At 70.1% G+C, this 56,903-nt stretch carries 49 protein-coding genes (1 of these 49 running past the window's edge); 22 read left to right on the top strand and 27 right to left on the bottom strand.

The features are described 5' to 3' along the window. The 5 genes from ACFUPX_RS23905 to mce all read right to left on the bottom strand — a co-directional run. Positions 1-391, bottom strand: partial view of an ABC transporter permease gene (locus tag ACFUPX_RS23905; RefSeq protein WP_383326070.1) — the 5' portion only. It extends 380 nt beyond the left edge of the window; only the first 391 of its 771 coding nucleotides appear in the window; it begins with the start codon at positions 389-391; its stop codon lies off the left edge, out of view. A 3-nt stretch (positions 392-394) separates the two neighbouring features. After that, positions 395-1,393 carry an ABC transporter ATP-binding protein gene (locus ACFUPX_RS23900; protein WP_383326067.1) on the bottom strand — a complete coding sequence of 333 codons (999 nt, stop codon included), beginning with the start codon at positions 1,391-1,393 and terminating at the stop codon, positions 395-397. A gap of 75 nt (positions 1,394-1,468) precedes the next feature. Further along, complete coding sequence (locus tag ACFUPX_RS23895) at positions 1,469-2,404, bottom strand: cellulose-binding protein (protein ID WP_249587715.1); 936 nt, start codon at positions 2,402-2,404, stop codon at positions 1,469-1,471. A gap of 182 nt (positions 2,405-2,586) precedes the next feature. Then, entirely contained in the window at positions 2,587-6,471 is a 3,885-nt protein-coding gene (scy, locus tag ACFUPX_RS23890) for a polarized growth protein Scy (RefSeq protein WP_383326062.1), read from the bottom strand. Positions 6,472-6,740: 269 nt separating this feature from the next. Beyond that, entirely contained in the window at positions 6,741-7,181 is a 441-nt protein-coding gene (mce, locus tag ACFUPX_RS23885) for a methylmalonyl-CoA epimerase (RefSeq protein WP_249587713.1), read from the bottom strand. 136 nt (positions 7,182-7,317) lie between these two features. Here mce and ACFUPX_RS23880 point away from each other — a divergent pair, with 136 nt between their 5' ends. Both ACFUPX_RS23880 and meaB read left to right on the top strand, forming a co-directional pair. After that, positions 7,318-8,520, top strand: coding sequence for an acetyl-CoA C-acetyltransferase (locus ACFUPX_RS23880; RefSeq protein ID WP_383326058.1), 1,203 nt, complete (start codon positions 7,318-7,320; stop codon positions 8,518-8,520). A 60-nt stretch (positions 8,521-8,580) separates the two neighbouring features. Further along, positions 8,581-9,537 (top strand): methylmalonyl Co-A mutase-associated GTPase MeaB, encoded by a 957-nt coding sequence (meaB, locus tag ACFUPX_RS23875; protein WP_383326055.1) that lies wholly within the window; start codon positions 8,581-8,583, stop codon positions 9,535-9,537. Positions 9,538-9,652: 115 nt separating this feature from the next. Here the strand turns inward: meaB and ACFUPX_RS23870 are convergent, their stop codons facing one another. Continuing rightward, positions 9,653-10,345, bottom strand: coding sequence for a PepSY domain-containing protein (locus ACFUPX_RS23870; RefSeq protein WP_383326052.1), 693 nt, complete (start codon positions 10,343-10,345; stop codon positions 9,653-9,655). A 145-nt stretch (positions 10,346-10,490) separates the two neighbouring features. Between ACFUPX_RS23870 and ACFUPX_RS23865 the strand changes: the two genes are divergently transcribed. Together ACFUPX_RS23865 and ACFUPX_RS23860 are read left to right on the top strand one after the other, a co-directional pair. Then, a complete protein-coding gene (locus ACFUPX_RS23865) occupies positions 10,491-11,159 on the top strand; it encodes a response regulator transcription factor (RefSeq protein ID WP_383326049.1) in 669 nt (222 codons plus the stop codon). Further along, on the top strand, positions 11,156-12,592 hold the full coding sequence (locus tag ACFUPX_RS23860) for a sensor histidine kinase (RefSeq protein ID WP_383326046.1): 1,437 nt from the start codon (positions 11,156-11,158) through the stop codon (positions 12,590-12,592). Before ACFUPX_RS23865 ends, ACFUPX_RS23860 begins: the two co-directional genes overlap by 4 nt. Positions 12,593-12,595: 3 nt before the next feature. Here the strand turns inward: ACFUPX_RS23860 and ACFUPX_RS23855 are convergent, their stop codons facing one another. The 4 genes from ACFUPX_RS23855 to ACFUPX_RS23840 form a co-directional block, all read right to left on the bottom strand. Then, positions 12,596-13,072 (bottom strand): MarR family winged helix-turn-helix transcriptional regulator, encoded by a 477-nt coding sequence (locus tag ACFUPX_RS23855; RefSeq protein WP_190081904.1) that lies wholly within the window; start codon positions 13,070-13,072, stop codon positions 12,596-12,598. Between the two features lie 120 nt (positions 13,073-13,192). Beyond that, positions 13,193-13,990 carry an AIM24 family protein gene (locus tag ACFUPX_RS23850; protein WP_383326157.1) on the bottom strand — a complete coding sequence of 266 codons (798 nt, stop codon included), beginning with the start codon at positions 13,988-13,990 and terminating at the stop codon, positions 13,193-13,195. Between the two features lie 8 nt (positions 13,991-13,998). Further along, the gene (locus ACFUPX_RS23845) at positions 13,999-14,649 is read right to left on the bottom strand and encodes an AIM24 family protein (RefSeq protein WP_383326041.1); all 651 of its coding nucleotides are present in this window, start codon (positions 14,647-14,649) and stop codon (positions 13,999-14,001) included. A gap of 1 nt (position 14,650) precedes the next feature. Further along, positions 14,651-15,289 carry an AIM24 family protein gene (locus tag ACFUPX_RS23840; RefSeq protein ID WP_361049931.1) on the bottom strand — a complete coding sequence of 213 codons (639 nt, stop codon included), beginning with the start codon at positions 15,287-15,289 and terminating at the stop codon, positions 14,651-14,653. Positions 15,290-15,473: 184 nt separating this feature from the next. Between ACFUPX_RS23840 and ACFUPX_RS23835 the strand changes: the two genes are divergently transcribed. The 4 genes from ACFUPX_RS23835 to ACFUPX_RS23820 all read left to right on the top strand — a co-directional run bounded on the left by ACFUPX_RS23835 (position 15,474) and on the right by ACFUPX_RS23820 (position 20,300). Then, complete coding sequence (locus ACFUPX_RS23835) at positions 15,474-15,818, top strand: DUF3817 domain-containing protein (protein ID WP_383326037.1); 345 nt, start codon at positions 15,474-15,476, stop codon at positions 15,816-15,818. After that, complete coding sequence (locus tag ACFUPX_RS23830) at positions 15,815-16,108, top strand: MTH1187 family thiamine-binding protein (RefSeq protein WP_383326034.1); 294 nt, start codon at positions 15,815-15,817, stop codon at positions 16,106-16,108. The genes ACFUPX_RS23835 and ACFUPX_RS23830 overlap by 4 nt, the downstream gene beginning before the upstream one ends. Before the next feature lie 373 nt (positions 16,109-16,481). Then, the gene (locus ACFUPX_RS23825; RefSeq protein ID WP_383326031.1) at positions 16,482-18,338 is read left to right on the top strand and encodes a glycosyltransferase family 2 protein; all 1,857 of its coding nucleotides are present in this window, start codon (positions 16,482-16,484) and stop codon (positions 18,336-18,338) included. Between the two features lie 3 nt (positions 18,339-18,341). After that, complete coding sequence (locus ACFUPX_RS23820; protein ID WP_383326028.1) at positions 18,342-20,300, top strand: galactose oxidase-like domain-containing protein; 1,959 nt, start codon at positions 18,342-18,344, stop codon at positions 20,298-20,300. A gap of 6 nt (positions 20,301-20,306) precedes the next feature. Here ACFUPX_RS23820 and ACFUPX_RS23815 read toward each other — a convergent pair whose 3' ends face one another. After that, positions 20,307-21,338, bottom strand: coding sequence for a glycoside hydrolase family 6 protein (locus tag ACFUPX_RS23815; protein ID WP_383326026.1), 1,032 nt, complete (start codon positions 21,336-21,338; stop codon positions 20,307-20,309). Between the two features lie 82 nt (positions 21,339-21,420). Then, complete coding sequence (locus ACFUPX_RS23810) at positions 21,421-22,470, bottom strand: DUF5937 family protein (protein ID WP_383326024.1); 1,050 nt, start codon at positions 22,468-22,470, stop codon at positions 21,421-21,423. 72 nt (positions 22,471-22,542) lie between these two features. Here ACFUPX_RS23810 and ACFUPX_RS23805 point away from each other — a divergent pair, with 72 nt between their 5' ends. From ACFUPX_RS23805 to ACFUPX_RS23785, 5 genes are all read left to right on the top strand, one after another. Then, positions 22,543-23,883, top strand: coding sequence for an MFS transporter (locus ACFUPX_RS23805; protein WP_383326021.1), 1,341 nt, complete (start codon positions 22,543-22,545; stop codon positions 23,881-23,883). Between the two features lie 10 nt (positions 23,884-23,893). Next, entirely contained in the window at positions 23,894-24,403 is a 510-nt protein-coding gene (locus ACFUPX_RS23800; RefSeq protein ID WP_383326018.1) for a MarR family winged helix-turn-helix transcriptional regulator, read from the top strand. 88 nt (positions 24,404-24,491) lie between these two features. Further along, positions 24,492-24,824: a DUF3817 domain-containing protein gene (locus ACFUPX_RS23795; RefSeq protein ID WP_383326015.1), complete on the top strand. Its 333-nt coding sequence runs from the start codon at positions 24,492-24,494 to the stop codon at positions 24,822-24,824. Positions 24,825-24,897: 73 nt separating this feature from the next. Beyond that, positions 24,898-26,598 (top strand): methylmalonyl-CoA mutase, encoded by a 1,701-nt coding sequence (locus tag ACFUPX_RS23790; RefSeq protein ID WP_383326012.1) that lies wholly within the window; start codon positions 24,898-24,900, stop codon positions 26,596-26,598. A 196-nt stretch (positions 26,599-26,794) separates the two neighbouring features. Continuing rightward, a complete protein-coding gene (locus ACFUPX_RS23785) occupies positions 26,795-27,856 on the top strand; it encodes an alpha/beta fold hydrolase (RefSeq protein WP_383326009.1) in 1,062 nt (353 codons plus the stop codon). 9 nt (positions 27,857-27,865) lie between these two features. Here the strand turns inward: ACFUPX_RS23785 and ACFUPX_RS23780 are convergent, their stop codons facing one another. Both ACFUPX_RS23780 and ACFUPX_RS23775 read right to left on the bottom strand, forming a co-directional pair. Next, complete coding sequence (locus ACFUPX_RS23780) at positions 27,866-29,251, bottom strand: sensor histidine kinase (protein ID WP_383326006.1); 1,386 nt, start codon at positions 29,249-29,251, stop codon at positions 27,866-27,868. Beyond that, positions 29,248-29,988 (bottom strand): response regulator transcription factor, encoded by a 741-nt coding sequence (locus ACFUPX_RS23775; RefSeq protein WP_383326003.1) that lies wholly within the window; start codon positions 29,986-29,988, stop codon positions 29,248-29,250. Before ACFUPX_RS23775 ends, ACFUPX_RS23780 begins: the two co-directional genes overlap by 4 nt. A gap of 64 nt (positions 29,989-30,052) precedes the next feature. Between ACFUPX_RS23775 and ACFUPX_RS23770 the strand changes: the two genes are divergently transcribed. Beyond that, positions 30,053-31,234, top strand: a complete 1,182-nt coding sequence (locus ACFUPX_RS23770) for a glycosyltransferase (protein ID WP_383326000.1) — start codon at positions 30,053-30,055, stop codon at positions 31,232-31,234. Next, positions 31,231-32,238 (top strand): SDR family NAD(P)-dependent oxidoreductase, encoded by a 1,008-nt coding sequence (locus ACFUPX_RS23765; protein ID WP_383325997.1) that lies wholly within the window; start codon positions 31,231-31,233, stop codon positions 32,236-32,238. Before ACFUPX_RS23770 ends, ACFUPX_RS23765 begins: the two co-directional genes overlap by 4 nt. Here ACFUPX_RS23765 and ACFUPX_RS23760 read toward each other — a convergent pair. Continuing rightward, the gene (locus tag ACFUPX_RS23760; RefSeq protein WP_383325994.1) at positions 32,229-32,873 is read right to left on the bottom strand and encodes a TetR/AcrR family transcriptional regulator; all 645 of its coding nucleotides are present in this window, start codon (positions 32,871-32,873) and stop codon (positions 32,229-32,231) included. The two genes, ACFUPX_RS23765 and ACFUPX_RS23760, sit on opposite strands and share 10 nt — an antisense overlap. Before the next feature lie 374 nt (positions 32,874-33,247). Here ACFUPX_RS23760 and ACFUPX_RS23755 point away from each other — a divergent pair, with 374 nt between their 5' ends. From ACFUPX_RS23755 to ACFUPX_RS23740, 4 genes are all read left to right on the top strand, one after another. Next, positions 33,248-34,237, top strand: a complete 990-nt coding sequence (locus tag ACFUPX_RS23755) for a tetratricopeptide repeat protein (RefSeq protein ID WP_383325991.1) — start codon at positions 33,248-33,250, stop codon at positions 34,235-34,237. Positions 34,238-34,912: 675 nt separating this feature from the next. Further along, positions 34,913-35,530, top strand: coding sequence for a DUF6230 family protein (locus ACFUPX_RS23750; protein ID WP_383325988.1), 618 nt, complete (start codon positions 34,913-34,915; stop codon positions 35,528-35,530). A gap of 142 nt (positions 35,531-35,672) precedes the next feature. Beyond that, the gene (locus ACFUPX_RS23745; protein WP_383325985.1) at positions 35,673-36,227 is read left to right on the top strand and encodes a DUF6114 domain-containing protein; all 555 of its coding nucleotides are present in this window, start codon (positions 35,673-35,675) and stop codon (positions 36,225-36,227) included. After that, positions 36,217-37,590 (top strand): hypothetical protein, encoded by a 1,374-nt coding sequence (locus ACFUPX_RS23740; RefSeq protein WP_383325982.1) that lies wholly within the window; start codon positions 36,217-36,219, stop codon positions 37,588-37,590. Before ACFUPX_RS23745 ends, ACFUPX_RS23740 begins: the two co-directional genes overlap by 11 nt. Before the next feature lie 75 nt (positions 37,591-37,665). On the opposite strand, the gene pyk is transcribed toward ACFUPX_RS23740, so the two are convergent. From pyk to pta, 3 genes are all read right to left on the bottom strand, one after another. After that, positions 37,666-39,084: a pyruvate kinase gene (gene pyk, locus ACFUPX_RS23735; protein WP_383325979.1), complete on the bottom strand. Its 1,419-nt coding sequence runs from the start codon at positions 39,082-39,084 to the stop codon at positions 37,666-37,668. A gap of 120 nt (positions 39,085-39,204) precedes the next feature. Next, positions 39,205-40,419, bottom strand: coding sequence for an acetate kinase (locus ACFUPX_RS23730; protein WP_383325976.1), 1,215 nt, complete (start codon positions 40,417-40,419; stop codon positions 39,205-39,207). Positions 40,420-40,457: 38 nt separating this feature from the next. Continuing rightward, on the bottom strand, positions 40,458-42,542 hold the full coding sequence (gene pta, locus ACFUPX_RS23725) for a phosphate acetyltransferase (protein WP_383325973.1): 2,085 nt from the start codon (positions 42,540-42,542) through the stop codon (positions 40,458-40,460). A 332-nt stretch (positions 42,543-42,874) separates the two neighbouring features. Between pta and ACFUPX_RS23720 the strand changes: the two genes are divergently transcribed. After that, positions 42,875-43,900 carry a 6-phosphofructokinase gene (locus ACFUPX_RS23720; RefSeq protein ID WP_383325970.1) on the top strand — a complete coding sequence of 342 codons (1,026 nt, stop codon included), beginning with the start codon at positions 42,875-42,877 and terminating at the stop codon, positions 43,898-43,900. On the opposite strand, the gene ACFUPX_RS23715 is transcribed toward ACFUPX_RS23720, so the two are convergent. The 3 genes from ACFUPX_RS23715 to ACFUPX_RS23705 form a co-directional block, all read right to left on the bottom strand. Continuing rightward, complete coding sequence (locus tag ACFUPX_RS23715) at positions 43,897-44,610, bottom strand: helix-turn-helix domain-containing protein (protein WP_383325967.1); 714 nt, start codon at positions 44,608-44,610, stop codon at positions 43,897-43,899. The genes ACFUPX_RS23720 and ACFUPX_RS23715 overlap by 4 nt on opposite strands. 137 nt (positions 44,611-44,747) lie before the next feature. Next, on the bottom strand, positions 44,748-45,779 hold the full coding sequence (locus tag ACFUPX_RS23710) for a hypothetical protein (RefSeq protein WP_383326154.1): 1,032 nt from the start codon (positions 45,777-45,779) through the stop codon (positions 44,748-44,750). Further along, complete coding sequence (locus tag ACFUPX_RS23705; RefSeq protein ID WP_383325964.1) at positions 45,767-46,420, bottom strand: hypothetical protein; 654 nt, start codon at positions 46,418-46,420, stop codon at positions 45,767-45,769. The genes ACFUPX_RS23710 and ACFUPX_RS23705 overlap by 13 nt, the downstream gene beginning before the upstream one ends. Before the next feature lie 178 nt (positions 46,421-46,598). On the opposite strand from ACFUPX_RS23705, the gene ACFUPX_RS23700 reads away from it, so the two are divergent. Then, positions 46,599-47,093 carry an HIT family protein gene (locus ACFUPX_RS23700; RefSeq protein WP_383325961.1) on the top strand — a complete coding sequence of 165 codons (495 nt, stop codon included), beginning with the start codon at positions 46,599-46,601 and terminating at the stop codon, positions 47,091-47,093. A gap of 18 nt (positions 47,094-47,111) precedes the next feature. On the opposite strand, the gene ACFUPX_RS23695 is transcribed toward ACFUPX_RS23700, so the two are convergent. The 6 genes from ACFUPX_RS23695 to ACFUPX_RS23670 form a co-directional block, all read right to left on the bottom strand. After that, positions 47,112-49,349, bottom strand: a complete 2,238-nt coding sequence (locus ACFUPX_RS23695; RefSeq protein WP_383325958.1) for a protein kinase — start codon at positions 49,347-49,349, stop codon at positions 47,112-47,114. Between the two features lie 54 nt (positions 49,350-49,403). Further along, a complete protein-coding gene (locus ACFUPX_RS23690) occupies positions 49,404-50,267 on the bottom strand; it encodes a carbohydrate ABC transporter permease (RefSeq protein ID WP_383325955.1) in 864 nt (287 codons plus the stop codon). Beyond that, positions 50,268-51,224 carry a carbohydrate ABC transporter permease gene (locus ACFUPX_RS23685; RefSeq protein ID WP_383325952.1) on the bottom strand — a complete coding sequence of 319 codons (957 nt, stop codon included), beginning with the start codon at positions 51,222-51,224 and terminating at the stop codon, positions 50,268-50,270. Positions 51,225-51,285: 61 nt separating this feature from the next. Next, positions 51,286-52,641 (bottom strand): extracellular solute-binding protein, encoded by a 1,356-nt coding sequence (locus ACFUPX_RS23680; protein ID WP_383325949.1) that lies wholly within the window; start codon positions 52,639-52,641, stop codon positions 51,286-51,288. 216 nt (positions 52,642-52,857) lie between these two features. Then, positions 52,858-53,544, bottom strand: coding sequence for a response regulator (locus tag ACFUPX_RS23675; RefSeq protein ID WP_383325946.1), 687 nt, complete (start codon positions 53,542-53,544; stop codon positions 52,858-52,860). After that, positions 53,541-55,214 carry an ATP-binding protein gene (locus tag ACFUPX_RS23670; protein WP_383325944.1) on the bottom strand — a complete coding sequence of 558 codons (1,674 nt, stop codon included), beginning with the start codon at positions 55,212-55,214 and terminating at the stop codon, positions 53,541-53,543. The genes ACFUPX_RS23675 and ACFUPX_RS23670 overlap by 4 nt, the downstream gene beginning before the upstream one ends. A 181-nt stretch (positions 55,215-55,395) precedes the next feature. Between ACFUPX_RS23670 and ACFUPX_RS23665 the strand changes: the two genes are divergently transcribed. Further along, a complete protein-coding gene (locus tag ACFUPX_RS23665; protein WP_383326151.1) occupies positions 55,396-56,790 on the top strand; it encodes a cation:dicarboxylate symporter family transporter in 1,395 nt (464 codons plus the stop codon). Positions 56,791-56,903 lie beyond the last annotated feature (113 nt).

The following is a 56,903-nucleotide window of genomic DNA, read 5'->3' as shown; positions in this document are numbered from 1 at the left end:
CCACGAAGAACGCGATGAAGCTCGTGACCAGGCCCACCACCAGACAGAGCAGGGTGGCCACGGCGACCTTGCTCGCCATGAAGGTCGCGCGTTGCGGGACCGCGGAGAGCGAGGTGCGGATCATGCCGGTGCTGTACTCGTTCGAGACGACGAGCACCCCGAACACGATCATCGCGAGCTGGCCGAGGCTCATGCCGGCGAAGCTGGTGAAGGTGGGGTCGAAGACCTGCCGGTCCTGGGCGCCCAGGCTGTCGTAGTCGTTCTTGGCCAGAATGCTGATCAGCAGGCCGAGCCCCACCGTGACGACCACGGCGAGACCCAGCGTCCACACGGTCGACGAGACCGAGCGGATCTTGGTCCACTCCGACTTCAGTACCTGCGTCGCGGCCATCGCTCAGGACCCCTTCTTCTGCTGCCAGCTCCCGCCCCAGCCCGCGGACTGCCCGGGGGGAGGCGGGGCGGCGCCGGGGGCCGCCTGGTCGGTGTGGTCGGCATGCGCGTGATACTCCACCGACTCGGCGGTGAGCTGCATGAACGCCTCTTCGAGCGAGGCCCGCTGGGGGCTCAGTTCATGGAGTACGAGCTGATGGCGGGCGGCGAGTTCGCCGAGGTCCTCCGCGCTGGTGCCGTCGACCTCCAGGGTGCCGCTGCCGGCCTCCACGGCGGTGACGCCCTCCTGGTGCAGCACGTCGAGGAGACGCTCGCGCTGCGGGGAACGCAGACGCACGTAGCTGCGTGAGTTCTGCTGGATGAAGTCCGCCATGGAGGTGTCGGCCAGGAGCCGCCCCTGCCCGATGACCACGAGGTGGTCGGCGGTCAGCGCCATCTCACTCATCAGGTGGGAGGAGACGAAGACCGTACGGCCCTGCGAGGCGAGCGACTTCATCAGGTTGCGGATCCAGTGGATGCCCTCGGGGTCAAGGCCGTTGACCGGCTCGTCGAACATCAGGATCTCGGGGTCGCCGAGCAGCGCCCCCGCGATGCCGAGCCGCTGGCCCATGCCGAGCGAGAAGCCCTTGGCCTTCTTCTTGGCGACCTGCGTCAGGCCGACGGTGTCCAGGACCTCGTGGACGCGGGCGCGCGAGATGCCGTTGCTCTGCGCGAGGCAGAGGAGATGGTTGAAGGCGCTGCGCCCGCCGTGCATGGCCTTGGCGTCGAGCAGGGCGCCGATGTACTTCAGCGGATCCTTCAGCTGGGCATACCGCTTGCCGTCGATCCGCGCGGCGCCCGCCGTGGGGTTGTCGAGCCCGAGCATCATCCGCATCGTCGTGGACTTGCCCGCGCCGTTCGGCCCGAGGAACCCGGTGACGATGCCCGGATGGACGGTGAAGGTGAGGTCGTTGACGGCCATCTTCTCGCCGTACCGCTTGGTCAGCCCCTCGAGCTCGATCATGCGGCCACGCTAAAACGGGACAGAGCCCCCTGCCACTTGGGCAGAGGGCTCTCGCGAGTGTCCCGGGCTACGTGCTCAGCGGGTCTGCTGCGCGGGCACCCCGCGGCTGACCGGCTCGTCCTCCGCGGGAGAACCCGCGGCGGCGACAGCCGCACCCGTAAGGGTGGCCAGCATCTCGCGCACGTTGGTGAGCTGGGCGTTGATCGAGTCGCGACGGTTGGTGAGCGCCGCGAGCTCGCGCTCGGACTCGCTCCGGATCCGGTCCGCCTTGGCGTTCGCGTCGGCGACGATGTCCTCGGCCTGACGCTGAGCGGTCTCCACCGTCTGACGGGCGCGACGCTCGGCGTCCGTGCGGAGCTTCTCGGCCTCCAGGCGGAGCTGCTCGGCACGGTGCTCGATCTCCGCGAGACGCTTCTCGGCCTTGGCCTGACGCGAAGCCAGGTCGCGCTCCGACTGCTCGCGGCGCTTGGCGAGGTTCGTCTCGAAGTCGGCCGCGGCCTGGGCGGCCTTGGCGCGGGTCTCCTCGAAGAGCGCGTCGGCCTCCTCACGCTTCTGCTGCGCGTCCTTCTGCGCCTCGCTGCGCAGCGTGCCCGCCTCGCCCTTGGCCTTCTCGACGATCCGGACGCCCTCGTCCTCCGCCTTGGCCTTGCGCTCGGCGGCGAACGACTCGGCGTCGTTGCGCACCTGCTGGGCCGCCGACTCGGCGAGCTCGCGGTGCTGCTCGGCTGCGCGACGGGCCTCCTCGCGCAGGTCCTTCGCCTCCTCCTCGGCGAGGCGGAGGATCTTCTCGACACGCGCGCCGAGGCCCGCGTACGACGGTTCGGCGTCGGCTACCTGCGCCTGCGCGTTCTGCGTCTCGAGGTGCAGCTCCTCAATGCGCTTTTCCAGAGCAGTGATACGAGCAAGAGCGCTGTCACGGTCGGAGACGAGCTTGGAGATACGTTCGTCCACCTGAGCGCGGTCGTACCCACGCCGCACAAGCTCGAAGCCGTAGGGGGAAGTGTCGCTCATGGGGTTCCTGTCGAATGAGACCGGTGAGGTGATAGGGGGAATCCTAGGGGTCCAAGCGGCGTGTCATCGAGCAGATGCCCGTTTGATCTGGAGAATGACACCCCTTTTGAGTGGCTAACCGCCAGAGCACTTGCCAGCGACAGTGCCGAAGGTCCTTACAAAGCACGCGAGATGTTCTTTGGCTAGCCCTCAGACGGCTTGCCACCCGATCGAGTTGACCCCGCCGCGGCGCCAGCCTTGACGCCACCGTCCTTCGCGCCGGCGATCGGTGGAGCCTCAAAAGATTCCAACGCCTCCAGCACGTCCTGGACACGGGAAATCTCGGCGTTGATGTCCTCACGGCGCCTGACGAGGACCTCGAGCTCGCGTTTGCCCTCGTCAACCGTACGCTCTGCTTCCGCCTGCGCCTCGGCCTTCACACGTTCTGCATCCCGCACCAGCTCGGCGACCTTCGTCTCGGCCTCCTTGAGCAGCGCCTCGGCCCGCTTCACGGCGGAGATCCGCACCTTGCCGGCCTCGGAACTCGCGTCCGACACCATCTCCTTGGCCGCCGCCTCGGCCTCGGCACGCTGCTCCTCCGCGGCCTTCACCAGCGCGTCACAGCGCTCGCCCGCGGTCTTCATCGCCTCGGCGGACTCGCGGCGCGCACGCTCGTGCAGCTCCTCGATCTCGGCGGTGAGACGGTCACGCTGCTCCTCGGAGCGCTCCCTTATGGCCGTGGCGTCCCTGCGGGCGCCGACGAGCAGCTCGTCCGCGTCCGTACGGGCCTTCTCCACCAGGGAGTTGCCCTCGACCGTCGCCTCGGAGACGAGGCGGTCGGCCTCCGTGCGGGCGGCGCCGACCATCGTGTCGGCCTGTGCCTCCGCGTCCGTGGTGGCCTTGAGGGCCTTCTCCTGGGCGTCTTTCGTCAGCTTGTCGGCCTCGGCCGCCGTCTCCGAGATGAGCGTGTCGACCTGCTCGGCAGCCTCGGAGCGGCGCTTGTTCGCCGCCTGGCGCGCCTCGTCCTGGGTCCGCTCGGCCTCTTCCCGCGCCTGCGAGGTGAGCCGCTCGGCCTCGGCCGCCGCCTCCGCCTTGACGCGCTCGGCGTCGCTGCGGATGCGCTCGGCGTGCTGCTGGGCGGAGCCGACCGTCTCGGCGGCGTCCGCGCGAAGCCGCTCGGCGTCGCCCGTCGCGTCCGAGATGAGCTTCTCGGCCTTGGCCACCGACTCCGCGCGCACCCGCTCGGCTTCTGCGGTCGTCTCGGTCTGCAGCCGGTCGGCCTCCGCGAGCGTCTCGGTCTGCAGCCGCTCCGCCTCGCTGCGGGCCTCGCCGATCAACTGGTCGGCCTGGCTCGCCGCGTCGCTGCGGATGCGGTTGGCGTCCTCACGGGCGTCGGCGCGCGTACGGGACGCGTCCTGCTCGGCCGACGCGATCGCGTCCGAGGCTTCCGTGCGCGAGCGCTGGGCGTAGTCGGAAGCGTCCGAGCGCAGCCGCTCGGCCTCCGCGATCGCCTCCGAAACGGTCCGCTCGGCAAGCGACTTGGCGGCCTCGGACTCCTCGTTGGCCTCGCGCCGGGTGCGGCCCGCGTCCTCGGTGGCACGCTCCCGCTCGGAGTACGCGTCGGCGCGGACGCGGTCCGCCTCCTCCTGCGCCTCGGTCCTCGTGCGCTCCGCCGCGTGCTCGGCGGCGCTGCGCAGGCCCGTGATCTCCTCCTGCGCCGACTCCTGCATGCCCGCCACGGAATCCCGTACGGACTGTGCGGTCTGCTCGGCGCTGGAGACCATCTCGGTCGACCTGCGGTCGGCTTCCTCGACGAGGCGGGCGGCTTCCACCTGGGCCTCGTCGACACGCTTGCGGGCGGACGCGAGGAGCTCCTCGCTCTGCTCACGGGCCCGCTCGCGCTCCTGGTCGGCCTCGCCGCGCGCGGAGCTGAGGGTCTCCTCGGCCTCCCGGCGGCGCCTGGCGGCCTCCTCCTGGGCGGCGGACAGGGCCTCGGCGGCCTCCGTGCCCACGCGCTCGGCGGCGGCTGCGGCCTCCGAGCGGAGACGGTCGGCCGACTCCTGGGCCTCGGTCTTGAGCCGCTCGGCCTCGGCGGCGGCGTCCGAACGCAGCCGCACGGCGATGTTCTCGCCCTCGGCGCGCGCCTGGGACGCGTCGGCGGCGGCCTCGGTGCGCAGCCGCTCGGCCTCGGTTTCGGCCTGCGACTGAAGGGTGCGGATGCGCTCGGCGGACTCCGCGCGCAGGCGGTCCGTCTCGTCCGAAGCCTCCTTGCGGATGCGCTCGGCCTCGGCGCGGGCGTCGGTCAGCGCCTGCTCGGCGGAGGCCAGGCGCTCCTCGGCCTCCGTGTGCAGACGCGTCAGCTCGTCGGCGGCCTCGGCCTGACGTGCCGCTATGGCCCGCTCGGTCTCCTCGTGCAGGGCCCGCGCGGCGTCCTGCGCCTCCGACTTCGTGGTCTCGGCCTGCTCGGCGGCCTCCTCGCGGTGCCGCTCGGCCTCCGCGCGGGTGCGCTCCAGGGTCTCCTCGGCCTGCTTGCGCAGGGTCGTGGCGCGCTCGATGGCCTCGGTGCGGACCCGGTCGCTCTCGGCGGTCGCCGCCGTCTTCAGCTCGTCGCCGTCGGCCTTCGCCTTGGCGAGGAGCTCCTCGGCGGACTTGGCCGCCTCCTCGATCTGCTGGACGGCCTCGCGCCGGGCCTCGCCGCGGATCCGCTCGCCCTCGGCGACCGCGTCGGCCCGCAGCTGCTCGGCCTCGCCGCGCAGCCGGCGCGCCTCCTCCTGCAGCTCGACGGTCTTGGCGCGGTACTCCTTGGTGTCGTCCTTCGCCGTGCCCTTGAGCTGCTCGGCGATGTCGTGCGCCTCGGCGCGCAGCCGGTCCGCCTCGGACTCGGCCTCCGTGCGGATCCGCTCGGCCTCCTCGGTGGCGGCCTTCGTCGTCTCCTTGGCGTCCTTGGACGCCTTGTCCAGTACGTCCTCGGCGGTGCGCGCGGCCTTGGCGAGCTGGCCCGCGGTCTCCTCGGCGGTGATCGTGCGGGCCTTCTCGCCGGCGTCCTTGACCAGCTGCTCGGCCTCGGCACGGGCGTCGGTGACCAGTTGCTCGGCCTCCGCCTTGGTGGCCTCGGCCTCCTTCGTGGCCTCGCCGACCAGGCGGGCGACCTGCTCCTTGGCGGTGCGCGTGCGCTGTTCGTTGGCGCCCTCGGCCGCCGAGAGCTGCTTGGACGCGGTGTCCTTGGCCTCGGCGAGGACCTTGTCCGCCTCCGCGCGCGCCTCGCGCAGAGCCGTCTCGGCCTCCGCCATGCGCTGCTCGGCGGCCCGGCTCGCCTCGGTGGCCTGGCGGCGCGACTGCTCGGACTCGGTCGCCGTGGTGGAACGCAGTTGCTCCGCGTGGTCGGTGGCTTCCTGCGCCTGCGTGGAAGCGGCGTTCAGGAGGCGCTCGGCGTCCGAGCGGGCCCGGCGCAGGGTGGCCTCGGCCTCGGCGCGGGCGGACTCGGCGTCGCTCGCCAGGCGCTGGCGGGCCTCTTCGGCCACGCGCTCGGCCTCGGCGCGGGCGGCGGCCAGGGCCTGGTCGGCCTCGGCACGCGACTCGTCGAGCAGGCGGCGCGCCTGCTGCTCGGTGCGCGCCCGCAGCTGCTCGGCCCACGCCACGTTCTCGTTGACGTGCGACTCGACGGTCTGGCGGCGCTCGGAGAGCTCGTGGTCGAGCTGCTGACGGCGTGACACCGCCTCGGAGTGCAGCTCGGACTGGAGCCTGGCCTGCTGCTCGGCGTGCTCCTGGAGGATGCGCTGGGTCTGCGCACGGGCGTCGCGCAGCTCCCGCTCGGCGTCCTGGCGCAGCTGATCGGCCTGGATCTGGGCATTACGGAGCAACTGCTCGGCCTGATAGCCGATGTCCGCGCCGTCATAGGCAGGGCGGGACGCGAGGTTGCGGCGCGCCTCGTGAAGCTTGGCGCGCAACACCTCGACCTGGTAGCCCAGGTCTTCGGCGTGCTGAACAGCCTTCTCTCGCTCGGTCTTCAGCCGGTCCATCTCGGCCTCGAACCGCGAAAGATGGTCCGTCTCAGCCCGCGAGCTCTCTTGGCGTTCGTAGCCCCGCACTGCGCGGTCCCATCCTTCCCCCAGCTCTCAACTTCGTTCGAGCAGGGGAGACCCCACTCCGGTCGCAAGTCTCTGCGTACGAGCCCTGTCCATCCGCCGAACGGGGCTCACGGGGAATGGTGTCAGATCAACAGCGGAGCATGGGCGGCTGCCCTGACGCTCGTCCCCCGAAACCCGGACCCCGGCAAGCGGCCGCCCAGCGTACGGTCGGCCGACCGCCCACACTTCGGGCGGCCGACCCCAACCCTACCGGCCCAAGTATGCGGAGGTCAGTGCTCCGGTGACTCCTGAGCTGCCGAGGTGACGAGTTCGGTCAGTACGCCGTGGCAGTCCTTGGGGTGCAGGAAGGTGATGCGGGATCCCATGGAACCGATCCGGGGCTCCTGGTAGAGGACGCGTACGCCCTTGTCCTTGATGGCGGCGGCGTCGCCGTCCACGTCCGCCGTGCCGAAGGCGATGTGGTGCACGCCCTCGCCGTTCTTCGCCAGCCACTTGCCCACGGCGGAGTCGTCGCGAGTGGGTTCGAGGAGCTGCAGGTAGGAGGCCCCGCCGTCACTCGTCTCATTGATCTTGAGCATGGCCTCGCGCACGCCCTGCTCCTCGTTGACTTCGGTGTGGAACACCGTGAAGCCGTATGTCTCCCGGTAGAACTCGACGGTCTTGTCGAGGTCGAAACAGGCGATCCCGATGTGATCGATTCGCGTCAGCATGTTTTAAGTGCAGCCCTTCCGGCGCTGATTACGCAACGTGCGCGCGATCACACCGAAGGCCCGATGACGCACGGCGTACCGCTCAGTACATTCAAGTAAACCCTCATTAACTTCTCCTCCCAAGGGGCCGTGGCACATGTCTGGAACGACCGGTACCACCTCAGTGATCGTCGCGGGCGCGCGAACGCCCATGGGCCGCCTGCTCGGCTCCCTGAAGTCCTTCTCCGGCGCCGACCTGGGCGGCTTCGCGATCAAGGCCGCGCTCGACCGGGCCGGCATCGGCGGCGACCAGGTGCAGTACGTGATCATGGGGCAGGTGCTCCAGGCCGGGACAGGGCAGATCCCGGCGCGCCAGGCCGCCGTCAAGGCGGGCATCCCCATGAACGTCCCCGCACTCACCGTCAACAAGGTGTGCCTCTCCGGGCTCGACGCGATCGCGCTCGCCGACCAGCTGATCCGCGCGGGCGAGTTCGACGTCGTCGTCGCCGGCGGCCAGGAGTCGATGACGAACGCACCGCACCTCCTGCCCAAGTCCCGCGAGGGCTACAAGTACGGCGCCATCGAGATGCTCGACGCCATGGCGCACGACGGCCTGACCGACCCCTTCGAGAACATCGCCATGGGCGAGTCCACGGAGAAGCACAACACCCGCCTGGGCATCGCACGCCCCGAGCAGGACGAGATCGCCGCCGCCTCCCACCAGCGCGCGGCGGCCGCCCAGAAGAACGGCATCTTCGAGGCCGAGATCACCCCGGTCGAGATCCCGCAGCGCAAGGGCGACCCGGTCCTCTTCTCCAAGGACGAGGGCATCCGCGCCGAGACGACCGCCGAGTCGCTGGGCAAGCTGCGCCCCGCCTTCACCAAGGACGGCACGATCACGGCGGGCACCGCCTCGCAGATCTCCGACGGCGCCGCGGCGGTCGTGGTGATGTCGAAGGCCAAGGCCGAGGAGCTCGGCCTGGACTGGATCGCGGAGATCGGGGCGCACGGCAACGTGGCGGGCCCGGACAACTCGCTCCAGTCGCAGCCGTCGAACGCGATCCAGCACGCCCTGAAGAAGGAGGGCCTGGGCGTCGCCGACCTCGACCTGATCGAGATCAACGAGGCCTTCGCCGCGGTCGCGGTGCAGTCAATGAAGGACCTCGGGGTGTCCTCGGAAAAGGTGAACGTCAACGGCGGAGCCATTGCGCTGGGTCACCCGATCGGGATGTCCGGCGCACGCGTCGTGCTGCACCTCGCCCTTGAGCTGAAGCGGCGCGGCGGCGGTGTGGGCGCGGCGGCGCTGTGCGGTGGTGGTGGCCAGGGCGACGCCCTGATCGTGAAGGTGGCCAAGGCCTGACGCGTTTCGCGCGCGTGCCTCTCCCCGCCTTCCTCACGTCTTGGAACGGAGCTGTCTGACATGCAGGACGTCCCCTCCCTGGTGGCACAGGCCCGCGAGGGCAGGCCACGGGCCGTGGCCCGGCTGATCTCACTGGTCGAGGGGGCGTCACCGCAGCTCCGCGAGGTCATGGCGGCGCTCGCCCCGCTGGCGGGTCATGCGTACGTGGTCGGTCTCACGGGATCTCCCGGTGTCGGCAAGTCGACTTCGACGTCGGCGCTCGTCTCCGCGTACCGCAGGGCGGGCAAGCGGGTCGGCGTCCTCGCCGTCGACCCCTCGTCGCCCTTCTCCGGGGGCGCGCTGCTCGGCGACCGGGTCCGGATGTCGGAGCACGCCTCCGACCCCGGGGTCTACATCCGCTCCATGGCGACGCGGGGCCACCTCGGCGGTCTCGCCTGGTCGGCGCCGCAGGCGATCCGGGTCCTGGACGCGGCGGGCTGCGACGTCGTCCTCGTCGAGACCGTGGGCGTGGGCCAGTCCGAGGTGGAGATCGCCTCCCAGGCGGACACCTCGGTGGTGCTCCTCGCCCCCGGGATGGGGGACGGGATCCAGGCGGCGAAGGCCGGAATCCTGGAGATCGGCGATGTGTACGTCGTCAACAAGGCGGACCGGGACGGCGCGGACGCGACCGCGCGCGAGCTGAACCACATGCTCGGGCTCGGGGAGTCCCGCGCCAAGGGGGACTGGCGCCCGCCCATCGTGAAGACGGTGGCCGCGCGGGGCGAGGGGATCGACGAGGTCGTCGAAGCCCTGGAGAAGCACCGGGCGTGGATGGAGGAGCGAGGGGTCCTGGCGGAGCGCCGGGCTGCGCGGGCGGCGCGGGAGGTCGAGACCATCGCGGTCACGGCCCTGCGCGAGCGCATCGCGGACCTGCACGGGGACGCGCGGCTTTCGGCACTCGCGGAGCGGATCGTCGCGGGGGAGCTGGATCCGTACTCGGCGGCGGACGAACTGATCGAGAGCTTGACGGCGGGCTGAGGGGTGGGCGGGAAGGATTCGCCGCGAAGCGGCGGTCCAGGAGGCCGTGGCCCAGACATGAGCCGGGCCCGCAGGGAGATCCCTGCGGGCCCGGCTCCCCGGGGGGACGGGGCTGTTAGTCGTCGGAGTCGTTGTCGTCCGAGTCGTCGTCCGAGTCGTTGTCGTCGGAGTCGTCGTGGCTGTCCGACTTGTCGGCCGTGACCTTGCCGGACTGCAGGTCGACCTTCCAGTCGGACTCCGCACCCTTGGCGTTGGACGTCTCCGCGTCCCAGGCGCCGGCCGTGCCGTCGTCGTCCAGGTCCACGGAGGTCACCGCGCCCTTGGCGGCGGCGGCGTTCGCCGCGTCCTGCGCCGAGGTGGACGCACCCTTCAGGGCCGCGGCCACACGGCTCGCGTCGCCGTCCTCGTCCTGCTCGGTGTGCGAGCCAAGGACCTTGCCGGTGCCCGGGTCGACCTGCACGCTGTGCCACGTGCCGCCCTTGCCGAGCACGTCGACGTCCCAGACCAGGCCGCCGTTGTCCTCGTCGTCCAGCTCCGCGGAGACCGCCGTACCGGACTTGTCGGCCAGCGCCGCCTTGATCGCGTCGGCCGCGGTCACCTTGGCGGCCTTCACCTCGGTGGTGTTCTCCTTGGCGTCGTCCCGGTCGTCGTCCCGGTCGTCGTTCCGGTCGTTGTCCTTCAGCTGAACGCTGGACTTCTTCGCGGCGGCCGACGACTCGTCGTCGCCGGTGGCGGCGAGCGCCGTCGCCGTGCCGCCCCCGACCAGGGCGATGGCTGCGACAGTGGCGATGACGATGTTGCGCTTCATAAGGGGTTCCTCCCGAGTCGTTGGCTGTGCGGCCGGTGGGCCGCTGCCGTTCGCTTTCGACACGGACCAATCTGGCTGAACGACCCTGAAGCCAGCCTGAAGCCACCTGAAGAACTCTTCAGCTTGGCTCTGTCACCCTGAGCGCATGCGCCTGTTGATCGTGGAAGACGAAAAGCGCCTCGCGTTGTCGCTGGCCAAGGGCCTGACGGCCGAGGGCTACGCCGTGGACGTCGTCCATGACGGCCTCGACGGACTGCACCGCGCGAGCGAGGGAACGTACGACCTGGTCATCCTCGACATCATGCTGCCCGGCATGAACGGCTACCGGGTCTGCTCGACCCTGCGCGCCGCCGGACACGACGTACCGATCCTGATGCTCACCGCGAAGGACGGCGAGTACGACGAGGCCGAGGGGCTCGACACGGGCGCCGACGACTACCTCACCAAGCCCTTCTCGTACGTGGTGCTCGTGGCCCGCGTGAAGGCGCTCCTGCGCCGCCGGGGCAACGGCGGTCCGTCCCCCGTCCACACCCTCGGCGACCTCAAGGTCGACACCGCCGCGCGCCGTGTCTTCCGCGGCGAGGACGAGGAAGTGACGCTCACGGCCAAGGAGTTCGCGGTCCTCGAGCAGCTCGTCCTGCGGGTGGGCGAGGTGGTCTCCAAGGGCGACATCCTGGAGCACGTCTGGGACTTCGCCTACGAGGGGGACCCGAACATCGTCGAGGTGTACATCAGTGCCCTGCGGCGCAAGCTCGGGGCGTCGCTGATCAAGACGGTGCGCGGCGCCGGATACCGCCTGGAGACCCCCCGATGAAGCGCTTCTTCAGCTCCGTAAGGGCGCGGGCGGCCACCGCGGCCACCCTCGTCGTCGCCGTCGCGCTGGTCGCCGCGGGCGCCGCGGTGCTGTTCTCGCTGCGCGCCAACCTGGCCGACCAGGCCAGCGGCCAGGCGGAGTCCGCCGCTCGCCAGGTGGCCTCGCAGCTCGCCTCGAACGTGCCGTACGACCAGCTGGATCTCGACGAGGAGGACCATCCGGTCCAGGTCTTCGACGGCGACGGACGGCTCGTCGCCGCCAGCGAGGACCTGGAGCGCATCAGCGGCACGAAGTCCGACGCGGTCAAGCCCCGGCCGGCGTCCTCCCCGCCCGCCAAGGGCGACGACGACGATGACGACGACGAGAGCGAGGGCGAAGCGCTCGAACCCGGGGAGATCTCCGAGGACCGGGCGCGCGTCACCACCGGCTCCGCCACCGTCGACGGCGAGAGCGCGGACTACCGCTTCGCCTCGGTCGAGGTGAACACCGAGAAGAAGGGCGATCTCACCGTCTACGCGGGCGCTACGCTCGCCGCCCAGCAGAGCGCGGTGTCCACGGCGCTGACGTCCATGCTCATCGGCTTCCCGCTGCTCCTGGCCGTCATCGCCGCGGTGACCTGGCTGGTGACGCGGCGCGCCCTGCGCCCGGTGGACGCGATCCGCTCCGAGATGGCGGCGATCACCGCGTCCGAGGACCTCGCGCGCCGGGTGCCCGAGCCGGACACGCACGACGAGATCGCCCGCCTGGCCACGACGACGAACGAGACGCTCGCCGCCCTGCAGACCTCGGTGGAACGCCAGCGCCGCTTCGTGGCCGACGCCTCGCACGAACTGCGCAGCCCCATCGCCTCCTTGCGTACGCAGCTCGAAGTGGGCGCTGCCCACCCGGAGTTGCTGGATGTGGACGGCGCGGTCGAGGACACCGTGCGGCTTCAGGAACTGGCCGCCGATCTGCTGCTCCTCGCTCGTCTGGACGCGGGGGAGAAGCCGGGCGGCGGGCACGTGGATCTGGCGGCCCTGGCCCGCGAGGAGCTCTCGCAGCGCACACGGGACCGGGCCGATGTCCGCACGGATCTGCGGAGCGTCGAAGTCACCGGATCGCGGAGCCAGTTGGCGCGCGTGCTCGGCAACCTCGTGAACAACGCGCAGCGCCACGCACGCTCGCACGTCACGGTCGCCGCCCGCGCCGAGGGCGCGTGGGCGGTCCTTGAGGTCTTTGACGACGGGGACGGCGTGCCGGAGGGCGAACGCGACCGGATCTTCGAGCGCTTCGTCCGCCTCGACGACGCCCGCACCAGGGATGACGGCGGGGCGGGTCTGGGCCTCGCCATCGCGCGCGATGTGGCCGCGCGCCACGGCGGGACCCTCACGGTCAAGGAGGCCCCCGGTGGGGGAGCGCTCTTCGAGCTCAGGATCCCGGCCGCTGTCCGGTGAGGGTCAGGGCTTTCCCCGCTGGGCGCGGAGGTGTTCCGCGATCGGGGTCAGGGCCTTGTGGAGTTCGCCGAGCGCCTCGGGTGAGATCAGGTCGACGAAGTGCCGGCGGACGGAGTCCACGTGGTGCGGGGCGACCCGCTGCATGGTCTCCATGCCCTCGTCCGTCAGTACGGTGTAGAGCCCGCGCCGGTCGGACTCGCAGTTCTCCCGGCGGACCAGGCCCGCGTTCTCCATACGGGTGATCTGATGGGACAGGCGGCTCTTGGACTGCAGGGTGGCGGCCGCGAGATCGCTCATACGCATCCGCTTCTCTTCGGATTCGGAGAGATGCACGAGGATGTCGTAGTCGTTCATGGTCAGGTTGAACGGCTGGAGGTCTTTCTCGAGCTGATATGTCAGCATCCTGTTGACCTCCACGTGGGTGCGCCAGGCGCACTGTTCCTCGTTGGTCAGCCACTGCGGGGCCGTATCGGTCTCCATGGAATCGATTCTACCTAAGAAGTTGAAAGGTGAACGAATGTCGGTGTGTGACACGCGCCTCTCACCCCCCAGGTGACAGAGGGGCACAGACGTTCGCCGTCACACTCCGCAGACTACCGCTCACAGGCCGAAGCGACGCTGGAGGTCCCCCAGTTGTCCGGGAAGGCGTGGTTGTCCCGGCTGCTGACCATGCTGACCGTGCTGGCCCGGTGTGCCCTGGCCCCCCGGAACGCCCGCCTGCTGCGGCACCGCGCCCATCGCCTGCTCGGCCATGAGCGCCTCCGAGGACTGCAGGAGCACCGTGCCCGCCCCCACGAACTCGAACTGGTGCTCCTCACCTGAGGTTCCCCCGATCCCGGTCAGCGCCCGTACGCCGCCGATGACTCCGGTGAGATATCCGTGGTCGTAGTGATGGCAGGGCGAAGGGCAGTCGGCCCAGCCCACCAGGGCCTGCGGATCGACCCGGATCGGCGGCTCCATGAACACCACCGGGCCGTTCGAAGCGGCCACGAACTTTCCCGTGCCGATCAGGGTCAGAAAGCCCGGGACGATGGATTGCTTCAGCGCGAGAGTTGGCTGAAAAGCGAGGAGGTTGCCCGAGCGAATGGTCAGGTTGCCGTCTTCGAGGTCGTAGGAATTCACGTCGAAGGCCCGGTCGGCGAGGAGCATCTTGCCCTGGCCGTCGGCCACGACCCAGTCGCTGGCGTGCAGGGGCGAATGGAAACTCGTGCGCACCAGGCGGTCCAGGCGGCCGTGCCCGATGCCGTTGAACTCGATCGACCCGTAATAGGCGATCATCTTTCCCTTCTGGAGGAACCACTGGCTCCCCTTGAGCTCCACGCAGAAGGTGTACGCGTTCACGCTGTCGTCGCTCGGCAGCGTCATCGGGTCGAGGGCCGCGGGCGCTCCCACGGGCATTGAGGGGTTCACAGCTTCTCCTCCGACGCCTGGACGTACACCGCACCGCTACCGGACAGCTCCAGCTGGAAGGCCTCGCCGGAGCCCCGCCCCACCATGTCGCGCCAGCCGAGCGCCGTGGAGAGTTTGTTGCGTACGTCGCCGTGGTGCGCCACGTAGGCCTGGGGGTCGACGTGGACCGGGCGCTGGGGGGTGATCGGCACCTCGATGACCCCGCCGTGCGCCATGACGGCTACCGCGCCCTGTCCCTTGAGGGTGGTCGTGAAGAGACCCTGCCCCGAGACCTGGCCGCGCACCATGCCCATGACGCCGCCCTGCGAGCCCATGAACATCGTGCCCTGCTGGAGCGTCCCGTCGAAGGCGAGCAGCCGGTCCGCCTCCACGTAGAGGGTGTCGCCGGAGAGGGTGATCACCTGGATGTGGTGGCCGCCGTGCCCGAAGAGGACCGTGCCGCTGCCTTCGACGGTCATCAGGGGTGTCGCCTCGTTGGCGACCCGGCGCCCGATCATGGAGGCCAGGCCGCCCTGGCCGCCCTGGACGTTGGGCGTGAACGCCACGTCCCCCTTGTACGCCAGCATGGCGCCGCGCTGGCTGAAGAGGCGCTGGCCCGGCAGGACGGTCGCCTCGATCATCTTCGAGTTGATCTCTCGGAAGGGCATGTCAGACGTCCCCCGCGATCGTGGTCCGCTCACTGGGCTGGACATAGACGAGGCCCTCGCCCTCGAAGCGGATCTGGAAGGCCTCGCCGCCGCCCTCGCCGAGCAACGTACGGAAAGTGACGCCCGACTGGAGGTTCTGGCGGAGGTCGCCCTGGTGCGCGACGTACGCCCCCGGGTCCACCGTCAGGGGGTACTGCCGGCTGACCCGCAGCACCACCGCCGGGCCGTCCGACATGATCGCCGCCTGGCCGGAGCCCTCGACGGTCGTGGTGAAAAGGCCGTTTCCCTGGGAGGCGCCGCGCACTCCGGTGAAGTGGGTGCCGGTGCGCAGGCCCGCGTCCGTGCACAGAAGGTTTCCCGCCTCGACGAAGAGCTTCTCGCCGCGCAGCTCCACGAGGTTGATCTCCGTGGCGCGGTCCGCGAACCAGCACGTGCCGTGCCCCTTCACCTCCATCACCGTCATCTGCTCACCGGTGAGACGGCGGGTCACCATGCCCCGTACGCCCTCGCCGCCCCCGGTCATCTTTTTGAAGGCCATCTGGCCGTCGTACGCGACCATCGAGCCGTTCTTCGCCTTGACGGCGTCGCCGGACATGTCCACGGCGAGCACCCTGCTGCCTTGCAGTCGGAACGTTGCCACGTATCGACGGTAGCCGTCGGATATGGGGTCGGAACAGGGCAACGGCCCCTGAGCGATCCCCGAGAACACCCCGATGTCACAATGGGGGTCGCTTGTGCGCGCATTCACAAGATCGGTAGACCGATAGATCGATGCCGTCGAGCGGACCCGCCCCCTCGCTCCCGCCTCACACCGAAGGTGATCCGTGGACATCAAGACCGCTTCCGCACTCCGCCGCCTCCGTCTGGTCTCGGCCCCCGAGGCCGTCTCCTTCCTGCTCCTGATCATCTGCTCGGTGCTCAAGCGGACCACGGAGTTCAACGCCGTGCCGGTGATGGGCATGGTCCACGGCCTGCTCTTCGTCCTGTACGTGCTGTTCTGGCTCGACGCCTGGAACCGTACGAAGTGGAACCTGAAGACGGCCGCTCTCTACTTCGTCCTCTCCGTCCTGCCGACCGGTGGTTTCTTCGCCGAGCGGAAGCTGAAGCGTGAGGCCGAGGCCGCGGTGATCGCGTCGCGTGCCCGTCGCGAAGGGGTTGTCAGCGCATGATCGTCGCCTTCTCCGTGACGCCGCTGGGGGTCGGCGAGGAAGTGGGGGAGTACGTCGCCGACGCGGTCCGTGTCGTCCGTGAATCCGGTCTGCCCAACCGGACCGACGCGATGTTCACCTCCGTCGAGGGTGAGTGGGACGAGGTGATGGACGTCGTCAAGCGTGCCGTCGCGGCGGTCGAGGCGCGGGCGCCGCGGGTCTCTGTGGTCATGAAGGCGGACATCCGTCCCGGGGTGCGGGACGGACTGACGTCCAAGGTCGAGACGGTGGAGCGCCACCTGTCCCGGTAGCCGTTCCCCTGAGCAGCGAAGCCCCCGTCGACGGTCCGTCAGCGGGGGCTTTCCCCTGGCCGGGGCGCCTCCTCCGGCCACCTGATTGCCCCGCAATCACCCCTGACGGAACAGACTTTCCCGCCCACTCATCCGATTGCCCCGGGGTGCCATGAGTGGGGTGGGTGGCCAGTGCGTGCGGTAGTGGGGGTGGGCGGGGAGCCGCCCCCACAGACGAAGCACCCCCGCAACCCCAGCCAAACCGTCAACCCTAAAACCGCTCGCACGGACGCGTCCGGTTCGACACGCCGAAGAAACTCCCCTTTTGTGTGGGTATCGGCTTGTTCGCACCTGAACCTGCCATTGCCAGATCACCCAAGACCTGGAGGGCTCTGTGCGGCCGGAGGGCTACGACTACGACACCCACAGCACACTCGCCGGACCGCTCACGGAGCCGGATGACGGCGAAGGCAGCGGCAGCGGCGGTAGCGGCGACAGCGGCAGTGGTCGCTATCGGGTGCAGTACCGAGCGCTGCTCTCTCGTGAGCCCCACCGAATACGTGCCGTCATCCTCATGACGCTCGCGCCCGTCCTCACCGGACTGCTCCTCGTCTATCTCGTCTGGCCCACCCACTGGACGCAGCGCGAGGGCGCCGACCGCTGGCTCATCGGTCTCGACGTCACGATGCTCGTGGCGATCGGCCTCATCGAGCTCTTCATGCTCGTCAACGTCATCTCGATCGCCCACGCGACGATGGTGGCGAGGGACCCGATCCCGGTCACCCCCGAGCCCGGCACCCGCGTCGCGTTCCTCACGACGTACGTCCCGGGCAAGGAGCCCCTCAGCATGGTCCGCGCCACCCTCGAAGGGGCCAAGCGGATACACCACACGGGCCCCCTCGACGTCTGGCTCCTGGACGAAGGCGACTGCGAGGACGCCAAGGCGCTCTGCACGGAGCTCGGCGTACTCCACTTCACCCGCAACGGCGTCCCCGAGTGGAACCGCAAGAAGGGTGTCCACAAGGCCCGCACCAAGCACGGCAACTACAACGCCTGGCTCGCGATGCACGGCGGGGACTACGACTTCTTCGCCTCCGTGGACACCGACCACGTCCCGCTCCCCAACTTCCTCGAGCGGATGATGGGGTACTTCAGGGACGAGGACGTCGCGTTCGTCGTCGGGCCGCAGGTCTACGGGAACTACGACTCTCCCGTCACCAAGGCCGCCGAGTCCCAGCAGTTCCTCTTCCACGCCCTGATCCAGCGGGCGGGCAACCGCTACCGCGCGCCCATGTTCGTCGGCACCAACAACGTCGTACGCATCCAGGCGCTCCGTCAGGTCGGCGGCCTGTACGACTCCATCACCGAGGACATGGCGACCGGCTTCGAGCTGCACCGCCACAAGAACCCCGCCACCAAGCGCCACTGGCGGTCGGTCTACACCCCGGACGTGCTCGCCGTGGGAGAGGGTCCGGCCTCCTGGACGGACTTCTTCACGCAGCAGATGCGCTGGTCGCGAGGGACGTACGAGACGCTGTTCAAGCAGTATTGGAAGGCACCGTTCACGATGCCGCCAGGACGGCTCTTCTCGTACACGATGATGCTCGTCTACTACCCCATGACGGCCGTCAACTGGCTGCTCGGTGTGCTGAGTTGCGTGCTCTTCCTGTGGTTCGGCGCGTCCGGGACCCAAGTCGCCGCCTCCGTCTGGCTGATGCTCTACAGCGACGCGGCGGCGCTCCAGGTCGGGCTCTACCTCTGGAACCGCCGCCACAACGTCTCCCCGCACGAACCGGCGGGCTCCGGAGGCCTCGCGGGCATGGCGATGTCCGCGCTCTCCGCGCCCATCTACGCCAAGTCGCTCGGCGCGGCCGTCCTGCGCCGCCCGAGCCGCTTCGTGGTCACGCCCAAGGGCGGCGACGCCAGCCCGGACCGGGTGATGACCTTCCGGATCCATCTCTTCTGGGCGGCGGTCCTGGCCAGCTCGCTGGTCGCCTCGTTCGTGCTCGGCCACACCCACGTGGCGATGCGCACCTGGGCCGTACTGGCCATGGTCATCTCGCTCGCGCCGATCGCGATCTGGAGCTTCTCGCTGGTCAAGGAGCGCAGGGAACGCAGGGCGCACGGCGCGGCCCGCCGACAGGCGCGGCAGCGTGGCAGGCAGGACGCGGAAGGCCTGGGTGTTCCGGGCGGCGCGGACGGCGAGCCGGAGCCGGCGTTCGCCACCGGTACGACGACAGGAGGGAACTGACCCATGGCTTACCGCCCGTCCCAGCGGACGAAGAAGACACTCCTCGGAGTCGGGGCGGGCGCGCTGCTCGTCGGACTCAACGCACCGGCGGCGCTCTCCTTCGCCGAGGAGAGGTACTACGAGTACAAGATCGCGCAGCCCGGCTACAAGGCGAAGTACGGCTCCTGGAAGCAGATCGGCATCCCCGAGGAGTACCGCACCAACGCCATCCACGCCGCGCTCCTGCACACCGGCAAGGTGCTGATCGTCGCGGGCTCCGGAAACGAGCAGAAGAAGTTCGACAAGGGGTCGTTCGACACCATCCTGTGGGACCCCAAGACGGACACCTTCAAGAAGGTCGCCACGCCGGAGGACTTCTTCTGCTCGGGCCACGCCCAACTCCCCGACGGACGCCTCCTGGTGGCGGGCGGCACGGCGCGCTACGAACTCCTCGACGGCGAGATCAACCGGGCCGGCGGCGGCATGCGCGTCAAGAACGAGAGCCCCGACAAGCCCCTGCTTCTCAAGAAGGGCACACGTTTCCGCTCGCCGTCGGGCATCGAGTACGTGAGCAAGTTCGACGTCAGGGTCCCCAAGGCCAAGCGGGACTACAAGATCACGTACTCCAAGTCCGGGGTGATGCAGCCCTGGAAGACGACGGTCAAGGCGAGCGAGACGCGCGTCTTCGTCGAAGCCGCCCAGGAGGGCGGCGAGTTCGTCACGGAGAAGTCCGCGCAGTACGAGATCGAGGGCCTCACCGGCAAGGCGGCGGACAACGCCTACGGGATCGCCGAGAAGATCACCATGGACAAGCAGGACTTCCAGGGGATCAAGGCGGCGTACGAGTTCGACCCGAAGGCCGAGAAGTACGTCCCCGTGGAGCCGATGGAGAAGGCCCGCTGGTATCCCACGCTCGTCGGACTCGACGACGGCAAGGTGCTCGCGGTCTCCGGCCTGGACGACGTGGGCATGATCGACCCGGGCGACAACGAGATCTACGACCCGAAGACGAAGAAGTGGACCGACGGCCCCAAGCGCTACTTCCCGACCTACCCCGCGCTCTTCCTCACCAAGGGCGGCAAGCTCTTCTACCCGGCGTCGAACGCGGGCTACGGGCCTGCCGACAAGGGCCGTGACCCGGGGCTCTGGGACCTGAAGACCAACAAGTTCGAGAAGATCCCCGGCCTCGTCGACCTCGACCAGACCGAGACGTCCGCCTCCCTCCTGCTGCCCCCGGCGCAGGACCAGAAGGTGATGATCATGGGTGGCGGAGGCGTCGGCGAGTCCGACAAGGCGACCCGCCGCACGGCCGTGGTGGACCTCAAGGAGGGCAGCCCCGCCTTCAAGACCGGGCCCGAACTCCCGCAGGGCACCCGCTACTTGAACAGCGTGATCCTGCCGGACGACTCCGTGTTCACGTCCAACGGCTCCAAGGACTACCGGGGACGCGGCGGCAGCAACATCCTCAAGGCGCAGTTCTACGACCCCAAGACGAACAGCTTCCGTGCGGCCGCGTCCCCCAAGGTGGGCCGCAACTACCACTCGGAGGCGCTGCTCCTGCCCGACGGGCGGGTCGTCACCTTCGGCTCGGACCCGCTCTACGACGACCACCGCAACACCAAGCTCGGCCACTTCGAGCAGCGCATGGAGGTCTTCACACCGCCGACGCTGCACAAGGCGGGCAACGACCGCCCGGTCCTGGGCGAGGGCCCGGAGCAACTGGCGGCGGACGGCCGCGCGACGTTCCGCACCAAGGACCCCGGGAAGATCGCGTCGGCCCGTCTGATGCGCCCCAGCGCGGTGACGCACACGACGGACGTCGAGCAGCGGTCGATCGCGCTCGAACTCACCAAGGGCAAGGGCGAGGTGACGGTGGACGTGCCCAAGGGCGACACCGCGCTGGTGCCGCCGGGCTGGTACATGCTGTTCGTGACGGACCAGGACGGCACGTCGTCAGAGGCGAAGTGGATCCACGTGAAGTGAAGCGGCTCAGGTGGCCTTGGCGTTGCGCGCGAGACCGAGCGCGTAGTCGGGCCACCACTGGCCCGCCGCCGGGCCGCCCCGGCACGGTCCGTCCGAGTCGCCGGGCCGCTTGATCCACAGGACGGCGTCGAGCAGCGCGTCACCGGTCTTGTCCGTGGGCGGGGTGCCCAGGCCCCGGCCCGGCGGATTGCACCAGGCGTCCGCGCGGTCACCGGCCAGTGGGCCCTTGCCGTTGCGGCTGGTGTCCATCACGAAGTGCTTGCCGCCGACGATTCCCGAGAGGCTGCGGCCGTACGCCTTGATGGTCGCGTCGCTCTGGAAGTTCGACACGTTCAGGGAGAATCCGTCGGCCTGGGCGATCCCGGCCTGCTGGAGCGGTTCGGCGAGCTTGCCCGCCTCGTTGATCCAGCCCGGATTGCCCGCGTCCAGATAGACCTTCACCTCGGGCTGGCGCTTGAGCCGCTGGATCGCTTCGGAGAGCAGTTGGTAGCGGTCCGCGTGGTACTCGGCGGGGGTGCAGCCGTCCACGATGTGCGGGACCGCGTCCGGCTCCAGGACGACGACGGCCGGCCGCTCGCCGATGGCGCCCGCGAACTTGTCGATCCACTGCCGGTAGAAGTCCGAGCTGTGCGCGCCGCCCGCCGAGTGCTGGCCGCAGTCGCGGTGCGGGATGTTGTACGCGACGAGCACGGCGGTGCGATCGCCCTGTGCGGCGCCGTCGACGGCCGCCCTGATGTCCGGCCCCGGGTCGTCGCCCGCGGGCCACACGGCCATCGGCTGCTCGGAGATCCGCTTCAGCGCGTCGGCGTCCTGGGTGCGGCCCTCCTGCTGCCACTGCCTGACCTGCCGGGCGGCGGCGCTCTGCGGGTCGACCCAGAAGGCGCTCCGGGCCGCCTTCTTCGCGGGGTCGGTGGCGGGCCCTGCCTCGGTGGCGGCCTTCTCCTTGCCCTTCGTGCCGGAGTCGGACGAGCACCCTGTCGTGAGCCCGAGGGCCGTGAGAGCCGTGAGCGCGGTGATGGTGCGGAGCAGGCGGTGCATCCAGCCCCCTTGGGCGACGGTGAGCGGCAATCGTTACATAACGCCACAATCGCCCATGGTTACGACACCGCCCCGGGCTCCGTCAGATGTCGCCACCGCTGCGGTCATCCCTGCCGTCACCGCTGCCGTCACCCCTGCCGTCACCCGTGGCGCCCCCACCGTTCGCCAGCGCGATGCCGAGCGGCGTGCGCTCGTAGAGCACCTGGTGCCCGTACCGCCGCGAGACCAGGAGGCCGGCCCCGCGCAGGGCGCCGAGGTGTGCGGAGACGGACGAGGGCGCGAGCCCCAGGCGGTGCGCGAGGGCCGAGGTGGTGGCCGGGTCGGTGAGCGCGGACAGGACGCTGGCCCTGCCGCGCCCCAGGAGCCGTACGAGCGCGTCGGAGGTACGTTCGCCCGGCTCGGCCCAGAGGCCGCCGATGCCCCGCGCGGGATAGACCAGGGTCGGCTGCCAGGGCGGTTCGTGGCCGCCCACCACGTCGGGCCAGGCGAAGACGCTGGGCATCAGGACGAGGCCCTGGCCCGCCAGCTGCCGTACGTGGTCGCCGCGCCGGGCGACGGTCAGCGTCTCGGCGTCCCAGGTGAACCTCGGGTCGAGTTCGGCGACCAGCGCGCCGAGGCCGACCTCCGCGAGCCGCCGCGAGTGGAAGGCGACGTCCGCCTCCAGGAGCGTGCGGAGCCGGGGCCAGTCCGGCTCGACGAGGGTGTGCCAGGCGGCCTCCATGGCGTCGGCGAGGTACCGCACCGCGCGCGCCGGATCGGCCAGCAGCGCGCGCCCCTGGGGGGATTCGGCGGCTCCGGAGGTGCAGGCGAGCGCTCGTGTCAGCTCGTCCCGCGCGGCCTCGGGGTCGGCGGCGCGCACGGCCGCGATCTCCTCCTCGAAGGTGGCGGCGGGGCCGATGGGGGGAGGGCCGATGAAGTCCGGGCTGTACCCGTGCTGCGGCATCAGCAGCCACAGCGCCCGCAGTTCGAGTCCGGCACTGGCCTCGCGGATCCGCCGGAGCCACTGCGGGTGGTAACCGTGCCGGTCGGGCCGCTTGAGGGTGCGTACGGCTTCCTGCGTCTCCCACAGCGGCGAGACGGCGAACCGGCACCGCAAGAGATCGTCGGGCCCGAAATGCAACCGGTCCGGCACGGCTCACCCCCCCTGATTCGCCTGGAACCGAAACTCTAGGGCGACCGGCACGCGCGCGTGCAGGGTGCGGGCATGCCCGAAGAGAACCCCGCTGCCCCGGACTCCGCTGCCCCCAGCCCGAGCACCCCCGACCCCACCGGCTACCTCCGCCTCTTCAAGATCCGTGAATTCCGTGCCGTCTTCCTCGCCCACGCCTTCTCGCTGCTCGGCGTCGTCGTCAGCGAGGTCGCGCTCACCGTGCTCGTGTACGGGCTCACCGGCTCTCCGCTGCTCAGCGCGCTCACCTTCGCGCTGGGCATGCTGCCCTACCTCGTGGGCGGGACCCTGCTGTCCGGGATCGCCGACCGGTATCCGCCGCGGCGGGTGCTCGTGGTGTGCGACGTGGTGTGCGGCGGATGCGCCGCCCTCATGGCCCTGCCCGCCACACCCGTCTTCGGGCTGCTCGCGCTGCGGTGCGCCATCGCCGTTGTCTCGCCCGTCTTCAACGGGACGCGGATGGCGACCCTCACCGACATCCTCGGGGACGGCGACCTCTTCGTCCTCGGGCGTTCCCTGCTCCGGATCGTCTCGCAGAGCTCCGTGCTCGTCGGCTTCGGGCTCGGCGGCGTCCTGCTCACCGTCGTCCCGCCGCGCGGGGCGCTCCTCATCACCGTGGGTACGTTCGCCGCGTCCGCGCTGATCCTGCGGTGCGGCACGCAGCGCAGGCCCGCGCGCGGGGGCGCCGGTTCCGCACTGGTGAAGTACTCCCTCAGCGGCGTCGGGCAGGTGCTCGGCGACCGGCGGATCAGGGCGCTGCTGCTGCTCCTGTGGGCGCCGCCGATGTTCATGGTCGCCCCGGAGGCGCTCGCCGCTCCCTACGCCGACCAGATCGGCGTCGGCGTCGCGGGCGTCGGGCTCCTGATGTGCGCGCTGCCGGTCGGCACGATCGCCGCGGAGCTGTACGCGGGCTCCGCGCTCTCCGCGACCACCCGGGCCCGCATCGCCCTGCCGCTCGCCTCCTTCACGCTCCTGCCGCTCGTCGTGTACGCCCTCACGCCGGGCCTGCTGTGGGCGATGCTCGCCCTGGCGCTGGCCGGCGCCGGATCCGCGTACACGCTGGGCGTCGACCGCTGGTTCGTCGACGCCGTGCCCCAGGAGCTGCGCGGGCGGGCCATGACCGTCCACACGGCGGGGCTCATGACGATCCAGGGAGTCGGGATGGCGCTCGCCGGGCTCGCGGCGGAGTTCTTCGCGGTGAGCACCGTCGTCACGGCGGCCGGCGTGCTCGGCACGCTCTGCTGCCTCGCGCTGGCCGCCGAGGTCCGTGCCACCCGCCGAGGACCACACCGTACGACCGGCGTAGATCGCGCCAACCTACGGGAACAGGCGACCGAATCGCGAGACGGGGCTGACCACCATATGACCGGCGGGTAAGGTCTTTGGCGTGCCGAAGCCGCTCAGCCTTCCCTTCGATCCCATCGCCCGCGCCGACGAACTCTGGAAGCAGCGCTGGGGATCCGTACCGGCCATGGGCGCGATCACCTCGATCATGCGGGCGCACCAGATCCTGCTCGCCGAGGTCGACGCCGTCGTCAAGCCGTACGGACTGACCTTCGCGCGGTACGAGGCGCTGGTCCTCCTCACGTTCTCGCAGGCGGGCGAGTTGCCGATGTCCAAGATCGGCGAGCGTCTGATGGTGCACCCCACCTCCGTGACCAACACCGTCGACCGCCTCGTCAGGTCGGGCCTGGTCGACAAGCGCCCCAATCCGAACGACGGGCGCGGCACCCTCGCCTCCATCACGGAGAAGGGCCGCGAGGTCGTCGAGGAGGCCACCCGCGAGCTGATGGCGATGGACTTCGGGCTCGGGGTGTACGACGCCGAGGAGTGCGCGGAGATCTTCGCGATGCTGCGGCCGCTGCGGGTGGCCGCCGAGGACTTCGAAGAGCGGTAGAGCGGCGCGAGAGGGTCGTAGAACCCCGCGCTCCGGTCGGGCCGGGGCCGCCGAAGATCGCGCAAAACGGGCCGATACGCTCGTAGGCATGAAGCGAAGCGTGCTGACCCGTTACCGGGTGATGGCCTATGTCACCGCCGTCATGTTGCTCGTGCTGTGCACCTGCATGATTTTCAAGTACGGCTTCGAGAAGGGCGAGGGCCTGACGCTGGTCGTCTCCCAGGTCCACGGCGTCCTCTACATCATCTACCTGATCTTCGCCTTCGACCTGGGCTCCAAGGCGAAGTGGCCGTTCGGCAAGCTCCTGTGGGTGCTGATCTCCGGCACCATCCCGACGGCCGCTTTCTTCGTCGAGCGCAAGGTCGTGCGCGAGGTCGAGCCGCTGATCGTGGACGGCTCCCCGGCCACGGCCAAGGCGTAACCACACCGCCACGGACAGGTCCGTGGCGGTGAGCCATCGACATTTACTAGGACGTCCTAGTAAATTCAAAGGTATGGACGCTGACGCCATCGAGGAGGGCCGCCGTCGCTGGCAGGCCCGGTACGACACCGCGAAGAAGCGCGACGCGGATTTCACCACGCTCTCCGGCGACCCGGTCGAGCCCGTCTACGGGCCGCGGCCCGGGGACGCCTATGAGGGATTCGAGCGGATCGGATGGCCCGGCGAATACCCCTTCACCCGCGGACTGCACCCCACCGGCTACCGCGGCCGGACCTGGACCATCCGCCAGTTCGCGGGCTTCGGCAACGCCGAGCAGACGAACGAGCGCTACAAGATGATCCTGGCCGCGGGCGGCGGCGGACTCTCCGTCGCCTTCGACATGCCGACCCTGATGGGCCGGGACTCGGACGAGCCCCAGTCCCTGGGCGAGGTCGGGCACTGCGGGGTCGCCATCGACTCGGCCGCCGACATGGAGGTCCTCTTCCAGGACATCCCGCTCGGTGACGTCACGACGTCGATGACCATCTCCGGACCCGCCGTCCCCGTCTTCTGCATGTATCTGGTCGCCGCCGAGCGGCAGGGCATCGACCCGGCCGTCCTGAACGGCACGCTCCAGACGGACATCTTCAAGGAGTACATCGCGCAGAAGGAGTGGCTCTTCCAGCCCGAGCCGCACCTGCGCCTCATCGGCGACCTGATGGAGCACTGCGCGCGCGACATCCCCGCGTACAAGCCCCTCTCCGTCTCCGGCTACCACATCCGCGAGGCCGGGGCGACGGCCGCGCAGGAGCTCGCGTACACCCTCGCCGACGGTTTCGGGTACGTCGAGCTGGGCCTGAGCCGCGGCATGGACGTGGACGTCTTCGCGCCCGGACTCAGCTTCTTCTTCGACGCGCACCTGGACTTCTTCGAGGAGATCGCCAAGTTCCGCGCCGCGCGCCGGATCTGGGCCCGCTGGATGCGCGACGTGTACGACGCGAAGACCGACAAGGCCCAGTGGCTGCGCTTCCACACGCAGACCGCGGGTGTCTCGCTGACGGCGCAGCAGCCCTACAACAACGTCGTACGCACCGCTGTCGAGGCGCTCTCCGCGGTCCTCGGCGGCACGAACTCCCTGCACACGAACGCCCTCGACGAGACCCTCGCGCTGCCCAGCGAGCAGGCCGCCGAGATCGCGCTGCGTACGCAGCAGGTGCTCATGGAGGAGACGGGCGTCGCCAACGTGGCGGACCCGCTGGGCGGTTCCTGGTACGTCGAGCAGCTCACCGACCGCATCGAGGCCGACGCCGAGAAGATCTTCGAGCAGATCAAGGAGCGGGGGCGCAGGGCGCACCCGGACGGGCAGCACCCGATCGGCCCGATCACCTCCGGGATCCTCAGGGGGATCGAGGACGGCTGGTTCACCGGTGAGATCGCCGAGTCGGCGTTCCAGTACCAGCAGTCCCTGGAGAAGGGCGACAAGCGGGTCGTGGGCGTCAATGTCGCCCATGGTTCCGTCACCGGTGACCTGGAGATCCTGCGGGTCTCCCACGAGGTGGAGCGGGAGCAGGTAAAGGTCCTCGGTGCGCGTCGCTCGGCGCGGGACGATGCGAAGGTCCGTGCCTCGCTGGATGCCATGCTGGCGGCTGCGCGGGACGGGTCGAACATGATCGTCCCCATGCTGGAGGCGGTTCGCGCGGAGGCGACGCTGGGGGAGATCTGTAACGCCCTGCGGGACGAGTGGGGGATCTACACGGAGCCCCCGGGGTTCTAGTTCGGGTTCTTCTGGTGCGTGGGGATCTGCGGGTCTGTTCTGGCTGGTCGCGCAGTTCCCCGCGCCCCTTCGGGGTTCGGCCGAAAATTATGGGTGTCAGATGCAAGGGGCTGGGTAGGCGCCGCCCGTCCAACCGCCCTGCCCCTGGAGTCACCCTGTGTCACCCGTGAGCCTGCCCGGACCCACTCGTACCGCTGTGATCGCCATCGGAGCCGCCACGCTCACTCTTCTCGGGGCGCTGACGGTGTACGGCTCGGGTGAGGTCAGTGCGAGCCCGCCCGCGGAGCCGAAGGTCCAGGACACCTTCGACTCGCTGGGACCGGCCGTGCACGCGGCGAAGCTGTCGAACGGCCGGACGGCGCACTACTCCGACACGGGGAACAAGAAGGGCAAGCCGGTCCTCTTCATCGGCGGCACCGGCACCAGCGCCCGCGCGGCGCACATGACCGACTTCTTCCGCTCGACCCGCGAGGACCTGGGCCTGCGGCTCATCTCCGTCGAGCGCAACGGCTTCGGCGACACGGAGTACGACGAGAAGCTCGGCAAGGCCGACTTCGCCGACGACACCCTCGAAGTCCTCGACAAGCTCGGCGTGAAGGACGTCAGCGTGATCGCGATCTCCGGTGGCGGCCCGTACGCGGCCGAGCTCGCCGGGCGCGCTCCGGAGCGGATCTCGGCCCTGCACCTCGCGGCGGCCCTGCCGCCCTACGGCACGAAGCCCGCGTACTGCTCGATGTCCGACGACGAGCTCGCCGGCACCGTCAAGGACTCCATCCGGGACCCGCGCAAGTGGTGGGCGTTCCCGGACGACAGCCCCGTGAAGTCGATACCGGGCTTCGCCGACACGGCGTACGAGGAAGGCGCGCGCACCTACAACCAGCGCGGCCAGCAGGCGGACCCCGCGCCGCAGGTGCACGAGCAGAAGCTGTACTGCGGACGCCCGGGTCCCGATCTCTCGAAGCTCGACGCCCCGGTCTACCTCTACGGCGGCAAGAAGGACACGACCGTGCCGCCCGCGACCCTCAAGACCTGGCAGGACGCCCTGCCCGGCAAGGCGAAGGCGCGGACGTACGCGGACTCCGGGCACGACGTGCAGTACCGCCACTGGGACCAGATCCTGGTCGACCTGGCAGGACACGGCGACCGCACGGTCGTCTGCCGCGGCAAGCACACGCGCGTCCTGCCCGCCGACGAGGCCGACCGGCTCCTCGCCAAGGACAAGGCCACCCTTGGCAGCTGTGCCTGGAAGAACAACTAGCCGAAGCGGCTAGCCCGGCAGCGTCAGCCTGAACAGCGCGCCCCCGCCCGGCGCCCGCTCCGCCGAGAGCTCGGCCCCGTGCGCGTGGGCGATCTGGCGGGCCATCGCGAGACCGAGGCCCGAGCCCGGCAGGGCGCGGGCCTTCTCGGCGCGGTAGAAGCGGTCGAAGACGTACGGCAGGTCCTCCTCCTCGATGCCGGGCCCGTGGTCGCGGACCGTCAGGGCGGCAGGAGTGAACGACACCTCCACGGGCGTGCCCGGCGGGCTGAACTTGGCCGCGTTGTCCAGGAGGTTGGTGACGAGGCGGGAGAGGCGTGCGGGCACGCCGGGGATGCTCGTGCCCTCGGCGTCCGGCGTCACCTGGAGCGTGAAGGGCACCTGCGGCCAGTGGCCACGGGCCGCGTCCACCACATGGGCGACCAGGGGAGCCAGCCGCACCTCCTCCAGGAGCGGCTGCGGCTCCTCGTCGCGGGCCAGCTCGATCAAGTCGTTGACCATGCCGGTGACTTCGCGCAGCTGGCGGGTGAGGGCGCCGGACGCCCGCTCGCGCTGGGCCTCGCTCAACCGGTCGGCGCGGGCGAGGAGTTCGGCGTTCGTACGCAGTGCCGTCAGTGGAGTGCGCAGCTCGTGCGAGGCGTCGGCGACCAGGCGGCGCTGTGCGGTGACCGACTTCTCCAGCTCGGCCAGCATCGCGTTGAACGAGGCGGCCAGGCGCGTCACTTCGTCCTCGCGGCCCGTGGGTCCCGGCGGCAGCTCGATGCGGTGGCGGGCGTCGCGGGTCGCCGTGATGCGCTCCGCCGTGGCGGTCAGGCGGGCGACCGGGGCGAGGCCGGTGCGCGAGACCCAGTAGCCGCCGAGCCCGGACAGGAGCACTCCCGCGCCGCCCACCGCGGCGAGCAGCCCGGCGGCCTGCCGCACGCCGCGCTCGGCGATGTCGGCCCGCAGGGCGACCTGGACGGCGTCCCCCTTGCCGTAGTGCGTGGTGTACATCCGCGTCGGCCTCCCCTCCAGGGTGAGGCTCGTGTAGTACGGCGACGCCCGGCCGCCCGCGACCTGCCGGGTGGAGTGCGTGACCGGGAGCAGATAGGGCTTCGAGGGATCGTCGGCCGGGTCGCCGGGGACGATCTGCGAGCAGGCGGGGGCGCCGAGGAAGCGGCACTCGCCCGTCAGGACCCCCGGCTCGTTGTCGTAGTTCCGCTGCTGGGCGATGAGGGTCGCCGACTGGGCGAGGTTCTGGTCGAGCTGCTGGTAGAGCTTGTAGCGGATGACCAGGAACGCGGCGACGCACACCCCGACCGCGACGAGGGCGACGGCCGCCGCCGCGGCGAGCGCGAGCCGGGTGCGCAGCGGGCGCCTGCGCCGCCACCGGGCGCCGAGCCTGCGCCGGGCGCTCATGGGCTGCCCAGTCGGTAGCCGACGCCGTGCACGGTGTGCACCAGGCGTGGCTCGCCGCCCGACTCCAGCTTGCGGCGCAGGTAACCGACGTACACGGCAAGGGAGTTGGAGTCGGGCCCGAAGTCGCGGCCCCAGACCGACTCCTGGATGAGCTCGCGCGGCAGCACCTGCCCGGCGTTGCGCATCAGCAGTTCGAGCAGGGCCGCCTCGGTGCGGCTGAACTCGACCGGGCGGTGGCCCCGGTGGCCGGTGCGGGTCGACGGGTCGAGGGCCAGATCGCCGTACACGAGGCCGTCGCCGTCGGCGGGGGAGTGCTGCTCGGGGGCGGCGCGGCGCAGGAGGGCGCGCACGCGGGCGACGAGCTCGTCCAGGGCGAAGGGCTTCACCAGGTAGTCGTCGGCGCCCGCGTCGAGGCCGTCGACGCGTTCACTGACGGAGCCGAGGGCGGTGAGCACGAGGACCGGTGTGCGGTCACCCGCGGCGCGCAGCTGGCGGCAGACGGCGAGGCCGTCGAGGACCGGCATCATCACGTCGAGGACCACGAGGTCCGGCTCCCACCGGGCGACGGCGCTGAGCGCGCGCTGCCCGTCGGGGGCGCCGCGCACGAAGTGGCCCTCGATCGTGAGGGCGTCCTCCACCGCCGCGCGGACTTCCGGGTCGTCGTCGACCACGAGGATCTTGGCCGGCGGTGGGCCGACGCCGGTCGCGGGTGGACCCGGCCTGCTCGTGAAGCTCATGGTCCAAAGGTGCCAAACGCGGCTCTTAAAACCCTCTTAGACCTGCTCGTAATGCTCCATTGCCATGCGAACACCCGATATGCGATCTCCCGAGTCAGGGGTCCGTGCCCCTCTCTCCGTCGTCATCGGCGCGGGCGGCACCGGCGGGCACATCTATCCCGGGCTCGCCCTCGCCGACGCCCTGCGCCGTGCCGTGCCGGGCGCGGTCGTCTCCTTCGTCGGTACGGAACGCGGTCTTGAGACCCGGCTGATACCCGACGCCGGGTACCGACTCCACACCGTCGACATGATTCCCTTCGACCCCTCGCTCGGCGCCAAGCGGTATCTGCTGCCCGCCGCCCTGGTGAAGTCCGGCGCCCAGTGCCGCTCGATCCTGCGGGCGCAGGGCGCGCAGGTCGCCGTCGGGATGGGCGGCTATCCCAGCGCTCCCGTCATCGTCGGCGCCCGGATGGCCGGTCTTCCGAGCCTCATCCACGAGTCCAACGCGGTGCCGGGGCGCGCCAACCGGTTCGCCGCCCGTCTCACGCCGAACATCGCCGTCGCCTTCGACCGCAGCCGGGAGCATCTGCCGGGCGGCGAGCGCGCGTACACCACCGGAATGCCGATCGCGGCGCCGCTCGCCGTGCTCGACCGGCGGGCGCTGCGGGCCGAGGCCCGCCGGGAGTTCGGGGTGCCGGACGGGGCCCGGGTGCTCCTCTTCAACGGCGGCAGTCTCGGCGCGGCCCGGCTCACCGAGGCGGCGGTCGGGCTCGCGGCGAGCTGGCGGCACCGTCCCGACGTCCATCTGCTGATCAAGACCGGGCCCGCCGCGCTCGACGAGACGCGGCGGCGGCTCGTGGAGAGCGGCGCGGACGCGGTCGCCAAGGCCGTTCCCTACCTCGACCGGATGGACCTCGCGTACGCCGCCGCCGACCTGGTGGTCTGCCGCGCCGGCTCGGCGACCGTCGCCGAACTCGCCGCCACCGGCGTGCCCGCGGTGCTCGTCCCCTACCCGCACGCGCCCGGCGACCACCAGACCCACAACGCCCGGGTCCTCTCCGACGCGGGCGCGGGCCTGCTGCTGCCCGACGGCGAGACGACGGCGGCGCGGCTCGCGGAGCTCGTCGGGCCGCTGCTCGCCGATCCCGCGCGGCTCGCCGCGATGAGCGGGGCCGCCGATCCGGGGCCGCATGCGCGGGCCGCCGAGCTGCTCGCCGAGCGGGTCATCCAACTCACCCACCACACACCCCACTTGGAGTACGCATGAGCAGCAATTCCGCCCCCTTCGCATGGGCCGGACGCACCGTCCTGGTCACCGGGGCCGAGGGCTTCATCGGTTCGACGCTCGTCGATCTGCTCCTGGAGCAGGGCGCGAAGGTGCGTGCCTTCGTGCACTACAAGCCGTACGCGGAGAAGGGCCACCTCGCGCATCTCCTCGGGGACCCGCGGGTCGAGATGCTCGCGGGTGACGTCCGGGACGCGGGGCGCGTGATGGACGCGGTCGAAGGCTGCGACACGGTCTTCCACCTGGCCGCGCTGATCGGGATCCCGTACTCGTACGACTCCCCGGGCGCGTACGTCCAGACGAACGTCGTCGGTACGGAGAACGTGGCGGAGGCGTGCAGGCGGCACTCGGTGCGGCGGCTCGTGCACACGTCCACCAGCGAGGTGTACGGGACGGCGCTGACCGCCCCCATCTCCGAGGAGCACCCGCTCCAGCCCCAGTCCCCGTACTCCGCATCGAAGATCGGCGCCGACATGATGGCGCTGTCGCACTGGCACGCCTTCGAGCTGCCGGTGACGGTGGTGCGCCCCTTCAACACGTACGGCCCGCGGCAGTCGGCCCGTGCGGTCATCCCCACGATCCTCGCGCAACTGCACTCCGGCGCGCGGGAGATCAAGCTGGGCTCGCTGACGCCCACACGGGACTTCACGTACGTGACGGACACCGCGCGGGGCTTCATGGCGCTCGCGGCGTGCGACGCGGCCGTGGGCCACGCGGTGAACCTCGGGGTGGGCCAGGAGATTTCGATCGGCGACCTGGCGCACGCGCTGATCGAGGCTTCCGGACGCGAGGCGAAGGTGGTCGTCGACCCGGCCCGCCTGCGCCCGTCGGGCAGCGAGGTCCAGCGGCTGCTCTCGGACAACTCCCGGGCGCGGGAGTGGGCGGGGTGGACCCCGGAGGTTTCCCTGAGCGAGGGCCTGAAGCGGACATCGGAGTGGGTCGCGGAGAACCTCCGCCTCTTCGCGGCGGACCGCTATCAGGTCTGAGGCTGTGGGTCGGCCGCGGCTGCCGCAAGGCCGCCGAGCAGGAGCAGCGTGAAGCGGCGGGCCCAGTCCTCGTCGACGGGTTCCGCGCTGACCAGAGCGCGATGCACCACCGCCCCGGCGATCACGTCGAAGATGAGGTCGGCGGTCCGCCCGGCGGCGGTGGCGTCGGGCTCGGGGGGAAGCTCCCCCCGGTCCTGAGCCCGCTTGCGCCCCGCGAGGACCAACCGCTTCTGGCGGTCCACGATCGACGTACGGATCCGCTCCCGCAGCGGCTCGTCCGAGGTGGACTCGGCCACCACCGCCATCAGCGCCGTCTTCGTCTCGGGGCGCCCGAGCAGCGCCGCGAACTGGAGCACGACCCCCTCGATGTCCGCCGCGAGGCTGCCGCGGTCCGGCAGTTCCAGCTCGTCGAACAGCTCCGCCACCGCGTCCACGACCAGCTCGCTCTTGCCCGCCCAGCGCCGGTAGAGGGTCGTCTTGGCCACGCCCGCACGGGTCGCCACGTCGCCCAGGGTCAGCTTGGACCAGCCCAGCTCCACCAGGGCCTGGCGGGTCGACTCCAGGATCGCCGTGTCCGCCGCGGCGTTGCGGGGGCGGCCGCCGGTGCGGGCGGGAGGAGGGATGCGGCTTTGCATCCCGTGACCATACCGGCCAGTACGGAACAGGCCGGATCTGCGGACGAGTGAGGCAGATCACCGAAGTTCGCGCGGGCCCGCCGCCCCCACGCGGGCGCCCGGCAGTTACGCTACGACTCGTAGCGAAAGAGACGTGGGCGGGACGAACGGCAATTCCTCCTCGGCGCCCACTCCCGATCGCGGCGAAGAGCGACCACCACAGCAGTAAGCACAGCGACAACCACAGCGGCAAGCACCGGCACAGGGTGGGGACCCTGCGCCACAACCATCGGTCCTCCTCGGGACCTTGGCGCCACGGCCGTCCGCGGCCCCGCAATCCGGCGGGGGGCTTCGGACGGGCGCGGTTCCCGCACGGCTTGGGGGAGGATGTACTCATGCAGCCACGGAACATGTCCATGAGCGGAGTCGTCGACCTCGCCGCCGTGAAGGCGGCCCAGGAGGCCAAGGCGAAGGCGGAGCAGGCGCGCGCCGAAGCGGCCAGGCAGGGTGGCGGCGCGGTAGCCGGCGTCTCCCCGTCGAGCCTCGTCATCGACGTCGACGAGGCGGGCTTCGAGCGCGAGGTCCTTCAGCGCTCCAGCGAAGTGCCCGTCGTCATCGACTTCTGGGCCGAGTGGTGCGAGCCGTGCAAGCAGCTGAGCCCGCTGCTCGAAGGCCTCGCGCGGGAGTACAACGGCCGCTTCGTCCTCGCCAAGATCGACGTAGACGCCAATCAGATGCTGATGCAGCAGTTCGGGGTCCAGGGGATCCCGGCGGTCTTCGCGGTGGTGGCCGGACAGGCCCTGCCGCTCTTCCAGGGCGCGGCCCCGGTGGAGCAGATCCGCCAGACCCTGGACCAGCTGATCCAGGTCGGCGAGGAGCGCTTCGGGCTCACCGGCCTCACCGTCGACCCCGGCGCGGAGGGGGACGCGGAGCAGCAGGAGGCTCCCGTCGCCGAGATTCCGGCCGGTCCTTATGACGCCCTGCTCGAAGCCGCGGTCCAGGCGCTGGACGCGGGCGACTTCGCCGGCGCCGTGCAGGCCTACCGCAATGTGCTGAGCGACGACCCGGGCAACACGGAGGCCAAGCTCGGCCTCGCCCAGGCCGAACTGCTCCAGCGCGTGCAGGGCCTGGACCCCCAGCAGGTCCGCAAGGACGCGGCCGACCGCCCCGCCGACGTCGCCGCGCAGATCGCCGCCGCCGACCTCGACCTGGTGGGAGGCCATGTGGAGGACGCTTTCGGCCGGCTCATCGAGGCGGTCCGGCGTACGGCGGGCGACGACCGGGACGCCGCGCGCGTGCGGCTGCTCGAACTCCTCGAAGTGGTCGGCTCGGACGACCCGCGGGTGTCCGCGGCCCGTACGCAGCTCGCGCGGGTGCTTTTCTGACACAGCCGTTCGGGCCGTCACGCCAGGTTGTCCGGCCCTTCGTGGGCCGTTCGCTGACCAGTCCCTAAACGCCGGGGCTTGTGATGCCCGAGTGAAAAAATCGCTTCCAAGGCGTCACAGTGGCCGCGCTTTACCAAATCTTGGTAAACGCGGCCACTGTTACTTGGAGTAAGCCCAGGCCAGTCTTCTGTCCTGTTGTGCCCTTCAACATCCCGGTCTGTTCTGGGCCATGGGCGTACCGTCCGTGGCCGACCGATACCGCGCGGTCGTGCTTCGGTTATCGCGCCGTTACTAGCCAGTAACGAACCCCCTTGTGCGGGGGCCGAGAATGCACCACGATCGGCGACGCTCGGTCCAATAGCCCGCAACCCGAAAGCCAGTCGGGAGCGGGGTTTCTGGGTCCCCACCGAGCAGGCCGGAGACACCCCGTCGCCGGTCTTGGACAGGGGGGTCTCTGCCATCAGGCAGGGCCTGTCCGGCAGGTTGTGCGTGTCGCGTGCGACCAGTGGTTGTCGCTCGGGGGTGATCGCCGGTGCTGAGTGGCGCAGTTGCGCGCCTCCCATGCGGGCGCTCTCCTTCCCGAGGACGTAGAGCTTCTCCCATCCCTGCCCGACTGAGCCGCCCGAACGGGATGCAGTCAGGGCCGGAGATGTACGTCCGAGAAGGAGGAAAGTCATGGAGTCCGTGGCTCGTGGCGGAACCAGATGGAAGCGGTTCGCCGTAGTCATGGTGCCGAGCGTCGCGGCTACTGCCGCGATAGGCGTGGCCCTCTCGCAGGGTGCACTTGCGGCATCGTTCAGTGTGTCAGGTCAGCAGTTCAAGGTGACTGCCAAGCAGCTCGACGGTACGGGATTCGTCCAGTACGGGGCGCTTGACAGCGGTAAGTCGGGTAACCACCCGGTCGCCGTCGTCGGCCTCGAAGAGGCAGAGATCACCAACCTCTGCCAGTCCGTCGTCGTTCCGGTCCCCGTCTTCGGCGATGTGTCGATGACCCTCAAGGCCGGCGGCAACGGCGGCCCGAAGGTCGAGGCGAAGAAGCTTTACATCGACGCCGATGACCTGAAGGCCGACGCGACGTTCACCAACGTGGACATCGGCGTCTCGGTCGACCGGACCACCAAGGGCCCCGGCCCGTCGAAGGGCGACAAGTACGCCCCCGACTCGTTCGCGCAGCAGGCCGACAAGGTGAAGTTCACCGACGTCAAGCAGCGTGCGTGGGCGACCACCGCGGGGACCTTCAAGCTCTCCGGTCTGGCTATGTCGGTCAAGAAGGGCAAGCACGAGTGCTACTGAGGCAATTGATGCCTTAGACCGGTACTTGTTGCGCAGCACGGCCGGGCGCGGGGGCGCGACGGAATCTTGACCTCAAACCGTCCCCGTGCCCGAATCCGCAGCACACACAGAACCAACGCCGTTCCCCGAGGAGCTGTACGACATGAGCGCCGAAGCGCAAGTGGGACTGGGCGACAAGCTCGGTCGGATGCGCCAATCGTTCCGAGGGTGGCGCGGTCAGCGCCCGTTCTGGGGTGGCCTGCTGACGTTGCTCGGCGGCATCCCGATCATGTACTTCCCGTACGCGAACCTCACGCTCGGCACGATGACGATCCGGATGGCGACGACCGCCGGTGCCGGCTCGCTGATCATCGGCGTCCTGCTTGTCGTGCTCGGCCTGACCATGTGGTTCCAGCCGCATTCCCGGATCTTCGCGGGTGTCGCGGCGATTCTGCTCGCCCTGGTCTCTCTGGTGGTCTCCAACTTCGGCGGTTTCGTCATCGGCTTCCTGCTCGCCCTGCTCGGCGGTGCCCTCGGCATCTCCTGGGCGGCGGACAAGCCGGCGAAGGCATCCGCGAAGGGACGGGCCGACAGGTCCGACGACGGGGCGCCGGAGCCCGCGGCCGCGGGGGCCGCGAACGGGGTGAGCGGCACTACGGACGATCTGTCAGGAACGAGCCCGGACAACGGGACGAACGGGAGGCACCGTGCCGGCTGACGAGGTGCACCAACTGGACTCCGCGGGTGAGCCCCGCGCGAGATCCGGGCCGCGCCACGCGGCACCCAGAAAGCCGCTCCTCACCCGCCTGCACGTGCCGGCGGGCAAGGCGATAGCCATCGCGGCCATGCCGACCGCCGTCCTCATGGGCATGGGACTGACCCCCCAGCTCGCGCAGGCCAAGCCGCTGCCGAAGAACCCCTTCCAGGACGGCCCGTGCGTCACGGCGCCGGACGACGCATCCGAGGCCACCAAGGACGCGGAGAAGGAAGCCGACAAGGCTGCCGCTCGGAAGGCGGAGAAGGAGAAGGCCGAGAAGGCGGAGAAGGACGCCGCCGACAAGGCAGGGAAGGCCGACAAGAGCAAGGACGACTCCGGCAAGGCCACCGCCGAGCCGGCGCCCTCGCCCTCCGCCGGTGACAAGGCGGGATCGGACTCCTCCGACAAGGACGAGCCTGCGCCCGCCGGTTCCAAGGACGGTGCCGACAAGACCGGCGAACCCGCTCCGGAGCCCTCCGAGACCAAGAACCCGCTGGACCCGCTGGGTGTCGGTGACGCGCTCAAGGACCTCTTCACGCCCGACGAGAAGGAATCCGCGAGCCCCACGCCGACCCCCTCGGCCTCGGAGGACAGCAAGTCCCCCGAGTCTCCTGAGTCCGACAAGTCCGCCGGGGACAAGGCCAAGGACACGGTCGACGACGTCACCAAGCCGGTCGACGACACCCTCGACGGGGTCAAGGACGGCGTCAAGGACGGTGCCGACAAGGCCGGCGACGCGGCCGACAAGGCCAAGGAAGAGGCTGAGAAGGCGGCTGAGAAGGCTGCCGACGAGGCCGAGGCCAAGGAGTCCGCCGACCCGATGGCGCCGGACGAGAACGGCAAGAAGCCGTTCCCGTGCGTGGTCGAGAAGAAGGTCGACGGAGAGGGCGAGCAGACGCCCTCGCCGATCCCGAACCAGCCGTGGAACCTCGAGGCCAGCTCGCTGACGCTCAAGGGCGCGGACTACCAGGGCGTCGTGAACCTGACGATGCCCAACGGCCAGACCAAGCAGTCCTTGAAGTACGTCGTCGACAGCACGGACATCGGCGATCTGCACCAGATCGTCGACGGCCCGAGCGGCAAGAAGTACCACGTCGAGGCCGCGAAGGGTTCCACGTCCACGATCACCGGCGGCAAGACGACGATGTACACCGAGTCGATCTCGGGCAAGCTCTTCGGCCTGATCCCGATCACGTTCGACCCGGAGCACCCGCCGCCCCTGAACATTCCGCTGATCTACTTCACGGACGTGAAGGTGAAGCAGGCGGGCCAGTTCGGCGGCAACCTGCACATCCCCGGTCTGCACCAGTCGATCACCGACTGATCTCCTTCGGGAGCCGCGAAGCGCTGAGGGCGCCCCCTGGATCAGGGGGCGCCCTCAGTGTCGTATCCAGGTGTGTCAGCCGCCCAGGTGGTGCACCCGGACCATGTTGGTCGTGCCGGGGACGCCGGGAGGCGAACCGGCCGTCATGACCACGGTGTCGCCGTCGTTGAAGCGGTTCAGCTTGATCAGCTCGGCGTCGACCAGCTCGACCATCGCGTCGGTGTTGTCGACGTGCGGCACGACGTACGAGTCCACGCCCCAGCTCAGGGTGAGCTGGTTGCGGGTGGCCTGGTCGGTGGTGAAGGCCAGGATCGGCTGGGCCGCGCGGTAGCGGGACAGACGGCGGGCCGTGTCACCGGACTGCGTGAAGGCGATCAGCGCCTCGCCGCCCAGGAAGTCCGCGATCTCGCACGCGGCACGGGCCACCGAACCACCCTGCGTACGCGGCTTCTTGCCGGGCACGAGCGGCTGCAGACCCTTGGCGAGCAGCTCCTCCTCGGCCGCCATGACGATCTTCGACATCGTCTTGACGGTCTCGATGGGGTACGCGCCCACGGACGACTCGGCGGACAGCATGACCGCGTCCGCGCCGTCCAGGATCGCGTTGGCGACGTCGGACGCCTCGGCGCGCGTGGGGCGCGAGTTGGTGATCATCGACTCCATCATCTGGGTCGCGACGATCACCGGCTTGGCGTTGCGGCGGCACATCTCCACGAGGCGCTTCTGCACCATCGGGACCTTCTCGAGCGGATACTCGACGGCCAGGTCACCACGGGCGACCATGACGGCGTCGAAGGCGGCGACGACGCCCTCCATGTTGGCGACGGCCTGCGGCTTCTCCACCTTGGCGATGACGGGGACCCGGCGGCCCTCCTCGTCCATCACCTTGTGGACGTCCTTGACGTCGCCGGCGTCGCGCACGAAGGAGAGGGCGACCATGTCGCAGCCCATCTTCAGGGCGAAGCGCAGGTCCTCGATGTCCTTCTCGGAGAGCGCGGGCACGTTCACGGCCGCGCCGGGCAGGTTGATGCCCTTGTGGTCGGAGATGACACCGCCCTCGACGACGATCGTCTTGACGCGCGGGCCGTCCACCTCGACGACGCGCAGCTCGACGTTGCCGTCGTTGATCAGGACCTGGTCGCCCTTGGAGACGTCACCGGGCAGACCCTTGTAGGTGGTGCCGCAGATGGACTTGTCGCCGGGGACGTCCTCGGTGGTGATGGTGAACTCGTCACCGCGCACCAGCTCGACGGGTCCCTCGGCGAAGGTCTCCAGACGGATCTTCGGACCTTGCAGGTCGGCGAGGACGCCGACGGCACGGCCCGTCTTGTCGGCAGCGGCACGGACGCGGTCGTACCGCCCCTGGTGCTCGGCGTGCGTGCCGTGGCTGAAGTTGAAGCGGGCCACATTCATGCCGGCTTCGATCAGCGAGACGAGCTGCTCTTCGGAGTCGACGGCGGGGCCCAGCGTGCAGACGATTTTGGAACGGCGCATAGGGGCGATCCTATCGGTTTGTTTCGCTTCGGAATATTCCGTCTGGTGGAATCTACAAATGGGCGGAAGTGCGCTCAGGCGTGGCGGTGAAAAGTTCTGATGAATTGCCGATGAATTGGGTTATGACGGGTTCCCGACCAGTGCGTAGGTCTGCCGCGCGATCTCCAGCTCCTCGTCCGTGGGGACGACGGCGACCGCGACCCGTGCGTACTCGGGCGAGATCAGCCGAGGCTCGTCGGAACGTACGGCGTTGAGCTCTCCGTCGACCGCGAGCCCCAGTTCCTCGAGACCCGCGACGGCAGCCTCCCGCACGGGGGCCGCGTTCTCACCGACCCCCGCCGTGAACGCGATGGCGTCCACCCGGCCGAGTACCGCGTAATAGGCGCCGATGTACTTCTTCAGACGGTGGACGTAGATGTCGAAGGCGAGCGCCGCCGCCTCGTCGCCCCCGTCGACGCGGCGCCGGATCTCCCGCATGTCGTTGTCGCCGCAGAGACCGACCAGACCGCTCTTCTTGTTGAGCAGGGTGTCGATCTCGTCGATCGACATCCCGCCGACGCGGGCCAGGTGGAAGACGACCGCCGGGTCCACGTCACCGGAACGGGTACCCATCACGAGCCCCTCAAGCGGCGTGAGCCCCATCGAAGTCTCCACGCACCTGCCGCCCCGCACGGCGCTCGCGGACGCGCCGTTGCCCAGGTGCAGCACGATGACGTTGACGTCCTCGGGAGCCTTGCCGAGGAGCCATGCCGTCTTGCGGGACACGTACGCGTGCGACGTCCCGTGGAAGCCGTAGCGCCGCACGCGGTGCTCGTCGGCGGTGGCCACGTCGATCGCGTAGCGCGCCGCGGACTCCGGCATCGTCGTGTGGAACGCCGTGTCGAAGACGGCGACCTGGGGCAGGTCGGGGCGCAGCGCCTGGGCCGTGCGGATACCGGTGATGTTGGCCGGGTTGTGCAGCGGGGCCACCGGGACGAGCCGTTGGATCTCCGCGAGCACCTCGTCCGTGACGACGGTCGGCTCGGTGAACTGCAGGCCGCCGTGCACCACGCGGTGGCCGATCGCGGCGAGCTCGGGGGAGTCCAGGCCGAGCCCGTCGGCGCTCAGCTCGGCGGAGACCGCCCGCAGGGCTGCCCCGTGGTCGGCGATGGGCTCGATGCGCTCACGCTCCTCGACGCCGCCGCCCGTCAGCGGGGTGTGCTTGAGCCGCGAGGTCTCCTCGCCGATGCGCTCGACGAGTCCGACCGCGAGACGCGAGCCGTCCCGCATGTCGAGGAGCTGGTACTTCACCGACGAGGAGCCGGAGTTCAGGACGAGGACACGGGTGGCGGTCACGGGTGCGGCGCTTTCTGTAGACGCGGTACGGGCGGATGTCATACGGAGGTGGCAGGCCGGCCCTGGGCCTGGATCGCGGTGATCACGACGGTGTTGACGATGTCCTGCACGAGGGCGCCGCGCGACAGGTCGTTGACCGGCTTGCGCAGGCCCTGGAGGACCGGACCGACGGCGATCGCGCCGGCCGAGCGCTGGACCGCCTTGTACGTGTTGTTGCCGGTGTTCAGGTCCGGGAAGATCAGCACGCTCGCCTGGCCCGCGACCTCCGATTCCGGCAGCTTCGTCGCCGCGACCGAGGGCTCCACGGCGGCGTCGTACTGGATCGGCCCCTCGATCTTCAGGTCGCTGCGGCTCGCCCGCACCAGCTCGGTCGCCTCGCGCACCTTGTCGACGTCGGCGCCCGAACCCGACGTGCCCGTCGAGTACGACAGCATCGCGATCCGCGGCTCCACGCCGAACTGCTCGGCGGTGGCTGCCGCCTGGACGGCGATGTCGGCGAGCTGCTCGGCGTTCGGGTCCGGGTTCACCGCGCAGTCGCCGTACACGAGCACCTTGTCGGCCAGGCACATGAAGAAGACGGAAGAGACGATCGAGGCGTCGGGCTTCGTCTTGATGATCTCGAAGGCGGGCCGGATGGTGGCGGCCGTGGAGTGGACGGAACCCGAGACCATGCCGTCGGCGAACCCCTCCTGCACCATCAGGGTGCCGAAGTAGTTCACGTCCGCGACGACGTCGTGCGCCAGCTCGACGGAGACGCCCTTGTGGGCGCGCAGCTCGGCGTACTTGGCGGCGAACGGGTCGCGCAGCTCGGAGGTCTGCGGGTCGATGAGCTGCGAGGCGGCGAGGTCGATGCCGAGGTCCGCGGCCTTCTTGCGGATCTGCTCGATCGGGCCGAGCAGCGTCAGGTCGCAGACACCGCGGCGAAGGAGCACGTCGGCGGCGCGCAGGACGCGCTCCTCGGTGCCTTCGGGCAGGACGACGCGGCGCTTGTCGGAGCGGGCCTGCTCCAGGAGCTTGTGCTCGAACATCATCGGCGTGACACGGTCGCTGCTGGGTGCCTGTACGCGGCTGCGCAGGCCCGCGGTGTCGACGTACCGCTCGAAGAGGCCGAGGGCGGTCTCCGCCTTGCGGGGCGTGGCGGCGTTCAACTTCCCCTCCAGGGCGAAGAGTTCGCCCGCCGTGGGGAAGGAGCCGCCGGAGACGGCGATGACCGGGGTGCCGGGCGCGAGGCGGTCGGCGAGCTTCAGGATCGCCTCGCCGGGCTGTTCGTTGAGCGTGAGCAGGACGCCCGCGATGGGCGGCGTACCGGCGCTGTGCGCGGCGAGCGAGCCCACGACGAGGTCGGCGCGGTCGCCGGGGGTGACCACCAGGCAGCCCGGGGTCAGGGCGTTCAGGAAGTTCGGCAGCATCGCGCCGCCGAAGACGAAGTCCAGCGCGTCACGGGCCAGGCCCGCGTCGTCGCCGAGCACGACACGGCCGCCGAGCGCGTGGGTGATCTGGGCGACCGTGGGGGCGGCCAGGGCGGGCTCGTCGGGCAGGACGTAGCTGGGTACGGGCAGACCGGCCGCGAGGGCGTCGTGGATCGCGTCGCGGTCGGCGGGCGCCACCCGGTTGGTGACCATCGCCAGGACGTCGCAGCCCAGGCTCTCGTACGCGCGATAGGCGTTGCGCGTCTCGGCGCGGACGGACTCGGCGGTCTGGTTCTTGCCGCCGACGACGGGTATCACCGAGGCGCCGAACTCGTTGGCGAGGCGGGCGTTGAGGGACAGCTCGTCGGGGAGCTGGGTGTCGGCGAAGTCCGTGCCGAGGACGAGGACGACCTCGTAGTCCTTGGCCACCCGGTGAAAACGGTCGACGAGCTGGGATACCAGCTCGTCGGTGCCCTGCTCGGCCTGGATCGCGGAGGCCTCGTGGTAATCCATCCCGTACCCGGAAGCGGCGTCCTGCGCGAGCCGGTAGCGGGCGCGCAGGAGGTCGAAGAGCCGGTCGGGCCCGTCGTGGACCAGCGGCCTGAAGACCCCCACCCGGTCGACCTGGCGGGTCAGGAGTTCCATGACTCCCAGCTCGATGACCTGGCGGCCGTCGCCCCGGTCGATCCCGGTCACGTACACGCTGCGCGTCACGCGTGCTCTCCCCTTCTTCGCTGCGGTGGCCCTGCGTACCCGGTGAGCTGCCCTGCGGACCCGGCGGGACCGGGCGAGGTCGCTCAGGGGTGGACAAATGACCCGATATGGTTGCCGTGCCCTCTTGACAATACCTCTGCGGCTGGCTAGGTCGCCCGCCGGACGAAAGGCCTCGTGAAGCGGGCCCAAAGGCCTCCTCCCCAGGATCGTGCGGACCAGCCGTGGCCGGTGTCCTCGATGCGACGCTTGGTGTGTGAGCGGCGACCGGTTCGCGGCCATGGAACAATCAGACCGGCTCACAAGCATCAACAGCGAGCAGGAGACACAGCGCGATGCGTATCGGAATTCTCACCGCAGGCGGCGACTGCCCCGGCCTCAACGCAGTGATCCGGTCGGTCGTGCACCGAGCCGTCACGCACTACGGCGACGAGGTCATCGGCTTCGAGGACGGCTACGCGGGCCTGCTCGACGGCCGCTACCGCTCCCTCGGCCTCAACGAGGTCAGCGGCATCCTGGCCCGTGGCGGCACGATTCTCGGCTCCTCGCGCCTGGAGCGCGACCGCTTCCGTGCGGCCTGCGAGGACGCTCCCGCGCTCGCCGAGGAGATCGGCTTCGACGTCCTGATCCCCATCGGCGGCGAAGGCACCCTCACGGCCGCCAAGATGCTCTCCGACGCGGGCCTGCCCGTGGTGGGCGTCCCGAAGACGATCGACAACGACATCTCGTCGACGGACCGCACCTTCGGCTTCGACACGGCGGTGGGCGTGGCCACGGAGGCGATGGACCGCCTCAAGACCACGGCCGAGTCCCACCAGCGCGTGATGGTCGTCGAGGTCATGGGCCGCCACGCGGGCTGGATCGCCCTGGAGTCCGGCATGGCGGGCGGCGCCCACGGCATCTGCCTCCCCGAGCGCCCCTTCGACCCCGCCGACCTGGTCAAACTGGTCGAGGAGCGGTTCTCGCGCGGCAAGAAGTTCGCGGTGATCTGTGTGGCCGAGGGCGCGCACCCGCAGGACGGCACCATGAACTACGGCGTGGGCGCGATCGACCAGTTCGGCCACGAGCGCTTCCAGGGCATCGGCACGGCCCTCGCCTTCGAGCTGGAGACCCGCCTCGGCAAGGAGGCCAAGCCGGTCATCCTGGGCCACGTGCAGCGCGGCGGCACCCCGACGGCCTACGACCGCGTCCTCGCGACCCGCTTCGGCTGGCACGCGGTGGAGGCGGCGCACCGCGAGGACTTCGGCCACATGACGGCGCTGCGGGGCACGGACATCACGATGGTGCCGCTCGCCGAGGCGGTCACCGAGCTGAAGACGGTCCCGAAGGACCGGATGGAGGAAGCGGAGTCGGTCTTCTAGCGGCTCCCGCGGACCTGGGCCCAGAAGTGCTCCAGGATCTTGTCCAGGAAGTCACGCCCGGCGCTCCCCGAGGCATCGGCCCCGGCCCCGCCGCCCCAGCTGAGGGTGCGCACCATGCGTGACTGGTAGTCGGCGTGCAGCTGCTGAAGCACGTCCTCCAGGTGCCGCTTCGGCACTGGCAGCATCTTGCTGAGCGGCCGGACGTACCCCTGCCAGCGCGAGGTCACGGCGCTGCGCAGCAGCTCCGCGAGGTCATCGGCGCGTCCGGTGACGGTGATGAAGTCGGGCAGCGGGAGCTGGAGCACCTCGGCGAGGGCTGCGGACTGGCGCTCGTTGCCGCGCCAGGTGTTGGTCTCCTCCATGTGCAGATACGCCTGGATCTCCACCCCGGAGCCCCGCGCGACGTCCTCCGGCGCGAGCCCGCGCGCGAGCCGGTGCTCGCGCAAGGTGGTGGCGGCGCCCATGAGCTCTCCCGGTGAGCACCACAGGGTGCCCGCGAGGGCGGTGAGCTCGGCGGACGTGGGCGCGGCGAGGCCCCGTTCCCAGGCGGCGACGGTCTCCGGGGTGATGTAGGTGAGCCCGTAGCTCGCCCGCATCCCGTAGGCGACGTGCCCGTGCGCCATCCCGAGCGCCTCGCGAAGGCGCCGGGCTGCGGGGAAGTTGAACGGGGGTGTGGGCTGGTGCGGTGGTTGGCTCGGTTGCACGGGCACACGGTATGGGTGCGGGGGGCTGACGACTACGGTGCGTTCGTACGAGGTTGCGGATTGGTGCGAAGCTACGGGGCTGCCGCGTGACGGTTGGGGCGCCCGAGACCTCGGGTGCCCCAACCGTCACGCTCGCCCGTCGGTCAACGGTTGATCGACTGGATCTCTCCGACCACCACGTCCTGATCCGCGCCGAACTCGCCGTCGGGAAGGCCTTGCGGCCCGTCCACCCCGGTGCCGGTCCAGTGGATCTTCCAGGTGACGGTCGCCTTGAGCGGGAACGATCCGTCGCCGGAGGAGCGCAGGTACTTCACGCCGCAGGGCGGGTCCTGCTTGGCCTTGCCCTTGGCGTACGGTTCGCCGATCGTGTCGCCCTTGAGGGGGCAGGCCCCGGAGGCGGGGTAGGTCACCGCGTCCTTGGTGCCGGGGTCGATCGTGAGGGAGACCGGTTCGGCGGTGGTCGTCGCCTCGATGCCGATCTCCGGGACGGAGGCCGTCACGGACACCGGCTTGAACTCCGTCTTGTCCAGCCAGGCCCAGGTCGGCAGATTGACCTTCGTCTCGCCTTCCGGGGCGAGGGTCACCTCGGTGCCGGGTACGCGGACTTCGGCGTACGCGAGCTTGGCGAGCATCTCGGGCGTGATCGCCTCGGGGATGTCGGCGGGGGGCGGGTCACCCTTGTCGACCCAGAAGGTCTCCTTCTTGCAGCCGTCCCAGCCCGGCGGATAGCTCTTGTTGGGGAAGGACGTCCACCAGAAGCCGTCGCCCTCCTTGTCCAGGTTGAAGTTCTTGTACGGCCCGCCGTCCACGTACCGCTTCTTCTGCTCCAAGTCCCACTCGGGGCCGGTCGACTCGGCCTGCCAGATCGGCTCGACGTACTTCTTGAACTGCTTGGGGGAGTAGGTCGGGGCGTACCAGCAGGCGGGCGGGCTCCAGTTGGTGGCGGGAGTCACGGCACCGGCCTTGGCGCCGGTGCCGTTCTTGGAACGGTCGAAGATGATGCCGCCCGCGGTGGCGGAAGCCTTGCCGTCGCCTCCGGACTCGTCCGGGCCCTTGGCGCCACCATTGGTCGTTCCGTGTCCGTAGCCCGCCCAGGCCTGTCCGGACAGGAACAGGGACGAGGCCACCGCTATGGCGAGGGCGGTGGTCAGCTGCTTCGACCTCAAGACTGGTATGCGGCACTCCCGCGATCAGATGTCGTCTGCTCGGTGATCCAAACGCCCTGCTTGTTGAGGCGCAGCTGGCTGCTGTAAATGACCAGGTCGTCCTTGGACGGGGAGGTCACATCGGTCTTCCCCGTCTTGAGGTTCTTGTTGAATGCCTTGCCCTGGTCCTCGCAGTAGACGAGGGATGCCTGCTTGCCGCCCGTTACGTTCACCTTGGCGTTGTAGAAGCGCTTGGTCCCGGTGATCCGGTCCTTGTACTCGACGAATTCCGTGATGAACTTCTGGCTGCCCGCGGCTGCTTCGCCCTCGGAATAGAAGCGGTAGGACTTGTGCAGCGCGTCCTGTTCGGCGATGGCCATGTCTATGGCCTTGACGTACTGCTCGGTGTCCGACAGAACGGCGTCCTTGCTCTTGTCGCCGGTCTTGGTCCACTCGAACTTGTACTTAAGGTCCGACGGCAGCTTGATCTCGGGGCGTTCGACGTCCGTTGCCTCCGAGGCGCTCGGCGAAGACGACTTCTCGGCCCCCTGCCCCGCCCCGGCGATCTTGTCGTTGTCCTTGGACTCGTCGTCGCCGCTTCCGCAGGAAGTCAGCAGCAAAGCTGCGGACGCGGTGAAGGCGACCGTCGCGAGACGGAGAGGGCGGTTCACTGACGGCTCCTGGTGGGGGTGAGAGGTGGCGCGAGCTCAGCACGCTAGTGCGCGCCGATCGGTGGCACCAGAGAGATATCTGATCAGTAATGGGGCGGTAGGGGCCTATCCCGGTGAATCCGGGCGAGCCTTTTCCCTCACAATCAGTTGGCCAGAAGCCCAGAAATGAGGAGTTCCTGTGGAGATCAAGCGGCAGGCCATGGATCTGGAGGCCTATACCGAACGCGCGCGGAACGGCCCCTGCTTTGTCTGCGCCTTCCTTGCCGGGGACCCCGGCTACCCGCATCACGTCGTCCACGAGGACGAACACCACGTCGCCTTCCTCGACCGCTGGCCCACCCTCCCGGGGAAAGTCCTCGTCGCCCCGAAGGCGCACATCGAGCACGCCGTAAGGGAGTTGGACGAGGACGCCTACACCCGGCTCATGCTCTTCGTACGGGTCGTCGCCCTCGCCGTCGAGGAGGTATTAGGCGCCGAGCGGACCTATCTCTACTCCCTCGGGAGTCAGGACGGGAACAGCCATCTCCATTGGCACATCGCCGCCCTGCCGCCCGGAGTCCCGTACGAGAAGCAGCAGTTCCATGTCCTGATGACCGAGAACGGCGTGCTGGACGTGGCGCCGGACGACATGGCCGGTATCGCCGCGAGGATCCGGGACGCCATCGCGTCGTAGTGGGCCCGTGGTCGACCCTTACTGCCGGGTGGGTGTGAACTTCTCGTCCACCGTGCCGATCTCGGTCCAGGCGCCGTCCTCGCGGCGGTCGAACCACACCGGCCGCTGCCGGGCGGAGCGGCGCTTCTCGAAGGAGACCTCGTCCAGGACGCCGTTGACGGAGACACCCTGGATCTCGCGGTCCAGGGTGTGCCGCAGCGAAGCGGCCGAACCGTCGGCCGGGAGCTTCTTCAGCGCGGTGGCAAGGGCCAGGGCTCCGTCGTACAGCTCCTGGTTGCCCTGGGCCGGGAGGTTCCCGTCGGGTTCACCGGCGTAGTTGCGGGCGCGCACGACGCCCTCGGGCAGGGGCTTGTCCCGCTCCTCGGTGGTGGCGCGCTCCTTCGAGTCCTCGCAGACGGCCTCGGGGTCGCTCTGGGTCAGCACGGGCCCGTCGAAGCCGTCGGACCTGAGCTTCTTGGCCCATGCGTTCACGCCCGCACCGGTGGTGGGCACCACCACCGCGTCCGCCCGCGCCTTGTCGACCAGGGCCGGGATCCGTGCCGTCTTCACCTCGCCTGGCGTGGTGTCCAGCGCCTCGGCGGTCAGGCCGGCCTTGCGCAGCGCGGTGCCGATGCCGTCCGCGCGGTCCGCCCAGAGCTTGTCCTCGGCCACGAGCACCCGGCGGGCATCGGTCCGCGTGCGGAGATACTCGGCCATCGCCTCGCCCTGCCGCGCGTCGTCGGCCGGGATCGCGAACGCCCCTGCCGCGTGGGCGACTCCGTGGCACGTACTGATCTCCGGCAGGAACGCCTCGTCCGTGTCGTGCACCCAGGAGAAGTCGACGGTGTCACCGATGACGGCGAGCATGTCCGGGTGCTCGGCGAGGAGCTTGCGGGAGTCCGTGTCCGGATCGGCGGACACGGGCACGACGCGGAAGCGGCTGCCGCTCTTGGCGCCCAGCACCTCCGAGAAGGCGGACTCGACGGTGCGTTTCTGCTGCGTCGTGAACTGGTCGTACTCGGACTTCTCGTACGTGTCCGGGTCGGCGTCGGAGCGCTTGGCGCCGACATGCCGGTAGCTGTGGGCGACGCCGATCGTGCGGACGGCCGACGATCCCTTGCCCTCGGACGCGGCGGCGGACTCGGTGTCCGGGGCGGCGAGCGTACGGATGCCGAAGCCCGCCGGGATGCCGACCGCCAGGACGAGGGCGGCGGGGAGCAGGAGGCGCCTTCGCGAGCGGGGCCGCCGGGGGCCGGACGCGTCCGGGGGCGTGGACTCCTTGCGGACGACCGGCGACTGGGGCGCGAGGCGCGCGAGGGGGCGGGCGTCCTCGACCGGGGTGTGCCGGGCGGGGACGGAGTCGTGCGCATCCGACGGCGCCGCAGCCTCGTACGCGGATGTCTCGTGCGCGGATGCCTTCGCCCCGAGTGACCGCGTCGCCGCCAGGGTCCGTTCGAGCGCCGTCGCGGCGTCCGCGGGGCGGTCCGCGGGGTCCTTGGCCAGGAGGTCGAGGACGAGGCGCTCCACCGGGGCCGTCACCTCGGTCCGTGCCCGCGAGGGCCGCAGCGGTGCGTCGTTGACGTGGTTGTACATGACGCCCGCAGCCGAGCCGGTGAACGGCGGTCTGCCGACGAGGAGTTCGTAGAGGACGCAGCCGAGCGCGTACAGGTCGGTGCGTCCGTCGCCCGTCTCCTGGCGGAACCGCTCCGGCGCCAGGTACGGCACGCTGCCGAACGGCAGCTGCCCGGTCCGCGTGAGGCGGGAGTCGCCCGCCGCGCGCTCCATGAACGTCGCGATGCCGAAGTCGACGACCTTGGCGGAGCCGTCCTGCGCGATCATGACGTTGCCGGGCTTGATGTCGCGGTGCACGACGCCCGCCGAGTGCGCCGCGTCCAGGGCGCGGCAGATGTCCGCCGCCCAGCGCAGGGCGTCCGCCACCGGCACGCGGACGCTTTCGCGCAGCACCTGGTCGAGCGAGCGGCCCTGCACCAGGGCCATCACCAGGTACGGGGTGCCGCCGTCCGTGCCGTGGTCGTGGACGGCGACGATGTGCGGGCTGTCCAGCGAGGCCGCGGCCCGCGCCTCCTGCCGGAAGCGGGCCAGCAGCTCCTTCGAGCCGTCCGAGCCGTCCGAGCCCCCCGACCCCGTAGGCGCGAGGAGTTTGACCGCCACCTCGCGGCCCAGGCTCCGGTCGCGGGCCCGCCACACCTCGCCCATGCCGCCCGCGCCGATCCGCTCGAGCAGTTCGTACCGGCCGTTCAGCGAACGCCCCCGCATGTGCCCTCCCTCAGACCCGGTGATCCTAGCCAGCGGGCAGGCCCACGCGGCGCGTCACCCCTTCACCGCACCGCCCAGGGCGAAGCCGCCGCCCAGGCGGCGCGAGATGAGGACGTACAGCAGGATCACCGGCGTCGAGTAGATGATCGAGAAGGCCGCCAACTGGCCGTAGACCACCGTCCCCTTGTTGCCGAAGAAGTCGTTGATGCTGACCGACGCGGGCATCTGCTCCGGTGTCAGGAGCAGCATGAACGGCACGAAGAAGTTGCCCCACATCATCACGAACGAGAAGACCGTCACCACGGCCACCCCCGGGCCCATCAGGGGGAGCACGATCCGCAGCAGGGACTGGAACGACGAAGCGCCGTCCGTCCACGCCGCCTCCTCCAGCTCCTTGGGGACGCCGTCCATGAAGTTCTTCATCAGCCAGATGGCGAACGGGAGTTGGGACGCGGCGAAGAAGAGGATCGTGCCCTGCATCGTGTCGATCAGATCGACCTGGACGAACAGCGCGTACACCGGAACCATGATCGCGGTGATCGGCAGGCTCGTCGCGAAGAGGATCGTCAGCATGAAGGGGCGGTTCAGACGGGACTTGAAGCGGGAGAGGGGATACGCGGCGAGCGCCGCGCAGACCACGGTCAGGAGGGTGCCGCCGCCGCACAGCAGCAGGCTGTTGAGGAGGGGCGTGAAGGTGATCTCGGGGGTCAGGACCGCGTCGTAGTTGTCCAGGGTGATGCCGTCCGGCACCTTCACCTTGAGGTCGGCCTTGGTGTCGAGCGAGGACAGGATCACCCAGGCCAGCGGCAGGACGAACGAGGCCGCGACCACCAGAAGTCCCGCGTCCGCCGCGAGACGGCGGCCCGTACGACGCGAACTGAGCTTTCTGGCAGGTGACTTGATGGCATTGGCGGACACTCAGACCTCCGTGCGGAGCAGGCGCATGTAGACGAGGGAGAAGAGTGAGCCGACGACCAGGAGCAGAAGCGCCACCGCCGTGCCGTAGCCGATCATGCTCTTCTGGAAGGCCTGTTCGTACATGAACAGGGGGAGGGTCTGGCTGCGGTTTCCCGGGCCGCCTCGCGTCATCACCCAGATCAGCCCGAAGACGGAGAGCGTCTGGAGGGTGTTCAGCATCAGGTTCGTGCCGATGGACCGGCGGATCATCGGCAGCGTGATGTGCCACATGCGGCGCCAGCCGCCCGCGCCGTCCACCTGGGCGGCCTCGGTGATCTCCTTGGGGATCTCGTTCAGGGCCGCCGAGTACACCAGCATCGAGAACGCCGTCCCCCGCCAGACGTTGGCGAACGACACCGCCAGGATCGGCAGCGTGTACATCCAGTTCTGGGACGGCAGATGGAGGAAGTCCAGGACCGCGTTGAGCGTGCCCTCGCGGCGGAAGAACGCGTACAGGAGGAAGGCCGCCACCACCTCGGGAAGCACCCACGCGGTGATCACGATCGCGCCGGTGAGCGTGCGGACCGGCTTCGACGCCCGCTGCATCAGGGACGCCAGGGCGAGGCCGATGGTGTTCTGCCCGATGATCGACGACACGACCGTGAAGACCAGGGTCAGCCAGACCGCGTTGAGGAACGCCTCGTCGCCGAAGGCCTTACGGAAGTTGTCGAACCCGACGAAGCTCGACTCCGCCTGGCCGGTGAGCTGGAGGTCGGTGAAGGCGATGTAGGCGCAGTACCCGATGGGTCCCGCGAGGAAGAGGAGCAGCAGGACGACGGCGGGGGAGACGGGCAGCGCGCGGGTCAGGGCCCGGCCCGTCAGCTTGGAGCGGGACGGGGGCCGCGCGGGGCGCGGAGCCCCCGGACCCGGCGCGGTCTTGGCGATGTCGCCGGGCCCGGCGGGGGGTGCGGTGGTCACCTCTGGGCACTCATTTCCCTTGCGTACGGACGACTGGCGGCGTACGGCCGGTGTCCGGCGGCTACTTCTTGACGACCTCGCCGTCCGTCGCGGCCTTGACCTCGTCGTCGTATCCGCTCGCCGCCTCGGCCACGGACGCGTCGCCCGTCGTCACCTTCTCCATGGCCTCCTGCACCGCGGTGGAGACCTTCGGGTACGCGGGGTAGGCCGGGCGGTAGTGCGTCGAGGGCACCAGGTCGGTGAAGAACTTCAGGCCGGGCTGCGCCTTGAGATACGCGGGGTCGGCGGCGACGTCCTTGCGGACCGCGATGCCCGAGTTCGCCACGTACCACTTCTGGGCGTTGGCCTTGGTCTGCATCTGCTCGATGAACTTGAAGGCCAGGTCCGGGTTGGACGCCTTGGTGGGGATCGCCCAGGTCCAGCCGCCGGACATGCTCACCTTGCCGGGAGCCTCGCCGTTCTGGGTGGGCATCTGGGCCAGGCCCAGCTTCTTCGACCACTCGGGCCACTCGTGGCCCGCGCCCTTGCCCCAGTCCTGCGGCAGCCAGGAGCCGTCGAGGTTGATGCCGAGCTTGTCCTCGGGCAGGAGCTCACCGCGGACGCGGGTGGCGAAGTTCGGGTCGAGGGCGTCGGAGACCTCGGGGCCGAGCTTCTCCTTGTAGACCGTCTCGACGAATTCCAGGGAGTCCTTGAAACCCTGGCTTCCCGTGACCCACTTCTTCGACTTCGGGTCGTACATGGGGTCCTGACCTGTGCCGTACAGGAGCATCTCCATGCCCTGCATGGTGGCCGCCTCGCCCGCGGGCTTGCCCGTGTAGACGTTCAGGGGCGTGACGCCCGGAACCTTCTTCTTGATGGTCCGCGCCGTTTCGAGGATGTCGTCCCACGACTTGGGCTGCCAGTTCGCGGGCAGACCGGCCTTCTTGAAGATGTCCTTGCTGAACCAGAGACCGCGGGTGTCGGTGCCGTCCGGCACGCCGTACGTCTTGCCGTCGGCCGCCTTCGCCGCCGACTTGGACGTACCGATGAACTGGTCCCAGTCCTCCCACTTGTCCAGATACGGATCGAGCGGCTTCAAGTACCCGCTGGTGATGTCCGAGTTGATGAGGAAGGTGTCCTCGTAGACCAGGTCGGGCGCGGTCTTGGGGGAGCGCATCATCTGCTGGAGCTTGGTGTAGTACTCGGAGTCCGGCGCCTTGATCGGCACCAGCTTCACGTTCTTGCCGGGGTTCGCCTTCTCGAACTGCTTCTTGATGTCGGCCAGATACGTGTCCATGACCTTGACCTGGTTGTCCGTGGACTGCTTGAAGGAGATCCTCACGGTGTCCGGATCGTCGCCGGAGTCCCCGCCGCACGCGGTGAGGGTGCCGGCGGCGACCAGGGCGGTGGCGAGGAGCAGAGGGGTGGTGGGACGCACGGGCACGACCTCCTACTGGCCGACGCGGCCGGGTTACCACGCAGGGCGCAACGCGGGGCTGCCCGGTGAACGTAAGGGCGGGCTCGGAGCAAGGTCAATGCTCGTGCAACGCTGCTTGTCATCAACGTGACAACGTTGTTATTGGCGCCGGTGCGGGAGGGTTGCCGGAGCGCCCGCGGGGTGGCGATCGGCGTACGCGGGCGGGGACTTGGGGCGTCAGGGGGTCGACGTCAGCCAGCGGTAGGCGTACTCGGGGCGGCCGACGTGCCCGTACTGCGGGGTGCGGGCGGCGCGGCCCGTGGTGACCAGGTGCTCCAGATAGCGGCGCGCGGTGATGCGGGAGATGCCCACGGCCTCGGCGGCGGCAGCGGCGGTGACACCTTCGGGGGGCGCGTCGCGCAGGGTGCGGGTCACTCGCTCCAGGGTGGGGCCGCTGAGCCCTTTGGGCAGGGCGGCGGGGCTCGGCGCGCGGAGGGTGGCCAGGGCGCGGTCCACCTCGTCCTGGCCGGTGGCCTCGCCCGCCGCGGTGCGGAACTCGGCGTAGCGGGTGAGCCGGTCGCGCAGGGTCGCGAAGGTGAAGGGCTTCAGCACGTACTGGACCACACCGAGGGAGACGCCCTCGCGTACGACCGCGAGATCGCGGGCCGAGGTGACGGCGATGACGTCCGTGCGGTGGCCGGCGGCCCGCAAGGAGCGGGCCAGCTGGAGGCCGTGGCCGTCGGGGAGGTGGAGGTCCAGGAGGAGGAGGTCGACCTCCGTGCGGTCCAGGGCGCGCTTCGCCTCGGCGGCGCTGTGGGCCTTGCCCACGGCCTGGAAGCCGGGGATGCGGTTCACGTAGAGGACGTGGGCGTCCGCCGCCACGGGGTCGTCCTCCACGACCAGGACTCGGATCGGCTCGGTCACTGGGTGCCTCCGTCTGCTGCGTCCGGCGCGGTGGACGCCTCGTCGTCGGCACCCGGCGTCGCGGGTCGTGCCCGCCCGTTGCGCAGCCGGACCTCGAACTCCGCGCCGCCCCCCGGCGCCTCCCGCACCTTAAGGGTCCCCTCGTGCTTCGTCACCGTCTGGTGGACCAGGGCCAGGCCCAGACCGCGGCCCGCCGTGGCCTTCGTCGACCAGCCGCGCCGGAAGACCGCTTCGGTGTGGGCCGGGTCCACGCCGGGGCCGGTGTCCGAGACCCGCAGCGTCAGCCCCGCCTCGTCGGCCCGTGCCGTCACCGTCACACGGGCCGCGGGGGAGCCCTGGGCCGCGTCCACCGCGTTGTCGATCAGATTGCCGAGGACGGTCACCAGGTCGCGCGCGGGCAGGTCCGGGGGCAGCATGCCGTCGTCGATGCTGCTGTCGGGGGAGACGACCAGCTCCACGCCGTGCTCGTTGGCCTGGGCCGCCTTGCCCAGGAGCAGCGCCGCGAGCACCGGCTCGCTCACCGCGGCGACCACCTGGTCCGTCAGCGTCTGGGCCAGCTCCAGCTCGGCCGTGGCGAAGTCGACCGCCTCGTCCGCGCGGCCCAGCTCGATGAGGGAGACCACCGTGTGGAGCCGGTTCGCCGCCTCGTGGGCCTGCGAGCGCAGCGCCCGCGTGAAGCCGCGCTCGGAGTCCAGCTCGCCGGTCAGCGCCTGGAGCTCGGTGTGGTCGCGCAGGGTCACCACCGTTCCCCGGCGCTCACCGCTCGACACGGGCGAGGTGTTCACCACGACCACCCGGTCCGCCGTCAGGTGCAGCTCGTCCACCCGCGGCTCGGCCGCCAGCAGCGCGCCCGTCAGCGGCGCGGGAAGGCCGAGCTCGGCGACGTTGCGGCCGACGAGACCGCCGCCCGACACGCCCAGCAGCTCGCGCCCCCCGTCGTTGATGAGGGCGATCCTGCGCTGCCCGTCCAGCATCAGGAGCCCCTCGCGCACCGCGTGCAGCGCCGCCTCGTGATAGTCGTGCATGCGGCTCAGCTCGGCGGCGTTCATGCCGTGGGTGTGGCGGCGCAGCCGGGCGTTGATGACGTACGTACCGAGTCCGCCGAGCGCGAGCGCGCCCGCCGCGACACCGAGCAGGGTCAGGAGCTGGCCGCGCGCCTTCTGGCTGATCTCCTCGATGGTGATGCCCGCGCTGACCAGGCCGGTGATGCGGCCCGTGCCGTCGTCGGCCAGGATCGGCGTGACCACGCGCACCGAGGGGCCCAGCGTGCCCGTGTACGTCTCGGTGAAGGTCCTGCCCCGCAGCGCCTGCGCCCGGTGGCCGAGGAAGCGCTCGCCGATCTGCGCCTCGTCCGGGTGCGTCCAGCGGATGCCGTCCGGGTCCATGATCGTGACGAAGTCGACCCCGGTGTGCCGGCGCACGTCGCTCGCGTACGGCTGGAGGGTCTTCGTCGGATTCGGCCCGCGCGCGGCCTCGCGTACCGAAGGGGAGTCCGCGACCGCCCGCGCCGCGGCCGTCGCCTGGCGGCGCGCGCCCTCCTCGGCCTGCTGCCGGTCGCTCAGGAACGTGAACAGCGCACATCCGGCCACCACGAAGGCGACAAGCACGATCTGCATCGCGAAGAGCTGCCCGGCGAGGCTGCGCGGGTGGCGGGGGCGGGCGAGGGGCATGCTGCCAGTCTGCCTCGCCGTATAAGTGCGAACTAAATGAACACAAGGGTGACCGCCCTCACAGGGCGAGAGATAGTCACCCGAGATTCGCCTGCCCAGGACGTGAGCCGCACGCACTGGCCGAAAACGCCGACGTAGTCGTTCAAGGAGGGCCCTCGTGGCCGACACCACCGACAGCCAGGTGGCAAAGGCTCCCGCAGCCAAGCGGGACCGAACCCACTATCTGTACATAGCCGTCATCATCGCCGTCGTCCTCGGTATCGGTGTCGGCCTGCTCTTCCCCGACTTCGCCAAGGAGCTCAAGCCGGTCGGCACCGGCTTCGTGAACCTGATCAAGATGATGATCTCGCCCATCATCTTCTGCACGATCGTCCTGGGCGTCGGCTCGGTCCGCAAGGCCGCCAAGGTCGGCAAGGTCGGCGGACTCGCGCTCGGCTACTTCGTCGCGATGTCGGTCGTCGCGCTCGCCATCGGCCTGCTGGTCGGCAACATCCTGCACCCGGGCTCGGGCATGGACATCTCCGACTCCGAGAAGGGCGCGGGTCACGACGCGGCCGAAGAGGCGGACAAGGGGCTCGTCGACTTCGCGCTCGGCATCATCCCCAAGACGCTCGTCTCCGCCTTCACCGAGGGCGAGGTGCTCCAGACGCTGCTCGTCGCGCTGCTCGTGGGCTTCGCGCTGCAGGCCATGCGCGGCGCCGGGGCGCCGATCCTGCGCGGCATCGGGCACATCCAGAAGCTGGTCTTCCGCGTCCTCGGCATGATCATGTGGGCCGCCCCGGTCGGCGCGTTCGGCGCGATGGCGGCGGTGGTCGGCGAGACCGGCACGGACGCCCTGAAGGCCCTGGCCACGATCATGATCGGGTTCTACGTCACCTGTGCGCTGTTCATCCTGATCGTGCTCGGTACGCTGCTGCGCCTGGTGACCGGCGTCAACCTCTTCAAGCTCCTGAAATACCTGGGCCGCGAGTTCCTGCTCATCCTCTCCACCTCCTCGTCCGAGTCCGCGCTCCCGCGGCTCATCGCGAAGATGGAGCACCTGGGCGTCAGCCGCCCGGTCGTCGGCATCACCGTCCCGACGGGCTACTCCTTCAACCTCGACGGCACGATGATCTACCTGACCATGTCGTCGCTCTTCATCGCCGAGGCGATGGACCAGCCGCTCGGCCTCGGTGAGCAGATCTCCCTGCTCCTGTTCATGATGATCGCGTCCAAGGGCGCGGCGGGCGTCTCGGGATCCGGCATCGCGGTCCTCGCCAGTGGCCTGCAGTCGCACAAGCCGGGCCTGGTGGACGGCGTCGGCCTGATCATCGGCGTCGACCGCTTCATGAGCGAGGCCCGCGCCCTGACCAACTTCGCGGGCAACGCGGTGGCGACGCTCCTGATCGGTACGTGGACCAAGGAGGTCGACCGGGAGCGGGTCGACCTCGTCCTCGCCGGGAAGCTGCCGTTCGACGAGAGGACGCTGCTCGACGACGAGGGCGACCCCGAGCCCGAGCCGGTGGACCCGGACGCGGCGGACGGCGTTCCCGCGCAGCCGGCCGGCGCCGAGAAGAAGTCCCTGACGGCTTCGTAGAATTACCTGACGGCTCAGCCGTCGGTGGTCGCGGCCCTTCGGTCGGCGACCCTGGTCACCAGCTCGGTGGCCGGTGAGGCGGGCAGGCCCGCCGCGGTCAGAAACGTGATCGC

It is taken from the genome of Streptomyces sp. NPDC057302, from assembly GCF_042667685.1.
GTDB lineage: Bacteria > Actinomycetota > Actinomycetes > Streptomycetales > Streptomycetaceae > Streptomyces.
Note: the sequence above shows the minus strand (reverse complement) of the source record. Positions and strands in the feature narration are given on the sequence as shown.

Coding starts and splice junctions, on each gene's coding strand:
- ACFUPX_RS23765 (WP_383325997.1), top strand. CDS start 31,231: ATGAGCAGCAATTCCGCCCCCTTCGCATGGGCCGGACGCACCGTCCTG.
- ACFUPX_RS23830 (WP_383326034.1), top strand. CDS start 15,815: ATGATCGTCGCCTTCTCCGTGACGCCGCTGGGGGTCGGCGAGGAAGTG.
- ACFUPX_RS23695 (WP_383325958.1), bottom strand. CDS start 49,349: ATGCGGGGGCGTTCGCTGAACGGCCGGTACGAACTGCTCGAGCGGATC.
- ACFUPX_RS23870 (WP_383326052.1), bottom strand. CDS start 10,345: ATGAAGCGCAACATCGTCATCGCCACTGTCGCAGCCATCGCCCTGGTC.
- ACFUPX_RS23750 (WP_383325988.1), top strand. CDS start 34,913: ATGGAGTCCGTGGCTCGTGGCGGAACCAGATGGAAGCGGTTCGCCGTA.
- ACFUPX_RS23820 (WP_383326028.1), top strand. CDS start 18,342: ATGGCTTACCGCCCGTCCCAGCGGACGAAGAAGACACTCCTCGGAGTC.
- ACFUPX_RS23865 (WP_383326049.1), top strand. CDS start 10,491: ATGCGCCTGTTGATCGTGGAAGACGAAAAGCGCCTCGCGTTGTCGCTG.
- ACFUPX_RS23815 (WP_383326026.1), bottom strand. CDS start 21,338: ATGCACCGCCTGCTCCGCACCATCACCGCGCTCACGGCTCTCACGGCC.
- ACFUPX_RS23755 (WP_383325991.1), top strand. CDS start 33,248: ATGCAGCCACGGAACATGTCCATGAGCGGAGTCGTCGACCTCGCCGCC.
- mce (WP_249587713.1), bottom strand. CDS start 7,181: ATGCTGACGCGAATCGATCACATCGGGATCGCCTGTTTCGACCTCGAC.
- meaB (WP_383326055.1), top strand. CDS start 8,581: ATGCAGGACGTCCCCTCCCTGGTGGCACAGGCCCGCGAGGGCAGGCCA.
- ACFUPX_RS23880 (WP_383326058.1), top strand. CDS start 7,318: ATGTCTGGAACGACCGGTACCACCTCAGTGATCGTCGCGGGCGCGCGA.
- ACFUPX_RS23900 (WP_383326067.1), bottom strand. CDS start 1,393: ATGATCGAGCTCGAGGGGCTGACCAAGCGGTACGGCGAGAAGATGGCC.
- ACFUPX_RS23670 (WP_383325944.1), bottom strand. CDS start 55,214: ATGCCCCTCGCCCGCCCCCGCCACCCGCGCAGCCTCGCCGGGCAGCTC.
- ACFUPX_RS23895 (WP_249587715.1), bottom strand. CDS start 2,404: ATGAGCGACACTTCCCCCTACGGCTTCGAGCTTGTGCGGCGTGGGTAC.
- ACFUPX_RS23860 (WP_383326046.1), top strand. CDS start 11,156: ATGAAGCGCTTCTTCAGCTCCGTAAGGGCGCGGGCGGCCACCGCGGCC.
- ACFUPX_RS23790 (WP_383326012.1), top strand. CDS start 24,898: ATGGACGCTGACGCCATCGAGGAGGGCCGCCGTCGCTGGCAGGCCCGG.
- ACFUPX_RS23720 (WP_383325970.1), top strand. CDS start 42,875: ATGCGTATCGGAATTCTCACCGCAGGCGGCGACTGCCCCGGCCTCAAC.
- ACFUPX_RS23745 (WP_383325985.1), top strand. CDS start 35,673: ATGAGCGCCGAAGCGCAAGTGGGACTGGGCGACAAGCTCGGTCGGATG.
- ACFUPX_RS23775 (WP_383326003.1), bottom strand. CDS start 29,988: ATGAGCTTCACGAGCAGGCCGGGTCCACCCGCGACCGGCGTCGGCCCA.
- ACFUPX_RS23780 (WP_383326006.1), bottom strand. CDS start 29,251: ATGAGCGCCCGGCGCAGGCTCGGCGCCCGGTGGCGGCGCAGGCGCCCG.
- ACFUPX_RS23760 (WP_383325994.1), bottom strand. CDS start 32,873: ATGCAAAGCCGCATCCCTCCTCCCGCCCGCACCGGCGGCCGCCCCCGC.
- ACFUPX_RS23850 (WP_383326157.1), bottom strand. CDS start 13,990: ATGCCCGTGGGAGCGCCCGCGGCCCTCGACCCGATGACGCTGCCGAGC.
- ACFUPX_RS23795 (WP_383326015.1), top strand. CDS start 24,492: ATGAAGCGAAGCGTGCTGACCCGTTACCGGGTGATGGCCTATGTCACC.
- ACFUPX_RS23855 (WP_190081904.1), bottom strand. CDS start 13,072: ATGGAGACCGATACGGCCCCGCAGTGGCTGACCAACGAGGAACAGTGC.
- ACFUPX_RS23845 (WP_383326041.1), bottom strand. CDS start 14,649: ATGCCCTTCCGAGAGATCAACTCGAAGATGATCGAGGCGACCGTCCTG.
- ACFUPX_RS23770 (WP_383326000.1), top strand. CDS start 30,053: ATGCGAACACCCGATATGCGATCTCCCGAGTCAGGGGTCCGTGCCCCT.
- ACFUPX_RS23805 (WP_383326021.1), top strand. CDS start 22,543: ATGCCCGAAGAGAACCCCGCTGCCCCGGACTCCGCTGCCCCCAGCCCG.
- pyk (WP_383325979.1), bottom strand. CDS start 39,084: ATGCGCCGTTCCAAAATCGTCTGCACGCTGGGCCCCGCCGTCGACTCC.